This window comes from Kribbella solani, from assembly GCF_014205295.1.
Lineage (GTDB): Bacteria > Actinomycetota > Actinomycetes > Propionibacteriales > Kribbellaceae > Kribbella > Kribbella solani.
On record NZ_JACHNF010000001.1, the window covers coordinates 1,377,047 to 1,433,047 of the forward strand.

56 protein-coding genes (2 of these 56 only partly in view) are annotated in these 56,001 nt (G+C 68.4%); 30 read left to right on the forward strand and 26 right to left on the reverse strand.

The window, feature by feature from the left end:
* From crcB (HDA44_RS05965) to HDA44_RS05980, 4 genes are all read right to left on the reverse strand, one after another.
* A protein-coding gene (gene crcB / locus HDA44_RS05965) for a fluoride efflux transporter CrcB (RefSeq protein ID WP_184832014.1) crosses the window boundary here: on the reverse strand, positions 1-351 show its 5' portion. Its footprint begins 15 nt before the window's first position; 351 of the gene's 366 nt are visible here — the first part of the coding sequence; its start codon is at positions 349-351; the stop codon falls past the left edge of the window.
* Positions 348-848 carry a fluoride efflux transporter CrcB gene (gene crcB / locus HDA44_RS05970; RefSeq protein WP_319040651.1) on the reverse strand — a complete coding sequence of 167 codons (501 nt, stop codon included), beginning with the start codon at positions 846-848 and terminating at the stop codon, positions 348-350. Before crcB (HDA44_RS05970) ends, crcB (HDA44_RS05965) begins: the two co-directional genes overlap by 4 nt.
* Before the next feature lie 128 nt (positions 849-976).
* Positions 977-1,915: a hypothetical protein gene (locus HDA44_RS05975; RefSeq protein ID WP_238352373.1), complete on the reverse strand. Its 939-nt coding sequence runs from the start codon at positions 1,913-1,915 to the stop codon at positions 977-979.
* A gap of 130 nt (positions 1,916-2,045) precedes the next feature.
* Positions 2,046-2,852: a PIG-L deacetylase family protein gene (locus tag HDA44_RS05980; protein ID WP_184832016.1), complete on the reverse strand. Its 807-nt coding sequence runs from the start codon at positions 2,850-2,852 to the stop codon at positions 2,046-2,048.
* 91 nt (positions 2,853-2,943) lie between these two features.
* Here HDA44_RS05980 and HDA44_RS05985 point away from each other — a divergent pair, with 91 nt between their 5' ends.
* The 8 genes from HDA44_RS05985 to HDA44_RS06020 are packed head-to-tail and all read left to right on the forward strand — an operon-like array spanning position 2,944 to position 10,102.
* Positions 2,944-3,963, forward strand: a complete 1,020-nt coding sequence (locus HDA44_RS05985) for a lysylphosphatidylglycerol synthase transmembrane domain-containing protein (RefSeq protein WP_184832018.1) — start codon at positions 2,944-2,946, stop codon at positions 3,961-3,963.
* Positions 3,963-5,042: a glycosyltransferase family 4 protein gene (locus HDA44_RS05990; RefSeq protein WP_184832020.1), complete on the forward strand. Its 1,080-nt coding sequence runs from the start codon at positions 3,963-3,965 to the stop codon at positions 5,040-5,042. The genes HDA44_RS05985 and HDA44_RS05990 overlap by 1 nt, the downstream gene beginning before the upstream one ends.
* A complete protein-coding gene (locus HDA44_RS05995; protein ID WP_184832021.1) occupies positions 5,039-5,788 on the forward strand; it encodes an FAD:protein FMN transferase in 750 nt (249 codons plus the stop codon). The genes HDA44_RS05990 and HDA44_RS05995 overlap by 4 nt, the downstream gene beginning before the upstream one ends.
* Positions 5,785-6,444: a response regulator transcription factor gene (locus HDA44_RS06000; protein ID WP_184832022.1), complete on the forward strand. Its 660-nt coding sequence runs from the start codon at positions 5,785-5,787 to the stop codon at positions 6,442-6,444. The genes HDA44_RS05995 and HDA44_RS06000 overlap by 4 nt, the downstream gene beginning before the upstream one ends.
* On the forward strand, positions 6,441-7,673 hold the full coding sequence (locus tag HDA44_RS06005) for a sensor histidine kinase (RefSeq protein ID WP_184832023.1): 1,233 nt from the start codon (positions 6,441-6,443) through the stop codon (positions 7,671-7,673). Before HDA44_RS06000 ends, HDA44_RS06005 begins: the two co-directional genes overlap by 4 nt.
* 23 nt (positions 7,674-7,696) lie before the next feature.
* Entirely contained in the window at positions 7,697-9,118 is a 1,422-nt protein-coding gene (locus HDA44_RS06010; RefSeq protein ID WP_202887204.1) for a ferredoxin reductase family protein, read from the forward strand.
* Between the two features lie 37 nt (positions 9,119-9,155).
* A complete protein-coding gene (locus HDA44_RS06015; RefSeq protein ID WP_184842965.1) occupies positions 9,156-9,665 on the forward strand; it encodes an FMN-binding protein in 510 nt (169 codons plus the stop codon).
* Positions 9,662-10,102 carry an FMN-binding protein gene (locus tag HDA44_RS06020; RefSeq protein ID WP_184832024.1) on the forward strand — a complete coding sequence of 147 codons (441 nt, stop codon included), beginning with the start codon at positions 9,662-9,664 and terminating at the stop codon, positions 10,100-10,102. The genes HDA44_RS06015 and HDA44_RS06020 overlap by 4 nt, the downstream gene beginning before the upstream one ends.
* Positions 10,103-10,164: 62 nt before the next feature.
* Here the strand turns inward: HDA44_RS06020 and HDA44_RS06025 are convergent, their stop codons facing one another.
* From HDA44_RS06025 to HDA44_RS06050, 6 genes are all read right to left on the reverse strand, one after another.
* On the reverse strand, positions 10,165-10,389 hold the full coding sequence (locus tag HDA44_RS06025; RefSeq protein WP_184832025.1) for an antitoxin: 225 nt from the start codon (positions 10,387-10,389) through the stop codon (positions 10,165-10,167).
* 14 nt (positions 10,390-10,403) lie between these two features.
* Complete coding sequence (locus HDA44_RS06030; RefSeq protein ID WP_184832039.1) at positions 10,404-10,739, reverse strand: hypothetical protein; 336 nt, start codon at positions 10,737-10,739, stop codon at positions 10,404-10,406.
* Between the two features lie 176 nt (positions 10,740-10,915).
* A complete protein-coding gene (locus tag HDA44_RS06035) occupies positions 10,916-11,524 on the reverse strand; it encodes a sigma-70 family RNA polymerase sigma factor (RefSeq protein ID WP_319042116.1) in 609 nt (202 codons plus the stop codon).
* Positions 11,525-11,787: 263 nt separating this feature from the next.
* Complete coding sequence (locus HDA44_RS06040) at positions 11,788-12,201, reverse strand: hypothetical protein (protein WP_184832041.1); 414 nt, start codon at positions 12,199-12,201, stop codon at positions 11,788-11,790.
* A 52-nt stretch (positions 12,202-12,253) separates the two neighbouring features.
* Entirely contained in the window at positions 12,254-12,664 is a 411-nt protein-coding gene (locus HDA44_RS06045) for a hypothetical protein (RefSeq protein ID WP_184832043.1), read from the reverse strand.
* A 72-nt stretch (positions 12,665-12,736) separates the two neighbouring features.
* Entirely contained in the window at positions 12,737-13,150 is a 414-nt protein-coding gene (locus HDA44_RS06050) for a hypothetical protein (protein ID WP_184832045.1), read from the reverse strand.
* A 199-nt stretch (positions 13,151-13,349) separates the two neighbouring features.
* Here HDA44_RS06050 and HDA44_RS06055 point away from each other — a divergent pair, with 199 nt between their 5' ends.
* On the forward strand, positions 13,350-13,850 hold the full coding sequence (locus HDA44_RS06055) for a DUF2505 domain-containing protein (protein WP_184832047.1): 501 nt from the start codon (positions 13,350-13,352) through the stop codon (positions 13,848-13,850).
* A gap of 43 nt (positions 13,851-13,893) precedes the next feature.
* On the opposite strand, the gene HDA44_RS06060 is transcribed toward HDA44_RS06055, so the two are convergent.
* A complete protein-coding gene (locus HDA44_RS06060; protein WP_184832049.1) occupies positions 13,894-14,775 on the reverse strand; it encodes a LysR family transcriptional regulator in 882 nt (293 codons plus the stop codon).
* Positions 14,776-14,895: 120 nt separating this feature from the next.
* Here HDA44_RS06060 and HDA44_RS06065 point away from each other — a divergent pair, with 120 nt between their 5' ends.
* Positions 14,896-15,279, forward strand: coding sequence for a hypothetical protein (locus HDA44_RS06065; protein ID WP_184832051.1), 384 nt, complete (start codon positions 14,896-14,898; stop codon positions 15,277-15,279).
* Positions 15,272-16,855: a multicopper oxidase domain-containing protein gene (locus HDA44_RS06070; protein WP_184832058.1), complete on the forward strand. Its 1,584-nt coding sequence runs from the start codon at positions 15,272-15,274 to the stop codon at positions 16,853-16,855. The genes HDA44_RS06065 and HDA44_RS06070 overlap by 8 nt, the downstream gene beginning before the upstream one ends.
* A 13-nt stretch (positions 16,856-16,868) precedes the next feature.
* Here the strand turns inward: HDA44_RS06070 and HDA44_RS06075 are convergent, their stop codons facing one another.
* The 4 genes from HDA44_RS06075 to HDA44_RS06090 form a co-directional block, all read right to left on the reverse strand.
* Entirely contained in the window at positions 16,869-17,198 is a 330-nt protein-coding gene (locus tag HDA44_RS06075) for an ArsR/SmtB family transcription factor (protein ID WP_184832060.1), read from the reverse strand.
* On the reverse strand, positions 17,188-17,619 hold the full coding sequence (locus HDA44_RS06080) for an SRPBCC domain-containing protein (RefSeq protein WP_184832062.1): 432 nt from the start codon (positions 17,617-17,619) through the stop codon (positions 17,188-17,190). Before HDA44_RS06080 ends, HDA44_RS06075 begins: the two co-directional genes overlap by 11 nt.
* A 75-nt stretch (positions 17,620-17,694) precedes the next feature.
* Positions 17,695-19,263: a DUF4139 domain-containing protein gene (locus tag HDA44_RS06085; RefSeq protein WP_184832064.1), complete on the reverse strand. Its 1,569-nt coding sequence runs from the start codon at positions 19,261-19,263 to the stop codon at positions 17,695-17,697.
* Positions 19,264-19,283: 20 nt separating this feature from the next.
* The gene (locus HDA44_RS06090) at positions 19,284-21,575 is read right to left on the reverse strand and encodes a N,N-dimethylformamidase beta subunit family domain-containing protein (protein WP_184832066.1); all 2,292 of its coding nucleotides are present in this window, start codon (positions 21,573-21,575) and stop codon (positions 19,284-19,286) included.
* Positions 21,576-21,842: 267 nt separating this feature from the next.
* Between HDA44_RS06090 and HDA44_RS06095 the strand changes: the two genes are divergently transcribed.
* From HDA44_RS06095 to HDA44_RS38430, 4 genes are all read left to right on the forward strand, one after another.
* Positions 21,843-22,430, forward strand: a complete 588-nt coding sequence (locus HDA44_RS06095; protein ID WP_184832068.1) for a DUF5134 domain-containing protein — start codon at positions 21,843-21,845, stop codon at positions 22,428-22,430.
* Between the two features lie 113 nt (positions 22,431-22,543).
* Positions 22,544-24,625, forward strand: a complete 2,082-nt coding sequence (locus HDA44_RS06100) for a cytochrome c oxidase assembly protein (protein ID WP_184832070.1) — start codon at positions 22,544-22,546, stop codon at positions 24,623-24,625.
* On the forward strand, positions 24,622-26,793 hold the full coding sequence (locus HDA44_RS06105) for a heavy metal translocating P-type ATPase (protein WP_337905664.1): 2,172 nt from the start codon (positions 24,622-24,624) through the stop codon (positions 26,791-26,793). Before HDA44_RS06100 ends, HDA44_RS06105 begins: the two co-directional genes overlap by 4 nt.
* A gap of 66 nt (positions 26,794-26,859) precedes the next feature.
* Positions 26,860-27,990 (forward strand): cation transporter, encoded by a 1,131-nt coding sequence (locus tag HDA44_RS38430; RefSeq protein WP_184832072.1) that lies wholly within the window; start codon positions 26,860-26,862, stop codon positions 27,988-27,990.
* Here HDA44_RS38430 and HDA44_RS06115 read toward each other — a convergent pair.
* Positions 27,960-28,361, reverse strand: a complete 402-nt coding sequence (locus tag HDA44_RS06115) for a GtrA family protein (RefSeq protein ID WP_202887206.1) — start codon at positions 28,359-28,361, stop codon at positions 27,960-27,962. The two genes, HDA44_RS38430 and HDA44_RS06115, sit on opposite strands and share 31 nt — an antisense overlap.
* Before the next feature lie 56 nt (positions 28,362-28,417).
* Between HDA44_RS06115 and HDA44_RS06120 the strand changes: the two genes are divergently transcribed.
* From HDA44_RS06120 to HDA44_RS06140, 5 genes are all read left to right on the forward strand, one after another.
* Positions 28,418-28,801, forward strand: a complete 384-nt coding sequence (locus HDA44_RS06120) for a hypothetical protein (protein ID WP_184832074.1) — start codon at positions 28,418-28,420, stop codon at positions 28,799-28,801.
* Between the two features lie 96 nt (positions 28,802-28,897).
* On the forward strand, positions 28,898-29,548 hold the full coding sequence (locus tag HDA44_RS06125) for a DsbA family protein (protein ID WP_184832076.1): 651 nt from the start codon (positions 28,898-28,900) through the stop codon (positions 29,546-29,548).
* A complete protein-coding gene (locus HDA44_RS06130) occupies positions 29,532-30,113 on the forward strand; it encodes a vitamin K epoxide reductase family protein (protein ID WP_184832077.1) in 582 nt (193 codons plus the stop codon). The genes HDA44_RS06125 and HDA44_RS06130 overlap by 17 nt, the downstream gene beginning before the upstream one ends.
* 93 nt (positions 30,114-30,206) lie before the next feature.
* Positions 30,207-31,571 carry a nucleobase:cation symporter-2 family protein gene (locus HDA44_RS06135; protein WP_184832078.1) on the forward strand — a complete coding sequence of 455 codons (1,365 nt, stop codon included), beginning with the start codon at positions 30,207-30,209 and terminating at the stop codon, positions 31,569-31,571.
* Positions 31,572-31,693: 122 nt separating this feature from the next.
* Positions 31,694-33,838 carry a transglycosylase domain-containing protein gene (locus HDA44_RS06140; protein WP_184832079.1) on the forward strand — a complete coding sequence of 715 codons (2,145 nt, stop codon included), beginning with the start codon at positions 31,694-31,696 and terminating at the stop codon, positions 33,836-33,838.
* 96 nt (positions 33,839-33,934) lie between these two features.
* Here HDA44_RS06140 and HDA44_RS06145 read toward each other — a convergent pair whose 3' ends face one another.
* On the reverse strand, positions 33,935-35,494 hold the full coding sequence (locus tag HDA44_RS06145) for a N,N-dimethylformamidase beta subunit family domain-containing protein (RefSeq protein WP_184832080.1): 1,560 nt from the start codon (positions 35,492-35,494) through the stop codon (positions 33,935-33,937).
* Positions 35,495-35,569: 75 nt separating this feature from the next.
* Here HDA44_RS06145 and HDA44_RS06150 point away from each other — a divergent pair, with 75 nt between their 5' ends.
* On the forward strand, positions 35,570-35,896 hold the full coding sequence (locus HDA44_RS06150) for a hypothetical protein (protein WP_184832081.1): 327 nt from the start codon (positions 35,570-35,572) through the stop codon (positions 35,894-35,896).
* Positions 35,886-36,470: a carboxymuconolactone decarboxylase family protein gene (locus HDA44_RS06155; RefSeq protein ID WP_184832082.1), complete on the forward strand. Its 585-nt coding sequence runs from the start codon at positions 35,886-35,888 to the stop codon at positions 36,468-36,470. The genes HDA44_RS06150 and HDA44_RS06155 overlap by 11 nt, the downstream gene beginning before the upstream one ends.
* A gap of 1 nt (position 36,471) precedes the next feature.
* On the opposite strand, the gene HDA44_RS06160 is transcribed toward HDA44_RS06155, so the two are convergent.
* A complete protein-coding gene (locus HDA44_RS06160) occupies positions 36,472-37,488 on the reverse strand; it encodes a flippase-like domain-containing protein (protein ID WP_184832083.1) in 1,017 nt (338 codons plus the stop codon).
* Between the two features lie 145 nt (positions 37,489-37,633).
* On the opposite strand from HDA44_RS06160, the gene HDA44_RS06165 reads away from it, so the two are divergent.
* Entirely contained in the window at positions 37,634-39,067 is a 1,434-nt protein-coding gene (locus tag HDA44_RS06165; protein WP_184832084.1) for an MFS transporter, read from the forward strand.
* An 86-nt stretch (positions 39,068-39,153) separates the two neighbouring features.
* On the opposite strand, the gene HDA44_RS06170 is transcribed toward HDA44_RS06165, so the two are convergent.
* Together HDA44_RS06170 and HDA44_RS06175 are read right to left on the reverse strand one after the other, a co-directional pair.
* Complete coding sequence (locus tag HDA44_RS06170; protein WP_184832085.1) at positions 39,154-39,693, reverse strand: sigma-70 family RNA polymerase sigma factor; 540 nt, start codon at positions 39,691-39,693, stop codon at positions 39,154-39,156.
* A 145-nt stretch (positions 39,694-39,838) separates the two neighbouring features.
* On the reverse strand, positions 39,839-40,474 hold the full coding sequence (locus HDA44_RS06175) for a hypothetical protein (RefSeq protein WP_184832086.1): 636 nt from the start codon (positions 40,472-40,474) through the stop codon (positions 39,839-39,841).
* Between the two features lie 148 nt (positions 40,475-40,622).
* Here HDA44_RS06175 and HDA44_RS06180 point away from each other — a divergent pair, with 148 nt between their 5' ends.
* Genes HDA44_RS06180 through HDA44_RS06195 form a run of 4 tightly spaced genes read left to right on the forward strand, consistent with a single transcriptional unit; the run spans position 40,623 to position 44,832 of the window.
* A complete protein-coding gene (locus HDA44_RS06180) occupies positions 40,623-41,999 on the forward strand; it encodes a PepSY-associated TM helix domain-containing protein (RefSeq protein WP_337905666.1) in 1,377 nt (458 codons plus the stop codon).
* Positions 42,000-42,011: 12 nt separating this feature from the next.
* Positions 42,012-43,076, forward strand: a complete 1,065-nt coding sequence (locus tag HDA44_RS06185) for an ABC transporter substrate-binding protein (RefSeq protein WP_184832087.1) — start codon at positions 42,012-42,014, stop codon at positions 43,074-43,076.
* The gene (locus HDA44_RS06190; protein ID WP_184832088.1) at positions 43,073-44,065 is read left to right on the forward strand and encodes a FecCD family ABC transporter permease; all 993 of its coding nucleotides are present in this window, start codon (positions 43,073-43,075) and stop codon (positions 44,063-44,065) included. Before HDA44_RS06185 ends, HDA44_RS06190 begins: the two co-directional genes overlap by 4 nt.
* Complete coding sequence (locus tag HDA44_RS06195; protein WP_184832089.1) at positions 44,062-44,832, forward strand: ABC transporter ATP-binding protein; 771 nt, start codon at positions 44,062-44,064, stop codon at positions 44,830-44,832. Before HDA44_RS06190 ends, HDA44_RS06195 begins: the two co-directional genes overlap by 4 nt.
* Here HDA44_RS06195 and HDA44_RS06200 read toward each other — a convergent pair.
* The 5 genes from HDA44_RS06200 to HDA44_RS06220 are packed head-to-tail and all read right to left on the reverse strand — an operon-like array spanning position 44,829 to position 49,723.
* Entirely contained in the window at positions 44,829-45,416 is a 588-nt protein-coding gene (locus HDA44_RS06200) for an ATP-binding cassette domain-containing protein (RefSeq protein ID WP_184832090.1), read from the reverse strand. The two genes, HDA44_RS06195 and HDA44_RS06200, sit on opposite strands and share 4 nt — an antisense overlap.
* Positions 45,410-46,204, reverse strand: coding sequence for an ATP-binding cassette domain-containing protein (locus HDA44_RS06205; RefSeq protein WP_184832091.1), 795 nt, complete (start codon positions 46,202-46,204; stop codon positions 45,410-45,412). Before HDA44_RS06205 ends, HDA44_RS06200 begins: the two co-directional genes overlap by 7 nt.
* Positions 46,201-47,046, reverse strand: a complete 846-nt coding sequence (locus HDA44_RS06210) for an ABC transporter permease (RefSeq protein ID WP_184832093.1) — start codon at positions 47,044-47,046, stop codon at positions 46,201-46,203. The genes HDA44_RS06205 and HDA44_RS06210 overlap by 4 nt, the downstream gene beginning before the upstream one ends.
* Positions 47,043-48,113, reverse strand: coding sequence for an ABC transporter permease (locus tag HDA44_RS06215; RefSeq protein WP_184832095.1), 1,071 nt, complete (start codon positions 48,111-48,113; stop codon positions 47,043-47,045). The genes HDA44_RS06210 and HDA44_RS06215 overlap by 4 nt, the downstream gene beginning before the upstream one ends.
* Positions 48,095-49,723 (reverse strand): ABC transporter substrate-binding protein, encoded by a 1,629-nt coding sequence (locus HDA44_RS06220; RefSeq protein ID WP_337905668.1) that lies wholly within the window; start codon positions 49,721-49,723, stop codon positions 48,095-48,097. The genes HDA44_RS06215 and HDA44_RS06220 overlap by 19 nt, the downstream gene beginning before the upstream one ends.
* Positions 49,724-49,935: 212 nt before the next feature.
* On the opposite strand from HDA44_RS06220, the gene HDA44_RS06225 reads away from it, so the two are divergent.
* Positions 49,936-51,597, forward strand: coding sequence for a DUF4091 domain-containing protein (locus tag HDA44_RS06225; RefSeq protein WP_184832097.1), 1,662 nt, complete (start codon positions 49,936-49,938; stop codon positions 51,595-51,597).
* Here HDA44_RS06225 and HDA44_RS06230 read toward each other — a convergent pair.
* Positions 51,584-52,132 (reverse strand): TetR/AcrR family transcriptional regulator, encoded by a 549-nt coding sequence (locus tag HDA44_RS06230; RefSeq protein ID WP_184832099.1) that lies wholly within the window; start codon positions 52,130-52,132, stop codon positions 51,584-51,586. The two genes, HDA44_RS06225 and HDA44_RS06230, sit on opposite strands and share 14 nt — an antisense overlap.
* A 57-nt stretch (positions 52,133-52,189) precedes the next feature.
* Between HDA44_RS06230 and HDA44_RS06235 the strand changes: the two genes are divergently transcribed.
* Entirely contained in the window at positions 52,190-53,218 is a 1,029-nt protein-coding gene (locus HDA44_RS06235) for an SDR family oxidoreductase (RefSeq protein WP_202887207.1), read from the forward strand.
* A gap of 18 nt (positions 53,219-53,236) precedes the next feature.
* Positions 53,237-56,001 carry the 5' portion of an AfsR/SARP family transcriptional regulator gene (locus HDA44_RS06240; protein ID WP_184832101.1) on the forward strand. It continues 154 nt past the right edge of the window, so 2,765 of the gene's 2,919 nt are visible here — the first part of the coding sequence; it begins with the start codon at positions 53,237-53,239; its stop codon lies off the right edge, out of view.

Below are 56,001 nucleotides of genomic sequence, written 5' to 3' on the forward strand. Positions count from 1 at the left end.
GACCGCGGTGCCGAGGAAGACGCTGCCCAGGCCGGCGACGATGCTGGCGGTGACGTTGGCGACGGCGAGGAAGCGGGCGCGGTCCTCGAAGAGGCGGATGGTTTCGTAGGAGAACGTCGAGTACGTGGTGAGAGCGCCGCAGAAGCCGGTGCCGGCGAAGAACTGGATGCTGTCGGGGAAGAGCGACGACGCGCCGGTGAGGAAGCCGAGGATGAACGAGCCGATCACGTTCACGCTGAACGTACCCCAGGGGAACAGCGAGTCGTGGCGGGCCTGGACGGCGCGGTCGGCGACGTAGCGGAGTGGCGCGCCGATCAGGCCACCAGCGATCACCAGCAACAGCCGGCTCATCGCGACCTCCAGGTGACGAGCGCGCGCGTGGCCGTCACGGTCGTCCACACCGCAAGCAGCGCGCCCACGATGGTCGCGGCCAGATAGAGCAGCGCGGTACCGGCGTACCCGCCGCTGATCAGCTTCTGGATGTCGACCGCGTACGTCGAGAACGTGGTGAACCCGCCGAGCACGCCCGTACCGAGAAACGGGCGGAGGAAGCGCTGCTGGGTGAGGACGTCGGTCACCACCACCATCAGAATCCCGATCAGCCCGCACCCGGCGATGTTGATCAGCAGCGTGTTGACCGGGAAACCGCCCGAAGGCGTCGGCCAGGCGAGTCCGATCAGGTACCGCGCTGACGCGCCGAGCGCGCCGCCGACGGCGATCGCGGTCAGGATCGCCGGATCGTGGGCCCGCCGGTCGCGGCCGTCGATCCGCAGGTCGACGTCGGGGTCGACCGGGCCTCTGGGCAGCGGCTCGGCATGCTGATGCTGCTCGCCGGGATGGTGCTCCACACAGTCCTCCTACCTGGAAACGACCTCGCGGCACGACGCCGCGAGGTTCCTCAGGTAGGGACTGTTGGCCGCCGGAGCGACGGTTCGGTCCGGCGAGCCCCACCACCGGTCAAACTCCACCCAGAATATCAGGCGCCGTTCAGCGGGTCCGCCTTCGGCGCGATCCGGAAGTACTGCGGGTCGGAGAACGTCAGCGGTACCTTGCCGAGGCTCTTGATCACGGTGTTCGTACCGTTGGCGTGACTCACGGCGTACAGGTAACCGGACTTGGTGTCCCGGTCGATGCCGAGCAGGAGCGTACCGTTCGTACCGCACTTGGTGGCGATCAGCTGTTCGAAGCCCTGCCAGGTCGAGCCACGGACCACCCGGCTGCTCGGGACGGCGTTGTACTTGGTGGGCCAGGTCACCGTGACCAGAGCGCCCGTGCGGGTGTTGGCGAGGAACGTCTCCGCCGTCGCCGTCCGGCTGATCAGCGCGATCCCCTTGACCGTCGTCAGGCCGCCGACTCCGCCGGTGGCTCGCCAGCTGGTGCCTTCGGCGATCCAGCGCAGCGTCGTCCCGTCGGTCCGCTGCCCGTACAGCAGCGTACGAGCCGGGTCGCCGGCGTTGGCCGGGCGGAGGATCGACTGCTCGATCCACCGGTAGTTGCCCCAGCCGCCGCCGACCCGCAGGTTGTTGTGCGGGTAGTGCGGATCGAGCTGGCTCTGCCCGTCGACGACGTACGAGCTCGCGTACAACGCGCCGCCGATCACGGTCAGACCGGACCGTGCTTCCCCCGAACCGAGCGGCGTACCGACGACCGTGCTGCTGTGCTGGACCTGCTTCGGCCCGAACACCCCGGCGGTGCCGCGGACCCCGCCGACGGTGATCGGCGAGGTCGCGTTGATGGTCCGGCTGGTGGCCGCGCCGTTCGCGGTCACCGACCCGAGCCGCAGCGAGCACGCGGCCGCCGTGCCGGCCGCACCGGATTGGGTGGATGTGCTTGCCTGCGCGGACTGGCCGGCCGCCGCCCCCAGTGCCAGCGCGAGTACCCCTGCCGAAGCCAGACTTGCCGTCTTCCGAAACATCTGGATCGTCCTCCCCTGATCCGGAGGCGTCGTCGCCTCCGTAGTACCGCCTTGGATTCCGGGCCGCACCGGAAAGTTCAGCGGTCGCCAGGTGGAAGTCGATAACTATTCAGCATCGTGCCGACGGCGCTCAGCGCAGGCTGGCGAACACGTCGTCGAGGGGCCGGCCGGGAGTGCGGCCGTGCTCCACGTACCACTCGCGGCCGAGCATCCGGCGGAACAGCCACGGCGGCAGTTTGAGCAGCAGCCCGAGCGTACGGGCGTCGTCGTCGGAGCTGGCCTGACTGGCATGCGCGGCGAACGACTGGCGTTTCTGGTCCGTGTACGCGCGCACGTCGACCCGGTGCGTGATCGCCGCCGCGGGGGCGTACGCGTCGTCGTACGCGGATGCCTTGACCGCCGGCAGGATGCCCGGGATGGCTTCGACGATCCGGATCAGGCGGCGGATCAGCCGCCGGTCGATTGTTGCCTCCAGCACCAACCGGGTCCCGGCCTGTTCGGCGGCGTACTTGCCGGCCGTGTACACCTGCCGGTGGTCCGGATGCCCGTACCCGCCGGCCGGGTCGTAGATCGTCAGCGCGTCGGCCTGCTCCGCGCGCAGCAGCTCGATCAGCGGCGCGGCGGCCGCCTCGACCGGGAGCGTACTGAACCCGCCCTCGGCGGCCGGCCCCGCCGAACCGGAGTCCTTGAAACCGAAACGAACCACCCGCGCGCAGCCGAGCGCCGCGGCCGACCGGTCAAGTTCCGTCCGTCGATGCGCCGCCAGCTGTCCGGAATCCCGGTACGAAGCGGCCGCCGCGCCGGCCTCGCCGTCGGTGGCGACGGCGAGCACGACCCGGTGCCCTTCGGCGGCCAGCCGGGCCAGCGTGCCGCCCATCAGCAGCGCTTCGTCATCCGGGTGCGCGTGAAACGCAATCAAGGTGAATGGGCCCGTCATGGCCCGAGCATGCCATGCTCGAAGCAGCTGAACGAACCGCCCGAAGTTCCTCTCAGGACCCTCTCAGCATCCGGGCTACAGGCTGGTACCGATGAACGAGATCGAGCAGCGACGGGGTTGGCGACGGCGGCTGGTGACCCCCGTCCTCAGTGGGCTGGTCACGGTCGCCCTCGTGGTGTTCCTGCCACGCGCGGTCGGTTCCACCTGGCGGGAGGTCGGATCGGTCCTCGGACAGGTGTCCATCCCCGCTCTGGCGATGCTTTCGGTCGTCTGGATCGCGGGGCTCTGGGCGCACTCGTTCGTGCTCGCGGCGTCGCTCCCAGGGCTGTCGAAGCGGCGCGGGCTGACCCTGAGCCTGACCGGCAGCGCGGTGGCAAACGTTCTCCCGCTCGGTGGCGCGGCCGGTACCGCGCTGAACTTCCGGATGGTCCGCCGCTGGGGTTTCAGCAAGGGCGCGTTCGGCGGGTTCCTCGCCGTCACGACGCTGCTGAACGTCGTCTCCAAGCTCGGCGTGATCGCGCTCGCGCTGCTGCTGGTGCCGATCCTGCACAGCGCGTCGGCCTTCGGCAAGGGCAGCCTGCTCTTCCTGCCGGTGCCGATCGCGGTACTGGCCGGGATCTGGATTCTGGTGGACGAACGGGCGGCCGTACTGATCGGCGCCGGGCTCGACAAGGTGCTTCGCCGATCTCGTCTGAAGGAGCGGTTGCCGCGGTTCCGGCGCCGTACGCTGACGCTGATGCGGACCGGCTGGCGGCCGATGACCGTCGGCATGGTCGCGTACCTCGCGCTCCAGCTGGCGCTGTTGTGGCTCTGCTTCCATGTCCTGCACGTCCCGCTCGGGCTCCCGGTCCTGTTCACCGCGCTGGCCGTCGAGCGGCTGCTGACCCTCGTTCCGATCACGCCCGGCAGTGCCGGCGTCGTCGAGGTGGGTACGACCGCCGCGCTCGTCGCGCTCGGCGGTGACCCGGCCGGGGTCGCGGCGGGGCTGCTGCTGTTCCGTGGGTTCACGTTCCTGATGGAGATCCCGGTCGGCGGCATCATGCTGGCGATCTGGACCTGGTTGCAGCACCGCACCGGCGGCGGTGCGCGCTCGCTCGGGGCGGTGGCGTGATGCGGGTGGCGCTGGTCAGTGACTGTTACCTCCCGCGCCTCGGCGGCATCGAGCTGCAGGTGCACGACCTCGCCGTCCAGCTGATCCGGGCCGGGCATCAGGTCACGGTGTTCACCCTGACCGACGGTCCGCCGAGCGCGGGTGACGTACCGGTCGTGCGGCTGCCGTCGCTGACCGGCATGCCGTTGCCGGTGGCGGTGGAGCGGCTCCGGTACGAGCTGGCCGGGTTCGATGTCGTGCACTCGCATTCGTCGTTGGTGTCGCCGCTGGCCTGGCGGGCGGCGCGGATGGCGCGGACGGCGCTGATCACCATGCATTCGTTGCCTGGGTCGACGATGCCCTGGCCGGTGGCGCAGATCGATCGGTACGCCGGGAACGCGCAATGGACCGCGGTCAGCGAAACCGTGGCGAACCGGTTGCGGCGGTCGCTGCCCAAGGGATCGGTCAAGGTGCTGCACAACGGCGTCGACCCGGCCGCGTGGCGGGCGACGGCGCGTACGGAGCATCGGCCGACGATCGTGAGCACGATGCGGCTGGCCCGGCGCAAGCGCCCGGACGCGTTGCTGCGGACGCTGGAGAAGATTCGCGAGCTGACCCCGTCGGCCGTCGACCTGCGGGCGGTCATCGTCGGCGCGGGTCCGCGCGAGCGCGCGCTGGCCACCGAGGTACGCCGCAGCGGCATGGCCTCCTGGGTGGACCTCCCGGGGCGCCTGACCCGGTACGAGATTCAGGCGCTGTACGCCTCGGCGGATGTGTACTTGGCGCCGGCCGAGCTCGAATCGTTCGGTGTCGCGGCCCTGGAAGCACGGTGTGCCGGGCTGCCGGTGGTGGCGATGGCATCCGGTGGCGTCCGCGAGTTCATCCGTCCGGGGATCGAAGGATTCCTCGTACACGACGACACCGAGATGGCGCGTACGGTGGCGGCGCTGCTGTCGAACTCGACGGTTCTGGAGCGGATGCAGGCACACAACCAGAACACCGATCCGGTGATGACCTGGGAGCGCGTGATCACGCAGCACGTTGCCGCGTACACGGCTCAGCTCGCTCTCAGCGAGCGGTCCCTAGCGTCAACTGCATGAGGCGAAGCTGGGCCGAGCAGGTGATGGGGATGCCCATCAGTGTGCTGGCCCGGGGCGAGCAGGCGCGGTCCGCGGTGGTCGAGGACGCGGTCCGGGACATGTACGCCGAGCTGGTCGAGGTGGATCGGATCTTCTCGCCGTACAAGCCGGACAGCTCAGTCAGCCGGCTGGCTCGCGGTGAGGTCGGCTGGGACGGCGTGGAGCCTCTGGTACGGGACGTAGCCGAGCGGTGTACGGCGGCGCGCGCACTGACCGGTGGACTGTTCGACGCGGACGTACCCGGCGGGTGCTGGGATCCGTCCGGGCTGGTGAAGGGCTGGGCGGTGGAGCGGGCGGGGGAGCGGCTACGAGCGGTGGCCGGCGTCGACTGGTGCCTGAACGCCGGTGGTGACGTCCTTGTGCTCTGTGCCGGCGACGAGGACTTCACGATCGGGATCCAGGACCCGCAGGACCCCACTCGGGTGGTTGCGAGTCTGGCGCGGAACGGAGGCGCGGTGGCGACGAGCGGCACGTCGGCCCGCGGCGCGCACGTGTACGACCCGCGCACCGGCACCGAGGTGGCCACCCGCTGGCTCTCGGTGTCGGTGAGCGGTCCGTCGGTCGAGTACGCCGACGTGCTGGCCACCGCGGCGTTCGTGGCCGGGGACGGCTGGCCGGAGGTACTGACGGTGCTGCCCGGGTACGAAGGCCTGGGGGTGCTTGCGGACGGCAACTTGTTCTCCACCGTCGGCTGGGGCGTGGTATGACCGCGCGCATCCTCCTGGTCGAGGACGACGCCGACCTGGCCCGGTTGCTGGACCGGGCGCTCAGTGGCGAGGGGTACGCCGTGACGCGCGCCGGTGACGGTCACACCGGGCTGCACCTCGCGCTGACTCACCCGGTGGACGCGATGATTGTCGACCGTGGTCTGCCCGCCGTCGAAGGACTGGACCTGATCGCCCGGTTGCGCAGTCGCGGTGTCGGTACGCCGATCCTGGTTCTGTCGGCACGGAACAGTACGGCGGATCGGGTCGAAGGACTGGATGCGGGCGCTGAGGACTATCTGACCAAGCCGTTCGAGCTGACGGAGTTGATGGCTCGCGTACGTGCGCTGCTGCGGCGGCATCTCGATCATGCGGTGCAGCTCGCGGTACCAGGTGGCGTACTCGATCTGGATCACCGGACCGTACGACGTGACGACGGTGCGTCGGTGGAGCTGTCCGAACGAGAGGCGGCATTGCTGGGCTTACTGGCGGCACGGCCTGGCGCTGTCTTCAGCCGGTCGGACCTGCTGGACCGGGTGTTCGACGAGGCGGAGTCGGAGACAGTTGTCGATACGTACGTGCACTACTGCCGGCGCAAGCTGGGGCGGGGCGTGATCAGCACCGTACGCGGGCTCGGGTACCGGTTGGGTGCGCCATGAGCGCACGGCTGATCGGGGACGAGGTACTGGTCCGCCGCGCGGCGCGGGGCGTCGCCGTACAGGCTGCAGCCCTGGTGGCGCTTGCGATGCTGCTGCTGATCGCACTGGTCACTGTGGTGGTCGTACGCGAGCAGACGAACGCTGCGGACGATCTGCTCCGCTCGGCGATCAGTACCGCTGACGACGTGGGTGATCCGCCTGCTGGGGCCTGGCTGGTGATGACGAACTCAGCTGGTACTACAACCTCGCCTGGTCTGCCTGCGAGCCTGCTGCCGGACCTGGCGACGCTGCGTACGGAGGCATCGGAGCAGGTTCATCTGAGTACCGTCGAGGACGACGACGGCGGCTATCGGATCGCTACTGGGTTGTCGAACGGCCGGCCAGTACAGGCGGTACTGGATCTGGCGACGACCCAGCAGGAGCGTGCACGGCTGTTCCAGGCGATGGGGATTGCTTCCGGCGCGGCACTACTACTGGCAGTTCTGTTGGGCGTTCTGATCGGACGCCGGGCAGTGCGGCCGTTGGCACAGGCATTGACGTTGCAGCGCGCGTTCGTTGCCGATGCGGGGCATGAGCTGCGTACGCCGTTGACGCTGCTGAGTACGCGGGCCCAACTGCTCGAACGGTCGTTGCGGCGTGCGGATGCGGATGAGGACGTACTGGATGACGCTGACGGCGTACTGCGTGACACGCGGCGCTTGGCGGAGGTAGTGGACGACCTGCTGGCCGCAGCTGATCCACGCGGCATGGAGGACGGCCAACCGGTTGATCTGATCGGGATCGCTGCGGACGTCGCGGACAGTGCGGCGGCGCACGCGGGGGAGGCGGGCGTACGGCTGCGCTGGGAGAGCGAGCTGCAGTCAGCGCCGGCGTTGGGGACGGCGAGTGCGATTCGGCGCGCGACACTCGCTCTGGTCGACAATGCGATCGACCACACACCACGCGACGGGACGGTGCGGATCGCCGTACGGCGGCATCGTGGGGACCTGATCCTGTCGGTGAGCGACACCGGCCCTGGGATCGGACCGGAGGCCGCACAGCGCGTACTGCGGCGCTTCGACACGGGCGGTCACCGGTCGGGGCGGGCGCACTACGGGCTCGGTCTGGCGCTCGCGCACGACGTGGCGAACCGCCTGGGCGGACAGCTTCGCCTGGCGCCCGCTGACGTCGGCGCGACGTTCGAGCTGGTACTGCCTGCGCTAGCGGAGGCAGGTCCAAGGAAGGACTAAGAATCAGCGGGCATCGTCGGAGCATGACGTACCGCGGGCCAGCAGAGGTGATGAACCGGCCCCGGATCACCCACGCCCGACGCAGGCCGCGCCGTACGCCCAGCTGGTGGCGTGATGCCATCGGAGTGCTGTGCTGGGTGACAGTACTGGTGGTGGTCGCGCTCTGGGTGTCGGGACGTGGCTTCCAGAACCTCCTGAGCGGCCCGGCCGACCTGCTCACGTCACTCGGGCGGCTGTCTGGGCTGGTGGCGGCTGATCTGCTGCTCGTACAGGTGTTCCTGATGGCACGGGTGCCGATGATCGAGCGCAGCTACGGACAGGACGAGCTGGCACGAAGGCATCGGCTGGTCGGGTTCTGGTCGTTCAACCTCTTGCTGCTGCACATCGGCCTGATCCTGGTCGGGTACACACTGCGCGACCACAACGACCTGGTACATGAGACGTGGTCGGTGGTCACTACGTACGGCGGCATGCTGCTGGCGACCGCTGCGACTCTTGCACTCACCCTGGTCGTGGTGACGTCGGTGCGTGCGGCACGACGCGCATTGCGGTACGAGTCGTGGCACCTGCTGCACTTGTACGCGTACCTGGGCGTGGGTTTGTCGATACCGCATGAGATCTGGACCGGCGCCGACTTCACCACGTCGGCGTTGGCGCGTACCTACTGGTGGTCCGTGTACGGTGTCGCGCTCGGTGCGATCTTGTTGTACCGGGTGGCGCTGCCGTTGTGGCGTACGCTCCGGCACGGACTCACCGTGCGCGAGGTGATCCCCGAGGCGCCTGGTGTGGTGACGGTTCTGCTGGGTGGACGCGGGTTGCATCGGATGCCGGTGCAGGCGGGGCAGTACTTCGTGTTCCGGTTCCTGGATGGACCGGGGTGGTCGCGCGGCAACCCGTACTCGCTGTCGGCTTCGCCTGCACCGGATCGGCTGCGGGTGACTGCGAAGACGGCGGGGGATGGGGGTAGCCGGTTGGCGCGGGTACGGCCGGGGACACGGGTCGCGGTGGAGGGACCGTACGGGCGGCTGACCGCGGAGCGGCGGGTGACGGAACGCGTGGCGATGTTCGCGTGCGGCATTGGGATCACGCCGTTGCGGGCGTTGCTGGAGGAGCTCTCGTACGCGCCGGGTGACGCGGTGCTGGTGTACCGGGCGCATGACGCGGGTGATCTGGTGTTCCGGGAGGAGCTGGAGCATCTGGCGCGGGTACGGGGGATCACCGTGCACTATCTGCTCGGGCCGCGGATTCAGCGGCGTAAGTCGTGGCTGCCCGTCGGGGCGGAGGCGTGGTCGGACGAGGACGCCGTGCGGCGGGCGGTCCCGGAGCTGGAGCTGTACGACGTGTACGTGTGCGGGCCGGATCGCTGGATGGATGCACTGTGCGCGGCCGTACTGACGGCCGGACTGCCGGCGGGACAGCTGCACCAGGAGCGGTTCTCGTGGTGAGAGGAGAAGACGTGTGAGGCGCGGGACGAGAGTGCTGATGTCGGTCACCAGCGTGGCGGTCGTAGCGGTTGCACTGAGAACCAGCGTGCATCCACAGACGGCTGCTGTTGGTGCAGCGGTCGTTGCTACTGCACCACGTAGCGCGGCGCCACGCACCACGGCGCCACGCACCACGGCGCCACGCACCACGGCGCCACGCACCACGCCACGCGTCACCCGCCATCGCAGCAGTCCGCCACCCGCTCCGACAACAACCGCACCGAAGTCGGTTACTGCTACCGGTGGGGTTGTCGACACGCAGTACGGACCCGTGCAGGTAGGAGTCACCGTGCTGGGCAACCACCTCACCCAGGTACGTACGCTCCAGCACCCAAGCGGCGACGGCCAGACCAACCGCATCAACAGCTACGCGATCCCGCAGCTGGAACAAGAAGCCATGAAGGCCGGAAACGCCCACCTGGACACGGTTTCCGGTGCGACCTTCACCTCGCAGGGCTACCGGCAATCACTCCAGTCAGCTCTCGACGCGGCGCACGGTGCGCGATGACCAGCCACTCGGAACGCCTACGCCGCAACCTGGCCGTCGGCGGCGGCACCGGCGTACTACTGCTGTTGCTGTTCCTCTACCCAACCAGCACGAACCGCACCGAAGGACAGTCCACTCCGGCCGCATCAGCGGGCGTCGTCAGCAACTCAACCGGCGAACTGGTGATCAACGGTTCATCCGCTGGCACCCGGTACGGCCCGGTTCAGGTACGCATCACCGTCCGCGCCAACCGCTTGATCGCCGTCACCCCACTGGTGTATCCGAACGGTGGCCGCCGCGATCAGGAGATCAGCACGTACGCGCTGCCTCAACTCACACACGAAGCACTGGCAGCCCAAACCGCCCACATCGACACGGTCTCCGGCGCCACCTTCACCTCGGACGGCTACCGCCGCTCGCTCCAGTCCGCGCTGGACAGCGCGCACCTCACCAGCTGACCCGCGAAATGGCCGAGGCGGCCGTGGGTGATCCCACGACCGCCTCTGGACAGTGCTGGTGGTCAGGCCTGGCCGTCGTTCTGGGAGTCCAGTTTGCCGATCTGGTCCTTGGCGGCGTCGACACCCTGGTCGATCTTGTCGCCGTACTGGCCGCCGGTCTTCTCGTCGGCGAACTCGCCGGCCTTGTCCAGGCCCTCGCCGATCTTGTCGCTGTGACCGTCGACCAGGTCGGCCGCCTTGTCCTTCAGCTCTTCAGCAGCATTCTTGATGTTGTCGAAAACGCCCATGTCCTGATCTCCGCTCAGTTTCCGTAGCTGTTGTCGTTATCGTCGTTGTTACCGTAGCTACCGCGGTTTTCGTCGCCGCCGTCAGACTGCTGGTACCCACCGCGCTCGCCGTCATCGTTCGACTGCTGGTATCCACCGCGCTCGCCGTCATCGTTCGACTGCTGGTTGCCGCCGCGCCCGGTCTCGTCGTTCGACTGTCCGTACCCGCCGTCGTTCTGCGATTCCTCGCGCCGGCCGTAACCAGAGTCGTTGCCGGATTCCCCTCCGCTGGAATCCCGGCCGTACTCGTTGCCCTGGTCACCTGACCCGTAGTTGCCGTCGTTCTGGTTCTCTTCGTACGGATTGCTCATGCGATATCTCCCCGTGAGATATAAGGTGAACCGGCCGCACCGGTTTCGTCCATGCGCGGCCGCGAGCCGGATGGCACGCGCTCTTTCCTACCGGAAGGTAGGAGGCCGCGCAAGCACTCGGGTCTCGTGTTTCGCGCCCTTTCACGAAGAAGACATCAACGTTACTCAGCGGCTTCTCAGCCGGCCGTGACGATCCGCCGCAACCTGTTCATCGCGCGGAACTGCAGTTGTTTGATCGCGCCGTCCGTACGCGCCATCGCGGCCGCGGTTTCGTTGATCGAGAGGCCGGCGAAGAACCGCAGCGCGAGGCATTCGCGCTGGTCGTCCGGAAGCCGGGCGACCGCGGCCCGCAACGCGGCGGTACCGACCGAGGCAAGCGCTGCCTGCTCCGGTCCGATCGCTTCGTCGGCGCGTGGATCGACCTCGTCGGTGACGACCGCCAGCCGGTTCCAGCCGGAGCGATGGTGGTCGATGACCACGTTCCGCGCGATGGTGACCAGCCAGGCCGCGAAGTTCAGTTTCGCCCGCGGCCGGGCAATCGCCCGGAACGCGCGCAGGAACGTTTCGCTGGTCAGATCCTCGGCCAGGCTGCGGGACGTGGTCTTGCTGTAGGTGTAGCGGTAGATGGAATGGACGTACCGGTCGTAGAGCCGGCCGAAGGCCGCGGCGTCGCCGGTCTGCGCGCGCCGGATCAGGTCGTCCTCGTCGTCGAGCGGATCAGCCGGACTGCCGGCCGGTCCCTGGGCCACTGCGGCGGTGTTGGTGGACATGTCTGTGTCACGCACCGCCCGGTGCGAAAGACTCGATGTGCATGCGCTTCCCAAGCCCCGTTCTCAGTCAGCTACGCAGTTGTGAACATCACGAAAAGGTTAACGGAAGTAGCCCACCGTGTCACGCCCCTGTCGTTCCGTGGTCAGGCCGGCCACTGTCCCCGAGCCGGCGCCACCGGCAACCGCGCGACCAGTTGGCCCTCGTACGGAAGTGCCGGACTGGCCCAGCGCGCACCGGGCCAGTCCAGCCCGTCGATCAATCGGCTACTTCAAGCCGCCTAGCGGGATGTCGGCGTGTACCCGGCGGTCCAGTTGGTGCAGTTGGTGACGCCATTGCGGTGCAGAAAGCAAGCGCGTACCCAAGCGCTCTGCCCGCTGGTCTTGCTGAAGGTCTTGTCGATCTCGAGGAGGTGGCTTTCGGTGCGCCCGTCGACCACTCCGAGGGTCTTCGCGGCGCCCACGAGGCTGCAGCCGCTGACGCTCGCCGAGATGCAGCCATAGGCAGTCGCTTTGGTGAGGCTCGGGTGGACGTTTCCTGTGAACCTGACTGCTGTGCTGTCGATGATCATCCTGCCCCGCCAGTCGCCACCTTGGCCCGACGGGTTGTAGATGTCGAAATCCTTGAGCACCCGCGCCGCTGAGGCCGGGGTCGCCGAAACGGCGGCAACCGTGAGGACCGCGAGGGCGGTCACGATGATTCTACGCAACAAAAGAATTACCTCCGATACTTTGAAGTTCTGCTTGCTACTTCCAGCCGCTACAGCTTCCGTGGCCCTGCGTCCAGGTGAAGCAGGCGCGTACGTAAACGCTCTGCCCGCTGGTCTTGCTGAGCGTCTTGGTGAAGTCTTTGGCGTAGAGACCTTGGCGCCGCGTGTCGTATTCCGCGAGCTTCTTCTGATTTGCCACGAGGCTGCAGCCGCTGATACTTGCGCTGACACAGCCCCAGGCCGTCACGCGGGTGGAATCGGCAACGAGAGTCCCGCTGACAGTGGCGCTCGTCCGGCTGGAAGAGATTGACCCATGGAGGTTACTCCAACTGTTGGAGTCTTTGATTTCAAACTTTCGGCCGGCCGCTGAAGCCGGTGCGGCCGAGACGGCGACGGCCGAGCTGGTCACGAGGGCAATCGCGATAAATCGACGGAACAAGAGAATCACCTCCGATGCATTGAATTCGGTATTCGGGAGTGATGAAGACAAGGCGGGGTGTGTGTTCTGCTACGATCTCTCCTATCTCCCAGCGGTCCAGCTGGTACAGGTGCTGACGCCGTTCGCCGCGAGAAGGCAAGCACGCACATAGGCGGTCTGTCCGCTGGTCCTGCGGAAAGTCTTGTCGACTGCGAAATATTTGTCCGTGGTGCGCCCATCGGCTTCTCCGAGCTTATGCTGATTTGCGGCCAGGCCGCAGCCGCTGACATTTGCGGAGACGCAGCCATAGACCGTCACTCGGTAGCGCTGGCCTCTGATCTCCCCTGTGATCCTGGCTTTGGTGCTGTCGGTGGCGGTCTCGCCGATGAAGGCGCCGCGGCCAGCTGGGTCGTAGATGGAGATCTCTTTGTAGGTCGTTGCCGCTGCGGCAGGTGCGGTGGATGCGATCGCGACCGTGAGGGCGGCGAGGATGGTGACGATGATTCGGCGGATCAAGGGAACTACCTCCGATGCATTTGGTGTTGCCATTTCGGAAAGTGTTACTGCGGTGTCAGTTACCGCATCAGGTTGGGTTTTCGACCTGGTAAAGCGCGGTGAGAATACCGCATTCTTTTGGCATTTGTGTTTCGGGTGGGGGCGGCCGGTTGCCGCAGTGGTGGTGACCGGTGGGTAGGGGTCAGGGCAGGATGGGCGTATGGATCTGTCTCTCGCCACGTCGTACGACGCCTCGCCCGAGGAGGTGTTCGCGATGATCACCGACATCACGTTCCAGGAGCAGGTGTTCGAACGGTTACGTGCGGAGTCGTACGACATCGAGGTGGGGGACGCCGGGGACGACCTGGCGGTGCGTTTTCACTGGCAGACCAGGCCGGCGGAGGTGCCGGTGGTGGCTCGGCGGTTCGTCGGGCCGACGATCGAGCTGGCGCAGAACAAGGTGTGGCATCGCGCGGAGGTCAACGGGGCGCGGCAGGCGGATGTGGACGCCGAGGTGACCGGTGTGCCGGTGAAGGTGACCGGGACGACCCGGATCGTGCCGGAAGGGCGCGGTACCACGCAGGCGTTCGAGTTGCAGGTGACGGCGGCTTCGGTGCCGGTGGTGGGGCGCGGGCTGGAGCAGGTGGTGGCGGACGCGGTCCGGATCCGGCTGGAGAACAAGTTCGAGGTCGCCTGGCGCTGGCTCTCCGGCTCACTCTGATCAGCACTCGCCGAGCCCCGGCCGGCTGGCGGTCAGTTCTGGGTCAGCTCGCGGGGGACCAAGGCCAGGTGGTGATGGTTGTGTGGACTTGCTGGGCGGCCGGGGTGAGGGGCTGGTTGGCGTGCCACAGAAGGGTGAGCGTACGTCGGCACGCCGGGTGCTCGACTTGCAGCCAAGCGACCGGGTAGTCAGGCATCGAGCGACGAGCTAGGTCCGGGTTGAAGCCGATCCCCAGACCGGCCCGGATGAGCTCCTGGATCGCCGCCGCCTCGTCGCTCTCGCAGACGACTCGCGGCGTCAGTCCCAGCTCAGCGAACAGCCGATCCAGCAGGTTCCGCTGCCAATGACTCCTGGTCCCGGTGACGAACAGCTCGTCGGCAAGTTCCTCGACGCGTACGGACGTACGCCCCGCGAGGCTGTGATCCAACGGCGTCACCACCCAGACCGGCTCATCAAGTAGCACGAAGGACTCCAGCCCAGCTGTAGCGACCGGCTGGGACGCGACGCAGAAGTCCACCTCCTGGGCGCGCAGCCGCCGCGGCATGTCCTCCGCCGGCAGCTGGCGTAGCTCCAGCTCGATCGTCGGATGATCCCGTTTGAACGTGGCGAGCGGTTCGGTCAGCGCGAGGAAGTTCTCCGCGCCGAGCCGTACGGTCCCGGTGCCCTGCTCGGTCGCCGCCGCGACGGCGCGCCGGCCGGCGTCGAGCTCACCCAGCGCACGCTCGACGTAGTCCCGGAACAGCGCCCCGACCGGGTTGAGCCGCAGCCGTCCGGAGCGGTCGAACAGCGGCGTACCCAGCTCGTGCTCCAGCCGCGCCACGGTCCGGCTAAGGGACGGCTGGGCGACGTGCAGTTCGTCGGCCGCGCGACTGAGGTGCTCGAGCCGCGCGATCACCACGAACTGCCGCAACATGGTCAGATCCATCGAACCCCCTCAGGTCATAACCCGATGATCATAACGAGATAGCGATCTTGGTCTTGGACGTTCATAACACTCGGATCATAGCCTCGCAGCTGTTCCTGAACCGAGTGAGGAGGGTGCCCGATGATCAGCGGACGGGTGCTGCAGGGCGTGGTCAGCGCGCACCTGCTGGCGATCGCAGGCCAGCCGGTGTTCGCCGGCGTGTACCTGAGCGGCGACTTCGACGCGTTGCGCCTGCACGCGGCCGGCGCGAACATCGTCACGTCGATCGGCTACCTGCAGGTGATCGTCGCGGTCGTCGTCTGGGTCCGGCTGCGGCGGTACTGGCCGTTCGTGGTGTCGCTCGGCGTGGTGATCGCCGAGACGGTCCAGTACTTCGCGGGCCAGGACGGCGCGCTCTGGCTGCACATCCCGCTGGGCGTGATCACGGTCGTCGCGGTCGTGGTCCAGTTCATCGCGATCTGGCAGCGGCCGCCGCGGCGTACTGAGGAGACTGCTCGTGCGTGAGCAACTGAGCCGGCGCCGGCTGCTCGGCATCGGGGGAGCGCTCGGGCTGGTGACGGCCGGTGGCCTGTCCACCGCGGCGGCGCTCGCCCGTCGGCCGGCGATCACCGGCGGCGAGCTGAGCAGTGAAATACCGTTGCCCCCGGCATTCAAAGTCCCGCTGCCGATCCCGTCCGTACTCGAGCCCACCAAGCCCGGCCGGTACGAGATCCACCAGCGTGAGGTGACCGCCGAGATCCTGCCCGGCGTGCCGACCCGGCTGTGGACGTACGGCGGAACGTTTCCCGGGCCAACGATCGAGTCCCGCCGCGGCCACCCGATTACTGTTGCCCATCGCAACGAACTGCCGGTACCGACGGTGGTGCACCTGCACGGCGGCCGGACGCCCGCGAGCTCGGACGGCTACCCGACCGACCTCGTCTTCCCCGAGGGTTGGGACGACATGGCCGGCATGCACGAGATGGAGGGCATGGGCGGTACGAGCATGAGCGACCCCCGCGCCGTGACGTCCGAGCTGACCCGCGAGTACACGTTCCCGCACGACCAGCGCCCGACCATGCTCTGGTACCACGATCACCGGATGGACTTCACCGCGCCGGCGATCTGGCGTGGACTGGCCGGAATGCATTTCATCCGCGACGCCGAGGAGGACGCGCTCGGTCTGCCGTCGGGTCCGCGCGAACTCCCGTTGATGATCGCGGACCGCGCCTTCGCCGCCGACGGTTCACTCGCGTACCCCGCGCTCGATCCGACGCTGAAAGAGCGCCCGGGTGTCACCGAGAAGTACGTCGCCGGCGTCCTGGGCGACGTGATTCTGGTCAACGGTGCACCTTGGCCGATCCACGAGGTGGACGCCGCCCGGTACCGCCTTCGGTTGCTGAACGCATCGAACGCCCGCCACTACGACCTGGAAGCGGTACGGGACGACGGCCACCGACTCGACCTGGTCCAGATCGGCGCCGACCAGGGTCTACTGCAGGCGCCGGTCAAGCACCGGAACCTGCCGCTGGCCCCGGCCGAACGGTACGACGTGATCATCGACTTCGCGGACGTCCCGATCGGCAGCCGCGTACGCGTCCGCAACCGTCTCGGCAGCGGCCAGACGAAGGAGGTGCTGGCGTTCCACGTCGTCCGTACGGCGACCGACACCAGCCGAATCCCGGAGGTCCTGTCGCACGACCTACCGGAATGGCATCGGTCGGACGCCGTACGCGTCCGCGACTTCTCGTTCCGCGCCGGGCAGATGGGTGACGGGCATGGGTGGCTGATCGGCGGCAAGCCGTTCGCGCCGAGCCGGACGGACGTCTCCACCCGGCTCGGCGATGTCGAGATCTGGCGACTGGTCGCGGACGTGCACCATCCCGTACACCTGCATCTGGTCGGCTTCCGCATTCTGTCCCGCGGCGGCCATGACCCGCTCCCGCACGACGCGGGCCTGAAGGACACGGTGTCGCTGCGTCCCGGTGAGTCGGCCGAGATCATCACCCGCTTCGACGGGTACCGCGGCCGCTACCTGTTCCACTGTCACAACGCCGAGCACGAGGACATGGGCATGATGGCCAACCTCGAAGTGACCTGATCAGGCCACCCGGCTAGGGCCCGAGAAGGTCCTTCAACGCGGTCAGGCGATCGTCCCAGTCGCGTGCCAGCGCGGCCAGGAACTGTTGTGCGACCTGCATCGGCGCGGGCTGCAGGTGGTAGCGGACCCGGCGGCGTTCGCCGGGCTTGGCGAGCACGAGCCCGGCCTCGGCCAGCAGGGCAAGGTGTTTCGCGATCGCCTGCCGAGTGATCGGCAGCCGATCGGCCAGGTCGGTCGCGGTCGCCGGGCCGTGCTCGGCGAGCGCGCCCAGGATCGCGCGCCGGCTCGGGTCCGCGAGCGCGACGAACACCTGTTCGGCGATCGCCTCGGCGTCAGCGGGCATCGACGTACTCGGCCAGCTTGCCGAGCTCACGCACCCAGCCGCGCGAGTTCTCGGCGAAGGCCGGCTGGTGCAGCTCGTCCGGCAGTTGCGCGAATCCGCTCTCGACCACGGTCAGCCGGGTGCCGCCCGCGTTCGGCTCCAGGGTGAACTCGACGTACGTACGCCGCGGATCGTCCTTCGCGAGTCCCTCGATCGGCCAGCTGAACCCGAACACCGACGGCTCGTCGACGCGTTCGATCCGCAGGTCGGCGGCGGGCGCGTCGGCCCACTGCAGCGTCGCCGACCCGCCCGGCCGCAGGTCGATCGTTGCCTTGGTGCTGAACCACGCCTCGAGTCCTTCGGCGGTGGTCACCGCCGCCCACACCTTGGCCGGCGGCTGCGTCAGGTCGAGTACGCGCTCGATCCGGTCCGGAAATCCCATCGGTCAACTCCTCAAATATGGCAACCAGGTGATTGCAATAGCTAAACTATTGCAATCACTTGGTTGCGTCAAGGGTCATTCCCGCCAGCCGGTGAGGTCGACCGACTTGGCGGTGTCGACACGGAAGCCGAGCTTGATCGTGGTCTCGGCGCCGGCGGCCAGCTCGAGCTTCCAGGTGAGTACGCCGAGCTCGGTGGTCTCGGCCGGATCCGGTGTGGTGCTGACCGGCTTGACGGTGATCTCGTGGTCGCGGGACACCGGGAGCTGGTCGAGGACGGTGATCCGCGCGGTTCGCGGCGTGTGGTTCTCGATCGTGGTCTCGTACTCGACCTCGCGGCGGCGCGTCGACCCGAGCGTGGCCTTGGTCGCCGTCCGCCGGGCCAGCTTGCGCTCGACGCGAATGCGGTCGTCCAGGCCGAGCGCGAGCTCGACATCCTCGCCTGGCGCCCAGAGGGGAAGCGCGGCGGAGCCGACGAAGTCCGCCTCGTGGAAGACGGCGGCCTTGCCGGCCGGGAGCGTGTGCGCGGATGAGTTCACCACGGTCGCGCGCAGGTGCACGTCGGTCGAGCGGACCGGCGCGGTCACGTAGTCCAGCTCGGCGTCGAGGTCGATCGCGGCGATCGTGGCGCGATGCGACGCACCATCAGCCGGTACGGCCACCGGCCGCGGCGGCGTGTAACCGGCCGCCGTCACGCCCTGCTCGACCACGGCCTCGACCTGGTCGAAAGCGGGTGCGGCCGCCAACGAGTCCAGGCGCGGCATCCCCGCGGCCCGAGGCTGCTGCCCGCCGTACGCGACGGCGCCCGGAGCGGCGGGCATCGGCGGGATCGGCCGGAGCCGGTCCAGGAACCACGGGTCAAGCTCGGGCACCTTCGCGGTCACCGTCGGCCGCGCCGTCGACAGGGTGAGGTCGCACTCCGGCCAGTCCTCGCCCGTACGCTGCTGGATCAGCCCGTACCAGTTCAGCGTCAGCCGATCACCGGCGAGCCGGACGTCGTACGAGCTGGTCCAGCCCGCCGACGGAACGACGTACGTGAGCTCGACCTCTACCTCAGCGTCGGATTCGAGCGTCAGCGCGATCGCGGCCGCCCGCCGGTCGGGGGTGCGTTGCTTGGTGAGCGCTTCCAGCCGCCGGTCCACCGCCGCCAGCCGTTTCTCGGCCTCACGCTGCTCCGCCGCGAGCTCCCGCCGCTTGGCGCGTACGACCGTCAGCCGCGCGGCCAGCGACTCGGTGAACTCACCCAACTCGGCGCCGCCGTCACCAGCAGCCAGTGTCCGCGCGAAACTGCCACCCGCCCGCCGCGCCAGCTGCGCCAGGAACGTGTCCAGCTGTTGCTGCACTTCAGCTGCATCGACCAGCACGTTCACCTGTTCCGCGGCGTCGATCCGCTCTTGCTCCAGCGATGCCACCGCCTCGTCCGGCGCTTCCGGATGATGCCGCGTTACCAGGTCCACGCCCAGCACGGTCGCCGGTCCACGTCCGGACACCCGTACCGAGTCCTCCGCCAAGGACAGTGGCAGCGGTTCCACGTACACGGACTGATCTCCGCTCGGCACACTGATCCGCCCGCGCCGGGTCACCCGGGCCCGGTCCGGGTACACCACGACGGCAACGATCGGCGCATCCACCACGAGTCGGCTCATGCGTCGACAGTAGTTCGCGATCAGGGCTGGGTGTTGGTTTGCAGCGGGTGCTTCGGTACGGCAACCCGTACCTTGGCCGCGCTCGTACCGGATGGCACGGTGATGTCGCCGCGGGACACCCATTCGGTGATGTTCGCGACGATCGTCGCGACCGCCTGCTGTGAGGCCACGCTCGGCGCGGGCACTGTCCAGTTCGACGGGCAGCGCTGGACCAGGAAACAGCCGTACGCGAACGTCGAACCGTTCATGACGCGCGCGCCCGATGGAGCCGTGTACGCGGTCGCCTGCATCGGCGCGGGCCGCCCGTTCGTGTGGCAGATGCCGGTACCGCTGGCGATCGTGGTCAGTCCTGGCTGCTTGTAGAGGCCGGGCCAGACGTAGTCGATCTCGCCGGCGACGAAGCCGGGGATCTTGGTGCCGGACGCCAGGCCGGAGAACATCCAGCCGCTGCCAGTGGTCAGGTCGTTCCCCAGCACCGCACACGTGTAGTCCGCACCGAGCAGCGGCTGCGACGCGTACGCATCACCCAGGTACCGCCAGGTCGTCGAGTTGTACCCGTCGGTGTACCGGTCGATGTCCCACGTACGCCGGGTGCTGTCGGTGAAGGTGATCCGCCGGTACGAGGTGTTCGCGCCGAGGTTCGCAACGTTGACGCCCTTGCTGATCGCCTGACTCAACGCGGCTCGCATCGGCAACGAGAAGTACTCGTCGTGACCCGGCAGGAAGATCGTCCCGGCCCGCTGTGGCAGCTGCCCACCGAACTGGTCGAGGTCGTTGTCGGTCCAGTACGTGACGTCGAGGCCCTTCGACTCCGCCCAGAACACCAGCCCCTGCTCCAGCGAGAGGTACTGCCCGGATCCCTGGCCGTCACCGTATGGGCGGTCGAACGACAGGCGACCCGATCCTCCGCTCAGGCTGCTGTAGAAGCTCACACCGCCGTAGCTGTTGTACGCCTCCCAGGTCGTGGTCGCCTGCTGGATCAGCAGCGCGTGCTTGGTCCCGGTGTCGTCGCGGACGGTCAGTGGCGCGTACGTAGCGGAGGTCCCGTCGCTGACCTTGAGCAGGTACGTGCCTGGCACCCAGTTCTTGTCGATCGGGATGCTCAACGTGTTCGTCCAGTTCACTGCCGTTGTCATCCGCAACGGATTGCCGCTGGACGACGTACCGCCGGTGGTCGGCGGCGGCTGGATGGTGGTCGGCACGTTGAGCTTCTGCCAGATCTCACGTGCGCCGAGACCGGCGTAGTACCCCATCCGGTACGCGGTGACGGTGACCGGGCTGCCCGGGGCGCCGACGCTGCCCGTACCGCCTGGGCTCACCCTGAGGTCGACGGTTTCACCACAGGTGGCCGACACCGCGGTCAGGTACGCGGCCAGTTGCCCGTTCATGGCAGTGGGAATGACCCAGTCGGCTGTTCCGGTGTCGGCGTTCTCGGCGGCTGTCGTCGGCCAATGGTCGGGGCAGCCGTTCGGGACGCCGGCGAACCCGCCCGCCGCCACGGCCGGCATTGCGGCAGGCGGCGCGATGAAGGCCGCGGTGCCGGAGCCGGAGCTCAGGACGACACCGGTCGAGGTGGTCGCGGACACGGACAGCGTCATGACGCCGCCGTACCTGGACAGCAGCACGTTGTTCACCGGGATGGCGAGCCGTGCGCCGAGATGGGCGTTGATCGGTGCCTTCGGCCGCCAGGTGGCGTACCCGCCGGCGACCGTGAGCGTGCCGTTGATGGTGGTCATCGCGCCGGTCGCGCCGGTCGGCAACTGCATCCGCACCGCGGTGAGCGCGCCGGCCCTGGTGATGGTGCCCTGGTACGTCAGGTTCGTCCGCTGCGCGGGGATCGGGTTCGTCGCCTGGATCGCGACGGACGCGGTGTACGTACGTAGCGGCTGCAGTACGCCGGCGCCGGAGGTCAGTGTCGCGCCGGTCGTACCGATGGTCCTGAAAGCGAGCGTCCACGGTCCGCCGGCCGGCAGCCGCAGCCCGTACAGCGGGATCGCGAGCCGGGCGCCGACGGCAACCTTCGTGGTCCGGGCCGGCCGCCAGCGCAGCACGGTCCGGCTCGCCGAGCTGACCGTGCCGTTGACCGACGTCACCCGCCCGGTGCTGCCCGGCGGGATCGCCATCGTGATCTCGCGGATCGTGCCCGCTTTGAGCACGGTGGCGCGGTAGATGAGCGTTGTCGTCCCGTTCGACGCCCGCGTCGCGGTGATGCTGACGGCAGCGCTCGCCGCGTCGGCGGGCCGATTGACGAACACGACGGTCGCGGCGGCGACGGCAAGCGTCAGCGCGGCGACCAGCAGTTTGCGGACCATGGTTCCCCCCCCAGGCCGGTACTGAAGTCTTTCCCCTGCTTCGCAGCGTAGGAAGAGAATTCGGGTACTGGGGAGTTCGTTGCGAAGCGGTAATCAAACTGGCCCAGACCGCAACTGTCGGTGCCCGCGCGTGTCCGGATCGTGGCCGAAATCGCCGGAACTTCCACGGCAGATCGTGAGTTTGGAAGAATGGCCCGTCATCCGCGCAGAAAGGTGTTTCACCGTGTCGCCTGCTTGCTCGGCCGGTCGTGGATTGCTCGCCGGCGGATGCTGACGACGGGTTGGGCCGTTGCCCTGACGGCCATTTTCGGGGGTACGGGCGCGTACTGCGTGGCGCGGCTGGCGACCCGGCGATGGGCCGGGATCGGGACGATCGTCGACCTGAACCACGTGGCGATGAGCGTGGCGATGCTGGTGATGGTCTGGTGGCCGTCGTTCGGCGGGGGCACCTGGCCGCAGGTGGCGGTGTTCGCGGGCGTGGGCGTCGTGTTCGTACACCACCTGGCCGGATCCGAGACGATCGCGGCCAGGGCGGGCGCGCTCGCGCACGTGGTGATGAACGGCGGCATGGTGTGGATGCTGGTCGCGATGCCGGCGCTGATGGCCGCCGGTGGGATGGCCGGCCTGGACGCGATGGCCGGGATGCATCACGGCGGCGGCTCGGACGTTTCGTCCGGGGTGCAGGCCTGGGTGACGATGCTGACCTGGGATGTCGTCGTGGTGCTGGCGCTGGGCGCGGTGTGGTGGATCGTCCAGGCGGTGCGTACGCGTGGCCATCGGGTGCTGTGCGGATGTCACGGGTTGGCCTGCGCGGGGATGGCCGGAATGCTTGCATTGATGACGCCCGCACTGTGAGTCGGGACACGAGCGCGACGGGAACTTGGGAGCTGGTTCGGTCGTACTTCCGGGTGGGCCTGTTGCCCGTGCCCGCTGCTGGACGTTTCGATAGGACACCTGGCTGATATGTCATGACGATCCCCACCCGTTCGGTCACACCGGTGGAGCGGTCCTCGCGGCAGCCGCGCACTTGGCTGAAGTTGCTGCTGGTCCTGTTTGCCGTGCTCGCGATAGTGGTCGCGGTGGTGACGACGATTGTCATCGGGCCGGACAGCTACCTGCGGATCGCGCGGGATGATCCGGGGCGACTGACCAGTGTCCTCACGGTTGTGGTCCGGGCTGTCTGCGAGCTGGCCGCGCTGGTGACGGTAGGCGGACTGGCGTCCGCCGTGCTGGTCGGTCGGCAGCGGCCGGTCCGTGGCGGCGGTTCGAAGCGGCAGCTGGAGGTGGCGGAGTGGTTCGAGCCGTTCGTCATCCGCCGGGCTGCCGCGACCTGGGCGATCAGTGCGGGCCTGCTGGTGCTGCTGGATGCGCTTGACTCCAACGGGCAGCCGTTGTCGCGGCTGGCGGATCTGTCGGCGGTCGGGTTCTCGATGTTCGGCGGCGACGCGGCGCGGGCGTGGATGGTTGCCTGTGCTGCCGCGATCGCCGCTTGGGTGACCGGGGCGCTGGCGGTGCGGTGGGTGACGTACGGCGTGGTGCTGGTGGTCGCGCTGCTGGGTTCGCTCGCGCCGGTAGTTGTCGGGCAGGTGCTGGTCGGGCCGAACCACGACTTCGGGAGTGACGCGGCGATCTACCAGACGGTAGCTGGGCAGGTGCTGTTCGGTCTGGTGGTGGTGCAGGCGCTGCGGATGGCTACTGGTCGGCGGGTGCGAGTGGGGGAGCGGCCCCGGTGGAAGCTGGTGGCGATCGCGCTGCCGGCGGTGACGGTGGTCGCCGAAGTGGTGCTGTTGTGGTTCAAGCTCGCCGGCTCGTCGCCAACCGCATCAGCCACCGGCTGGTTCGAACTGGTCCGCCTCGCAAGCCTGGTGATCATCTCGATCGGTCTCTTCAGCTATTCACATGAATGGACGAAGGCCGGCGTATTGCTGGCTGTCGCGGGGATCGGGGTGTTTGTTGCGGCGGGGATCGCGATGACGCGGATTCCGCCGCCGCAGTTCTTCGTGCCTACCTCGGTCAGCCAGATCTTCTTCGGCTTCGACCTGCCGGGCCGCCCGTCCTTCGGCACCCTGTTCGGCCAGTGGCGGCCCAACCTGTTGTTCGCCGTGGCCGCGGTCGTCGCGATCACCGGCTACCTGCTGGCCGCCCGCCGGGTCAGGCGTCGCGGCGAGCACTGGCCGGTGCTCCGGACCATCGCCTGGGTGATCGGCTGGGTGCTGATTGTCGTCGTCACCAGCTCCGGCCTCGGCAAGTACTCCGGCGCCGACTTCGCGATCCACATGGTCGTACACATGACTCTGTCGATGCTCGCACCGATTCCGCTCGTACTCGCGGGTCCGCTCACGCTCCTGCTCAGAGCGTTGCCGACGGCAAGAGACGGCCGGCCCGGCCCGTACGAGTGGATCACCGCCGGCCTGCACTCCCGCTTCCTGCGGGCCCTGTACCACCCGCTGCTCGTCTTCGTCCTGTACATCGGGTCGTACTACGCGCTCTACCTCACCGGCGCCTTCGGTACGTTGATGAAGTTCCATTGGGCGCACCAACTGATGAACGTGCACTTCCTGCTGGTCGGGTGCCTGTACTTCGGGCTGGTGATCGGGGTCGACCAGACGCCCCGCAAACTGCCGTCGCTGGCGAAACTCGGGTACATCATGGCCGCGATGCCGTTCCACGCGTTCTTCGGCGTGATCCTGATGTCCGGCGGGATCATCGGCGAGGAGTTCTACCAGCATCTCGATCTGCCCTGGGCGCGGGATCTCGCGGGGACGCAGCAGGCCGGTGGCGGGGTCGCGTGGGCCGGTGGTGAGATCCCGTTGCTGATCGTGGTGATCGTGCTCGCACTGCAATGGGCGATCCAGGACAAGAAGGAAGCGCGCCGCCTGGACCGGCACCTCGACTCCGGGCTGGACGATTCCCACGACGCGTACAACGCGATGCTCGCCCGCCTCGCCGAACGCGGCGGCGCCGAACGGACTGGGGCCGAGCGTGCCGGTGCCGAACGTGCCGGTGCCGAGCGTGCCGGTGCCGAGCGGAGCGGTAAGGATCTGACGTGAGTCTGGTTGAGGAAAGTCCCGTCGGCACGCTCGAGCTCGCGGTCGACGGGATGACGTGCGCCGCCTGCGCGAACCGGGTCGAGCGCGCGCTGAACAAGCTCGACGACGTGACCGCGAGCGTCAACTACGCGACCGAGCGCGCCGTCGTCCACGGCAGCGGTCCCGAGCTCGCCGAGCGGGCCGTCGCCGCGGTGGTGAAGGCCGGCTATCAGGCCTCGGTGCGGGACACCGAGGACGAGGGGGAGTGGACCCGGCGGTCGTTCGGCGACCGCGTTTCGGCCCTCCGGCGGCGGCTCGTGGTCGCGATGCTGCTGGCGATCCCCTTGATGGACGCGACGATCATGCTGGCGATGGTGCCGCGACTGCGGTTCCCCGGCTGGGAGTGGGTCTGCGTACTGCTCGCCGTCCCGATCGTCACCTGGGCCGCGTACCCGTTCCATCGAGTGACGGTACGGAACCTCCGGCACGGCAGCGTCAGTATGGACACGCTGGTGTCGCTGGGGATCGCGGTGTCGTTCGGTTGGGCGGTGGTGTCGATCCCGTTCGGCGGTGGGAGTCTGTACCTGGATGTCGCCGCCGGGATGACCGTGTTCCAGCTGGCCGGACGGTACTTCGAGACCCGGTCGCGGCGGCAGGCGGCCGACGTGTTCGATGCCTTGAGCAACCTTGCCGCGCCGACCGCGCGGGTGCTCGTTGACGGTCAGGAACGCGAGGTGCCGACGGCGCAGGTACGCAAGGGCGATGTGGTCGTCGTGCGGGCCGGGGAGACCGTGCCGGTCGATGGGGTCGTGCTCGAAGGGACGGCGTCCGTCGACACGAGCGCGGTCACGGGGGAGCCGGTGCCGCGGACAGCTGAACCCGGGCACGACGTGATCAGTGGCAGCATTACGCTCGACAACCGGTTGTTGCTGACCGCAACCGCAGTCGGGGCGAATACGCAGCTCGCGCAGATGGCTGTGCTCGCTGAGCGGGCGCAGGAACGCAAGGCGCGGATTCAGCACACGGTGGACCGGATCATCACGTGGTTCGTCCCCGCGGTCATTGCGCTCGCGGCTCTGGTCGCGGTCGCGTGGCTGGTGGCCGGCGCGAGCCCGCAGCGTGCGATCGGGGTTGGTGTCGCGGTTCTGGTGATCGCTTGTCCGTGCGCGCTGGGGCTGGCGACGCCGACGGCGCTGATGGTCGGGATCGGTCGAGGTGCGTCGCTGGGGATCCTGATCAAGGGTCAGGACGCGCTGGAGGCGAGCGGCGTCATCGACACCGTGGTCCTGGACAAGACCGGCACGCTGACAACCGGCGAGATGACGGTGACTGGGGTCGACGGGGACGACGACCTGCTGAGGTACGCGGCGTCGGTCGAGCAAGGCTCGGAGCACCCGATCGCCCGCGCGATCGAACGTGGTGCCGCCGGTCTGGACCTGCTCCCGGTCGAAAACTTCGAGACCCTCCCCGGCCTGGGCGCATCCGGTGTCGTGAACGGTCACCACGTCCTCGTCGGCAACGCCGCCCTGCTCGCAAGCCACGACATCACTCCAACCCAGCAGCCCGGGTTGGCTGGGCAGGGTGGGCGCGGTGTTGTGTATGTGGCGGTTGATGGGGTGTTTGCTGGGTCGATCGTGTTGTCCGACGACATTCGGCCGAGTGCCCGTGAAGCGGTTGATGCGTTGCATGGTCAGGGGCTGCGGACGGTTCTGCTCACCGGTGACGACGCACCGGCTGCCCGGGCGGTCGCGGCAGGGCTTGGGATCGAGGATGTTCGGGCGAACGTGCTGCCCGCGGACAAGGCCGGTGTGATCGCCGAGCTGCAGGCCGATGGTCGTCGGGTCGCGATGGTCGGTGACGGCATCAACGACGCGGCCGCGCTTGCCACCGCGGACCTCGGCCTGGCCGTCGTCACCGGTACGGACATCGCGCTCAAGTCCGCGGACATCGTCCTGGTCCGCGACCACCTGGGCGTGATCCCGGACGCGATCGGCCTGGCCCGCAAGACCCGGCAGACCATCCACCGGAACCTGATCTGGGCGTTCGCGTACAACGTGGCCGCGCTCCCGGTCGCCGCGGCCGGGCTGCTGAATCCGCTGATCGCGGCCGGCGCGATGGCGCTCTCCTCGCTGTTCGTCACCCACAACAGCCTCCGGCTCCGCGACTACGGCCGCCGACACGCTGAGTAGGCGCGCGGCTCCCGGCCCGGCTACCTAGCATCGGAAGTGCTGTGCCGTCGAGCCGAGGAGCCCGTCGTGACCGCTGAACCAGTACCTGCCGGGACGACGAGCCGTACGTCGGCCGCGCGCGTACTCGTCGAGCTTGCCCACGAGCTGTTCGACACTCCGGCCACGGGTGCGCCCGTAGCCATCGACTACCGGGAAGAGCCGATCGGCGCGCTCGAAGGCGAGCGGGCCGAGTTCCTCCGGACACGGCTCGCGGACTGCCCGCCCTGGCTGGTGACAGCGGCGACGAACCGGATCACGTGGACCGACAGCGACGGCGTCTCCAACGTCGCTTACAGCGGGTCGCTGGGCCCGGTCGTGCCGATCGTCGCCCGTGAGGCGACGCTGGCGTGGTGGCACAAACTGGACGCCGACCTGGCCGGCCGTACGGTCAACGACGCCAATCGTGACCTGCTCGCAGAGGTCACGACCGACAAGGTCCCACGCGAGATTCTGCGCAGTGGTGTCGAAGCCGCCGCCCGGGTGCTGGTGCAGCACGCGTACCTGGCCGACCGCACGCCGTACGCCGATCCCGCGTCGTTCGCTGCCGTGCTACGCGACAGCGGGATCTTCACAACAGTCGCCGGTACGTGGCACTGGGGTTTGCAGGCGTCCACGTACCGACGCGGTCTGATCCCCGTGCAGCTGATCTGCTTCGGCGGACGCGTCACGTACTCGGCCGACTCGGTCGCGGCGCTTCGGGTCATGAAGGACGCCCGGATCGCGGCCGCCCACACGACTGACAACCCTGACCCCAGCGCGGAGCAGTACGCGGCCCTGGAAGCCGGTGAGCACCCGCGCTGCCTGGCCCACCCGCCGCAGTTCTTCAACGGTCACCGCGTCAGCCTGCTGACCGCACTCGCCGCCGCGTACGTGGACACGTTCACGCGCTTGCTCGACGTCGTCACCCTGACCACCAGCACGCCAACCGAAACGGAGCTCAGCATGTCCGAAACATCCTTCGAGGTCCCGGACATGACCTGCCATCACTGCGTCAACACGATCACCAAGGCGGTCGCGGAGTTCGGCGTCGAAGCACCGACGTTCGACCTCGAGACCAAGCGGGTCGTGGCCACCTTCCCGACACCGGAGATCCGCGACCAGAGCTACTCGGCCATCCGCGCGCACGGCTACACGGTCGTACCCTCGGCGGCCGGCTGACGGTCGCGGAACACCAGCCAGCGCATCGCGCAGTACATGAACACGCCTTCGCAGAGCCCGGCCAGGATGCGCGACAGGTGGTACTCGAGGCCGAGGTACGACAACCCGGCGCCGAGGCCGAGGATCAGCACCAGATAGTTGACAATGACAACGATCACGTACGTACCGAGCTGCGGGCCGACCGGTGCATGTGAACGGAAGTTGAACGCCCGGTTGAGTACGTAGCTCAGCCCGAACGCGCAGCAGTACGCGACCGTGATCGCGAGCCAGAGCGGTACGTGCAAGCCGGACCGAAGTGTGGTGAGCAAGCCGAGATCCACGCCGAACGTGAACCCGTTGATCAACGCGAACCCGAGCAGATTGGGCGGCACACCAGGAGAGTGTGCCAGGCCACCGGTTGCGTCAGTTGGCTAGGGTTGGCGTCGAGATGAACGGACTCCGGTGGCTGATGACGCGTGCGGCGGTGCTGCTCGCTGCTCTGGTCGCGGTGTGCGCGTTTCACGGCGCGGCCTCGGAGCCGGCCGGTGCCGGGGCGGTCGCGGGGCAGAGTGCCGCGGTCCAGCTCGTCGGGCCGTTGCACGTGGACCTGAGCGAGGTGCCGTCCACGGCGTCGGAGGTCGAGCAGCACGCTCATCTGCTGTTCGTCGTACTGGTGGGCGCCTCGATGGCGCTCGGATTGGTGCTGGCGGCCAAAGCGTTGCGCCTGGTCGCGTACGTGCTGGCGCGGCAACGTCCGTCGCCGCGCATCACTGCCGGACCGGCCTGGTCCGCAGGTCCTTCGCTGGCTGAACTCTGCGTGGTGCGCAGGTAGGCCGACGCATGTCTCGAGTGGCTGAGCTCAACGAGCTTTCGGCCACCACTGATTCATGTCTCGTCGGTTTCCCCTTTCAGCAAAGGACAGCAGGATATGAGTACCAACGCCCGGATCTCGATCGGTATCGCGGTCGCGTTCGCCGCAGTCGTCGGAGTACTGCTCGTACTGAACGGCCGTGGTGACGGCGGTGTGCAGGATGCCGCCGCGGCGACGGACGAACGGCTGGTACGCGCGGACAGTCATCGCCTGAACGAGGCGAAGGACGGCAAGGTCACCTTCGTGGAGTTCCTCGACTTCGAGTGCGAGGCCTGCCGCGCGGCGTTCCCGGCCGTGGAGCAGTTGCGCGCGAAGTACGACGGCAAGGTCACGTTCGTCGTGCGTTACTTCCCGATTCAGAGTCATTTCAACGCGGAGCGCGCCGCCCGCGCGGTCGAGGCGGCGGCCGCGCAGGGCAAGTTCGAGGCGATGTACCGGAAGATGTACGACACCCAGACCGAATGGGGCGAGCAGCAGGTCCCCGCGGACGCCCGCTTCCGCGCGTACGCGGAGGAGCTCGGCCTGGACGTCGCCGCCTGGGAGCAGAAGTACAACGACCCGGCGACCCTGGAGCGGATCAAGAAGGATGTCGCCGACGGGGACGCGCTCGGCGTCACCGGGACGCCGACGTTCTTCCTGAACGGCAAGAAGCTCGAGCCGAAGTCGATCGACGACCTGGTCACGAGCATCGATGCCGAACTCAAGTAGCCGCGCTCCGGGTGAACGCGGTCTGGCGTGGTTGTTGCTGCTCGGCGGTGCGGCCGGGCTGATCGCCGCGGGCGTGCTGACGGTCGAGAAGATCGCGCTCCTGCGCGATCCGTCCTACGTCCCGTCGTGCAGCATCAACCCGGTGCTGTCGTGCGGTTCGGTGATGTCGACCGACCAGGCCGAGGCGTTCGGCGTACCCAACCCGTTGCTGGGTATCGCCGGTTTCGCGATCGTCACCACCGTCGGCGCCGCGCTGCTGGCCGGCGCGCGGTTCCGGCGGTGGTTCTGGCTGGGTCTCCAGGCGGGCGTGACGTTCGGCGTGGTGTTCGTGCACTGGCTGATCTTCCAGAGCCTGTATCGGATCGGCGCGCTCTGCCCGTACTGCATGGGTGTCTGGGCGGTGACGATCCCGATCTTCTGGTACGTCAGCCTGCACAACTTGCGAACCACCCGGATCGGCCTGGGCGCCGCGCGGATGCACGGCGTCGTACTCACCTGCTGGGCAGCCGTTGTGGCCGGCCTGATCACTGCGCGATTCTGGTCGTACTGGACCACGCTGGTCTGACTTCAACAAACCGTTGACGCGCCGCGGAGCGTGTGCCACTCTGTCGCTACTCGGAATCTTCCTTCCGTAAGGCGGAATTGTCTGGAGGCAGGCATGGCGTCCACCCCGCTCCGGCCGGAAGACGAACGGCTGCCGTTCGGGCAGCTGCTCGTCTACGGCACCCAGCACATCCTGACGATGTACGGCGGCCTGATCGCACCGCCGCTGATCGTCGGCGCCGCGGCCGGTCTGTCCGCGCCCGACATCGGCCTGCTGATCACCGCCGGCATCTTCATCAGCGGCCTCGCGACCCTGCTGCAGTCGCTGGGCCTCGGGCCGTTCGGGGCCAGGTTGCCGATCGTGCAGGGCATCTCGTTCGCGAGTGTGTCCACGATGGTTTCGATCGCCTCCCGCGACGGCGTCCGGCCGGTGTTCGGCGCGATCCTCGTCGCCGGGGTGATCGGCGTGATCCTGTCGTCGTTCTTCGCGCACCTGGTCCGGCTGTTCCCGCCGGTGGTGACCGGGACGATCATCACGGTGATCGGGATCTCGCTGCTGCCGGTCAGCTTCGACTGGGCGCTCGGCGGCGTCGGCGCCAAGGGGTACGGCGATCCGGGCAACATCGCGCTGGCCGGACTGACACTGCTGGTGATCCTGGTGATCAGCCGCCTCTTCCAGGGCTTCGTGTCCCGGCTGTCGATCCTGATCGGCATGATCGCCGGCACATTGGTCGCGATCCCGTGGGGCAAGGCCGACTTCGGCGCGGTCGGCCACGGCCCGGTGGTGTCGCTGCCGCCGGTGTTCGGCCTGGGTACGCCGGTGTTCGACGCCGGCGCGATCGTGGCGATGACGATCGTGGTACTGGTGATCATGACCGAGACGATGGCCGACCTGATCGCGATCGGGCAGATCGTGGATACGCCGGTCGACCACAAGCGGGTCGCGGACGGGCTGCGCGCCGACATGCTGTCCACTACGGTCGCGCCTGTCTTCGGAGCGTTCCCCGCGAGCGCATTCGCGCAGAACGTCGGACTGGTCGCGATCACCGGCATCAAGTCCCGGTTCGCGGTCGCGGCCGGTGGGGGAGTGCTGGTACTGCTCGGCTTGGTGCCGTTGTTCGGCCGGGTCGTCGCCGCGATTCCGGCGCCGGTGCTCGGCGGGGCCGGGATCGTGCTGTTCGGATCGGTCGCGGCCAGCGGCATCCGGACGCTCTCGCGGGTCGAGTACGCCGACAATCTGAACCTGGTGGTGGTCGCGGTGTCGCTCGGGATGGGCATGGTGCCGATCGCCCGGCCGCACTTCTGGGACAAGTTCCCGTCCGGTGTCGCCGTCGTACTGGATTCGGGGATCAGCGCGGCGGCGGTGACCGCTGTACTGCTCAACTTGTTCTTCAACCGCTGGCGGGCGCTGCTGAAGGACAAGCCGTCGGTGTTCGCGGCCGCTCCGGACGAGCGCGGAACGCCCTTGCCGGAGGCATAGGCCAGCGTGGTTGCCTTGAGCAACCGACCTGGGCAACCAATCTGGGCAACCAATCTGGGCAATGGATTAGAGGACGCTGAGAGACGCACGCGTTCCTTGAGTTCTGGGGTTAGCCTGGATGGGTGCCGACAACCGGCGAGGGTGGACGCGGGGGAATTCGGGCGCTGACCAGGTTCCTGGGGATCAGCGCACTCGCCGGTGCGCTCGCCGCCGGCCTGGTGGTGCCGATCGTCGGTCTGGCCGGGGTTGGGACCGAGCGGGTGGTCGACTCGCTGACCAGTCTGCCGGAGCGGCTGATCGCGGGCGCGCCGGACGTACGCACCCGGGTCCTGGCCGCCGACGGGAGCCTGATCGCCAACCTGTACGAGGAAAACCGGGCACCGGTCGGGCTGAAGCAGATCGCCCCGAGTATGCGGCACGCGATCGTCGCGATCGAGGACTCGCGGTTCTACCAGCACGGCGCGCTGGACCTGCAGGGCACGCTGCGGGCGATGATCCGCAACCGCGCCGACGGTACGACCGTGCAGGGCGGTTCCAGCATCACCCAGCAGTACGTGAAGATGACGCTGCTGGAGAACGCGCGGACCCCGGCGGACCAGCGCGCCGCGACCGCGCTGACGTACCAGCGCAAGCTGACCGAGCTCCGGTACGCGATCGAGGTCGAACAGCGATACTCCAAGGACCAGATCCTGGACATGTACCTGAATCTGGCGAACTTCGGCGACGGCACGTACGGCGTCCAGGCGGCTGCCCAGCACTACTTCGGCGTGAACGCGTCGCAGCTGACCCTGCCGGAGTCCGCGATGCTGGCCGGGATCGTGAAGAACCCGAGCGGGTACGACCCGGTGTCGAACCCCGGACCGGCGACGGGCCGGCGTAACACCGTGATCGGGCGGATGCTGCAACTCGGCGTGATCTCGGTCGGCGATGCGAACCGCGCGCTGCGTACGCCCGTGATCGACCTGTCCCAGGTGCACCCGATCCTGAACGGCTGCGCCAACTCGGCGTACCCGTTCTACTGCGAGTACGTGGTGTCCAAACTGCTGCAGAACCCGGCGCTCGGTGACACGCCGCAGCAGCGCGATCATTACCTCAAGACCGGCGGGCTGACGATCCGGACGTCGCTCGATCCACGTATCCAGGCGGCCGCGCAGAAGTCGATCGACGAGCACAGCAAACCGAGCGACAACACGATCGCCGCGGTGACGGTGGTCGAGCCGGGGACCGGGCTGGTCAAGGCGATGGTGCAGAGCAAGCCGTACGGGTACGGGATGCACGAGACGGCGTACAACTACAACGTCGAGAAGTCGTACCCGGGTGGGTACGGCGGGTTCCAGAACGGGTCGACGATGAAGGCGTTCACCATCGCCGCCGCGATCCAGCAAGGGATCCCGATCGACTACCAGATCAACTCACCGGACCAGATCGACCTCAGCAACGTGCCGTTCCGTACCTGCAAGGGCTGGACCCGGGACGGGAACTACACGCCGAAGAACTCGACCAAGAGCGGCGATTTCACCATGGTCGACGGTGCCCGGTACTCGGTGAACACGTATTTCCTGCAACTGTCCGAAAAGACCGGATTGTGCGCACCCGCGACCATCGCGGCCAAACTCGGCATGTACAACGCGCAGACGCTGAAACCGCTCGACCAGGTCGTGTCGTTCACCCTCGGGGTCGGGTACGTGACGCCGCTGATGCTGTCGAACGCGTACGCCACGTTCGCCGCGCGCGGGGTGCACTGCGAACCACTGCTGGTCACCGGGATCACCGACCAGAACGGCAAGTCGATCTCGACGCCGGCGCAGGCGTGCAAGCAGGTGCTCGAGCCGTGGGTCGCGGACGGCGTGAACCGGGTGCTGAGCGCGGTGATGGAGCCGGGCGGTACGGGCGGGAACCTGAAGTTCGGCAACTGGGCGCTGGCCGGGAAGACCGGCACGATCAACAAGAACCTCGCGGTCTGGTTCTCCGGCTACGCGCCGAACCTGGCGGCCGCCGCCGTGGTGGCCGACGCGACGCCGCCGTACACGAACCTGATCGGTCAGCGGCTGGACGGCCAGGACATCAGCGACCCGACCGGTTCGGGTACCGCCGGCCCGATCTGGGAGACGGCGATGCGCGGTGCCCTCCAGGGGATGCCCCGCGACCACTTCACCACCCCACCCGACCGCGTCCTGGGCAGCTACGCGAACAACAACTCGAGCTCGAACCAGAACTCGAACTCCAACCAAAACCCGAACCAGAACCAGCCGACCCCCGGCCATTAAGACCTTGCCCCCTGAAGCGTAGGGCTGCCCCCTCGGAATTCGAGGGGGCAACCCTGCAGTTGAGGGGACACCCGCTCAACTGGAGGGTTGCGCGGGTCAGGGGTGGACCGGGCCCTTGGAGGGTCCGACGCGGCCGCCGGTGCCGGTGGAGGTGGAGGCCTGGTTGTGGAGGCTCGGGAGGTTGCCGACGGCGGGGTGTTTGCGGCCCAGCGGGCCTTCGGCCAGTGCCTTGAACAGGTTCTGGGTCACCTGCCGGGCGAAGTCCACGGACGGCTGGCCGACGTTGTTTTCCGGGTCCGGTCCCTGCAGTGCGCGGACCCACTCGATCGTCCCGGTGGTGAACACGCCGGCCCCGGACGGCACCGTGTAGTAGCTCGCGTCCGAGATCGTGTGCTTCGGCCCGCAGGTGATCGGCGAGTGGGCGACGACCTGTAGGTTCGCGGGCGTTCCGGCGATCGGGTACGCGCGGTCCGCCTCGTCGCCGATCAGCCCGGCGTACGCCGATCCGGCCCCGGCGCCGGTCCCGGTGAAGAGGAAGAAGTTCGGGTCGAGGACCGTGAACGCGCCCTTCGCCGGGAAGCACTCGTAGAGCATCCCGGTCAGCGAGTTCTCCGGGTCCGGGTACGGCGCCGCGCGCCAGTGCACGGTCGTGTCGGGCGCATTGTGCGACGGGTCGAGCTTCGCGTCCTTGTACCCGATCATGATCCGGTTCGCACCGTGCGCGTCCGGCCCGTACCGCACCCGCCAGAAGACCGAGTTCGCGCCCATGAACGCCAGGTTCGTCCCGGCGTCCCGGGCCCTGGTGATGGCCGCGCGGGCCGGCAGCGTCCAGTACTCGTCATGTCCGCCGAACACGATCGCCTTGGCGCCCTTGAGCAAGCCCGGGTCGGCCTGCAGATCGACACTCGTCGCGTACGCGAGCCGTACGCCGCTGCGCTCCGCCTGCTGGACCAGCGGCACGTTGTCGGTCAGCATGCCGCGTGCGCCGTTCAGGTCGTACGGGCGGTCGAACGTGACCATCAACGACCTCTTGGCCGCCGACTTGCGGGGGCCGTGGTAGAGCGAGTAGCTGCCCCAGGCGTTGTACGCCTCGTCGGTGTTCACGCCGCTGACGATCAGTACGGCGTCGCGGGCCCTGTCCGAACGGACCACCAGCGGGACGTACTTCTCCTTGCCGTTCGTGGCCCGTAGCAACAGGAGGTAGCTACCGGCCGGCCAGCCTTTGGTCTGCACGGTGAGCGTGGGCGACCAGTTGGCCGCGGTGATCATCCTGTCCTTGGTGAGGATCGGTTGCGGCTGCGCCTTGCCGGGGACGCTCGGTGAGGTCCAGATCAGCTTCGCGCCGGCGCCGGCGTACCAGCCGATCCGGAAGGCACGAACCGTGTACGCGCCCGCGGAGGACGTGACGAACAAGCGGAACGGTTCGCCACTGCGTACGCTGACGTGGTCCGCGTACCCGGCGAGCTCCATCGGGCCGGCCACCTGGCTGTCGTGCATCTGCCAGTCGCTGCTGCCCAGTTGGGGTTGGTTGCTGCCGATCTCGTCGTGCCCGTCGCTGGTGTCCGGCGCGGTGCTGCTTGCTCCAGGTGAGCTTTGGCAACCGGTCACCAAAGCCAGTACGAGTACTCCCGCCGCCAGTACTTTTGTAGCCCGCACGAGGCCTCCCCAGGTAGTCAAAGCATGGTAAGCACGCGCAGGCTTACAGCAGGCTGAGAAATGATAGGAGGAGTCGTGCCGGACGAGAAACGAGCGCTGCACCGAGCCCTGGAGGAGCGCGTGGTCCGCGGCGAGGGCAAGTCCACGGTGGAGTCGCGTACCCAGGCCTTCGCGAACGAGGGCGTACCCGCGGCGCTGGGCGTACTGATCGACAAGGTCGCCGACCGCCCGGCCCAGGTCACCGACAGCGACCTGCAGGCGGCCAAAGCGTCCGGTCTGAGCGAGGACGAGCTCTTCGAGCTGGTGGTCTGTGCCGCGGTCGGCAAGTCGACCCGTTTGTACGACGCCGGGCTGGCCGCGCTTGCCGAGGCGACGGGGGAGGGAACCTCCGATGCGTCTTGACATCCTCAATCACGGCTACAGCGCGGGCAACAAGGCGCTGTTCACGGTCATCCGCCTGTTCTCCGGTCATGCGCTGCCCGACGCCGCGAAGATCACGTTCTATCGCTCCGACTTCTACGGCAATCCGGCGAAGGCGTTCACGCAGCAGGCGATGCGCGGTCCGTCCGGCTGGTCCGTCGCGGACCGCGAGCTGATGGCCGCGTACGTGTCGAAGGTGAACGAGTGTGCGTTCTGTATCGGCGCCCACACCGCCACCGCGACCCAGGCGTACGACGACGCGCCACGCGTGACCGCGACGCTCGAGGACCTCGAGTCGGCGCCGCTGGAGGAACCACTCCGCGCGACGCTCCGCGTGCTCGGCGTCCTGGTGCGTACCGGCAACATCACCGCCGCGGACCTGCGGACTGCCTTGTCGGCGGGCGCGACGGCCGCCCAACTCTCGGATGCCCTCGCGGTCGCCGTCGCGTTCAACACGACGAACACGCTGGCCGACGTCTTCGGCTTCACGCTGCTGACGCCGAAGGGATACACCGCGGGCGCCCGGTTCCTGCTCAAACGCGGCTACGGCGGCTGACTCAGCTCTTCGGCTTGGGCCTGCCGGTTTGGGCGCGCAGGCTCAGGTAGGTCAGGCCCGCGATCGGGACCGGCGCCCAGAACTGGATCAGGCGCCAGGACAGTACCGCGAGGAGTGCGGTCTGCGCCGGCACGTCGTACCCGATGAGGGTGGAGACGGCGATGCCTTCGACCACGCCGATTCCGCCGGGGGTCAGTGGGATGACGGCGGCCAGGTTCGCGGCGCAGTACGTGAGCAGGAGCGGTACGGGATGCATCACGTACCCGTACGCGGCCAAGAAGGTCCACAGAACTGCCGCGTCGAGCAGCCAGTTCAGCGTGGCCCAGATCAGGAACGCCTTGCGGACCTCCCGGTCGGCGAGGAGATCGCGCATGCGGTGGGTCACCGATGAGATCCACGGCCGGACCCGGTCCGGGAGCCGGTCGAGCGTCGCCTGCAGCACGCGGGCGGACAGCCGCTCGATCCTGGATCGCTGCCGTACGGCGAGCAGGCCGGCGACAAGTGCAACCAGTCCGATCAGGAACATGGTCAGGTACGCCGGTGTGACCTGCCGTAGTAGTACCGCCGGGATGGAGGTCAGCCAGGCGAGTAGTACGAGCGCGAGTGGCGAGCCGATCGCCTCTGCCGTGACGGTCGCGGTCACATCGGTGGGCCGGGCCCCGCCGGACACCAGCAGGCGAAAGCGCAGTGCGGTCGCGGTGGCGGCGCCTCCGGGCACCACGTGGCTCACGCCGTACCCGGTGAGGTCCGAGCGCAGGATCCAGAAGAACTTCACGTGCTTGTGCGCGACCAGCGCGCGGGTGAAGAGCGAGTAGCTGACCAGGCTGGCTGCTTCGAGCAGGACCGCGGTCAGTACCCAGCTCAGGTTGAGCTGCTCCACGCGGTGCAGCGACTCGCGGGCGAGCGCGAGCTTGGGCAGCACGATGTACTCGACGACCGCGATCAGGATGAGCAGGGACACGGCCGTCCACACCCGCCGGTACCACGGCGTCCGCGTCCGCGTCGCTGTCTCGGTCACGAGCACCCTCCCTCCACTTCCCAGTCTCGCTCAGAAGGGACTTGTGTTTTCCCGGATACCCCCCTAGGGTATCCATCGTTTCCACGGATCAACTCCCAGGGATCGCGCGCCTCGCGCCGATACCCTGTACGGGTAAGGGGTAAATATGAGTACGAATTCCGCACCGCCGGTGAGTCGGCGGTGGTGGGCGCTCGCGGTCATCGCCGCGGCGCAGTTCATGGTCATCATGGACACCTCGATCATCGGGGTGGCACTCCCGAAAATGCAGGCCGACCTGGGCTTTTCGCCCGGCAACCTGTCCTGGGTGTTCAACGCGTACGTGGTCGCGTTCGGCGGGCTGCTGCTGCTCGGCGGCAAGCTGTCCGACCTGCTCGGCGCGCGCCGGATCTTCGCGGCCGGGTGGGCGGTCCTGCTGGCCGGCTCGGTCGTCGCCGGCCTCGCCGGTGGGGTCGGCGCCGAGCTGACCGGGCGCGCGATCCAGGGCGTCGGCGCCGCGCTGATCGCGCCGGCCGCGCTCACCCTGCTGATGATGCTGTTCGGCGCGAACCCGAAGGAACTGACCAAGGCGATCGCCCTGTACGGCGCGGCGGCACCGGCGGGTGGCACCGCGGGCGTGTTCCTCGGCGGAGTGATCACCGAGTACCTGTCCTGGCCGTGGGTGTTCTTCCTGAACGTCCCGATCGCGCTACTCGCGCTGGCCGCGACTCCGTACCTGATGCCGCGGGCAACCGCCACGAAGGGCTCGGTCGACGTACTCGGCGCGCTGCTGGTGACCGCCGGACTCGGTGTGGGTGTCTACGCGATCGTTCGGGCGCCTGAGGCCGGCTGGTCGTCCGCGCAGACGTTGCTGGTCGGACTGGCGGCGGTGGTGCTGCTGGCCGCATTCGTCGCATCGCAGGCACGTCGGAGTACGCCCCTGATGCGGCTCGGCATCTTCACCAACCCGAACCTGGCCGCGGCGAACGTGGCCCAGTTGCTGCTCGGTGCGGCTTGGGTGCCGATGTGGTTCTTCCTGAACCTGTACCTGCAGCAGGTGCTCGGGCTGAGCGCGTTCCCGAGTGGTTCGGCACTGTTGCCGATGACGACGTTCATCATGCTCGGCATGATCGTGGTCGCCCCGCGGTTGATGAACGCGATCGGTCCGAAGCGAACCCTGGTCACCGGCATGACGGTGCTGACTGCCGGCCTGATCCTGCTGTCGTTGCTGCGGTCGAACGGCTCGTTCTGGGTCGACGTCCTGCCGGCGTCGCTGGTCGCGGCGGCGGGTATGTCGCTCGCCTTCATCCCCAGCCTCGGTCTGGCGCTGTCCTCGGCCCGTCCGGAAGAGGGCGGCCTGGCATCCGGCATCGTCAACACCAGCTACCAGATCGGCTCGGCCCTCGGGCTGGCCGCGATCACGGCAGTTGCTTCCAGCAACGGTGCCAACCAGCTCGGCAACCTGCCGGCCCTGACCAACGGCTACTCCGCCGCCCTGATCGGCGCCGCGGTGATTGCCGCCGCCGGCGCGATCGCCACGGTCGTCTGGCTCCGCACCCCGAAGCCGGCCCCAGCCACGACGGAGGCGCCGGTGAGCCAGTGAGTGACCCAATAAGTGAGCCAGTGAACCGGCGATGTCCCCGGAAGCGGCCGCCCCCGGAACCTACGGGAGGCGGCCGCTTCCTGCTCTCAGGCCGCGAGCAGGTCGGCCAGGTCGGTTCGGGCCCGGGAGACCCGGGAACGAACGGTGCCGACCGGGTAGCCGAGGTGGGTTGCGGCTTGGGCGTACGGGACGCCGGCCAACTGGGTAAGTACGAACACCTCACGCCGGCCGGCGGGGAGCTGGTCAAGTAGTTCGGCCAGCGCGATGCGCTCCTCGAAGCCGGGGAGCTGGGTCGGCTGGGACTGTTCGGCGGCGCGCTGCCAGTCGCGGTCGGCGATCCGCGGACGGGAGGCCTTGCGGCGCAGGTCGTCGGCGACAGTGCGGCGGGCGATCGACAACAGCCAGGTACGCGCCGACGAACGGCCCTCGAACCTGTGCAGGCTCTTCAGGGCACGGAGGAAGGTCTCCTGGGTGAGGTCGTCGGCCGAGTTCGGGTCGGCGCTGAGCGCGGTGACGTAGCGCCGGACGTCACGCTGCAACGTACGAACGAAGCTGTCGAGCGCGGTGCGATCGCCGCTACGGGCGGCGAGCGCGAGCTCGGTCGGGTCCAGCAAGGCAGAAGCCATGACTTGATCCTTCGGAAGTCCAGGGTCCGGCGGCTGACTGCATGAGTGGCCGCCGGTGAGCGGAGAGGCGATGCCGGACGGCATGCCTGTACCCGGGCGGTGGATGCCGTTTGGTGGTCACGCTTCGCCCGGGTGGTGCTTGCTGTCAGCTGACAGCGAGTGCTCTTGGTGGACCTCTGGAGGTGATGGCGTGGACGAGCAGGATGTCCCGGAGCGGCCGCGGGGAACTGGCCGGCCGGATGCTCGGCCGGTGCTCGGTCAGCTGTTGGCCCGCGAGCAGTCGCAGTGGTGACAGCAGCCGGGTGGCCAACGACCGGAGGATGCTGAACGCGGCCCGCTCGCCGTACGCGAGCCAAACCCCGCACACGAGCGCGGCCAGCACGTGAGCCGTAAACATCCCGGCCGACGCGGCACCGGACATGTGGTGCGCGTGCGCCATGCCGCCGTGCTCGCCGGACATGCCAGACATCTCGGACATGCCGGTGCCGCGACCCATGCCCGACCTGGTGTGTGAGCTCGGCTGGGTGATGGACTGGGCCAGGCTGAACACCGTGTGCAAGGCGGCCTGGGAGACCAGCGTGCTGGTGATCACGAACGGGATGCCGCGTTCGCGGTCGGCGACGATCCAGGCGGCGGTGGCGATCCAGGCGAAGGACATCACCGTCGCCCACCACGGCACCGCGGTACCGGACATCAGTACGTGACCGAGCATCGCGAGCAGCACCGACGTACCCGCGAACGTGACCGCCCGCGCGACCCGGAATCCCCAGCTGTGCCTCATGACCGCACCATGATCGCAGGTGCCCCGAAAGCACCCCGCGCGTACGCCTGCTGAACGGGACTGTGGCGCACGCCACATCGAGCTGCTGGAACTGATCGCGGCCCCCGACCGACTCCTTGTCCGGACAGCGTGGAGAAGGAGTGGGGTTGTGAGCGAAGTGCGGCAGCCGGCGCCCGGGGCCGGGTTGTTCCGTGCCTTCTGGCGGTGGCACTTCTACGCGAGTTTCCTGGTGATCCCGGTCGTGCTGATCCTGGCGGTCACCGGTCTGATCTACCTGTTCCGGTTCCAGCTGGAACCGGTGCTGCATGCGGACGTGATGAAGGTCGAGCAGCCCGCGGGCCTGGTCGCGCAGCCGTACGAGGCGCAGCTCGGCGCGGTCCGCCAGGCGCTTCCGGACGCGACCGTGGTGTCGATGACCGAGCCGTCCGGCCCGGATCGCTCGACGGTGTTCTCCGTCTCCACGCCCGCGGGCTCCCGCGACGTGTTCGTCGATCCGTACGAAGGCAAGGTGCTCGGATCGCTCGACCCGGACACGACGCTGTCGGGCGCGGCGATCCTGCTGCACGGCGAGTTGCTGGCCGGGCGGTGGGGCGACTACGTGATCGAGATCGCGGCCTGCTGGGCGATCGTGATGGCATTGACCGGTTACTACCTGTTCTTCCGTGGCCGGGTGGCGCGAGCGCGGCGGCGTGCCGCGGGGGCGGCCGGGGCGGTGCTGCGATCGCGGCACGGCCGGACCGGCGCGGTGCTCGGCGCCGGCCTGCTGTTCCTGATCGTGTCGGGCCTGCCGTGGACCGGGTTCTGGGGCGCGAAGACGCAGGAGCTCGCGACCCAACAGGGCACCTCGTTCTGGAGCCAGGATCCCGGCGCGCTCTCGAACCCGACCTCGACGCTCGACGAGTCCCTCCCACACAGCCACACCGTGCCGTGGGGTCTGGGCAAGACCGAGGTTCCGCGCTCCAACCCGGCGGACCGGACCAAGTCGATCGCGACGGTCGACACCGCGGTCGAGGTCGGCGTACGGAACGCACTGCGGCGCCCGATGACGATCGCATTGCCCGCCGACGACGAGGGTGTGTTCTCGGCGATCGGCTACGCCTTCGACGACCCCGGCAAGGAACGTACGCTGCACGTCGACCAGTACGGCGGCCGCGTGGTCTCGACGTACGGCTACAGCGACTACCCGGCGCTGGCGAAGGTCGTCGCGCAGGGCATCGCACTGCACGAAGGCAGGCGGCTGGGTACGGTCAACTTCTGGCTCACCACGGTCTTCTGTCTCGGCGTCGTCTTCATGTCTGTCAGCGGACCGTTGATGTGGTGGCGCCGCCGTCCGAAGGGCAAGTCGCTCGGTGCGCCGCGCGGCCGGCTACCGCTCCGCGCCACGCCGGCGCTGGCCGTACTGGTCGTCGCGCTGGCGCTCTTCTTGCCGCTGTTCGGGATCACTCTGGTCGCGGCCCTGGTCCTCGATCAGCTCCTCCTCAGCCGGGTCCCGAAGCTGCGGACCTGGTTCAACGTCGCTCGATAAGGAATCCTCGCCGTGAAACGCAGTGTGGCTTTGCTTCTCGTCCTGGCCGCCGCCGGATGTTCCGGTCCCGCCGCCACCCCGGCCACCGAAGTGGCGGCCACGACGAAACCGGCGAAGACGACCTACCCGTTGACGATCGGCAATTGCGGGTTGAATCAGACGTTCACCGAACCGCCGTCCCGCGTACTGATCCTCAACGGCACCTCGGTCGGCGAAGCGGAGAGCTTCGTCCTGCTCGGTCTGCAGAAGAACGTGCTCGCCAACGGGCAGTCGTACGGCGTCTCGGACGATCCGGCGATGGTCGCCAAGGTGGCAGCGCTGCCGAAGAGCGGTCTGTCGATGAACAAGAACTTCGACGTCCCCGCCGAGCAGGTACTCGCGCTGAAGCCGGACCTGGTCGTGTCGACCTGGTCCGGCGGTTTCCAGGCGTCCAGCGGGTTCGCCACCCGGGAGCAGCTCGCGGCGGCGGGCGCGGCCACGATCGTGAACCCGGTCAACTGCGCCTTCGGCAACCCGCAGGCGACGGCCGCCGAGAAGGCCGCGTACGACGCGCAAGGCGTCGAGTCGTCGTTCGCCTTCCTGACGCTCCTCGGCCAGATCTTCGACGTGCAGCAGAAGGCCGCCGACACCGTGGCCGGGCTGCGGACCCGGATCGACGCGGTGCGGACGAAGGTGCAGGGCAGCGCGCCGAAGAAGGTCGTCATCATGTACCCGGGGATGTCGATGATGAACGAGAACAGCCTGCCGGCGGTGATGACCGGCGGGATCTACGACGACGTGATCAAGGCCGCCGGCGGGGTGAACGCGTTCGCCGGGCAGTCGTCGGACGCGACCCGGACCATCAACGCCGAGCAACTCGCGGCGGCCGACGTCGACGTACTGGTGGTCGGCGCCTTCACGCCACAGGAGAAACCGGCGGACGAAGCCGCGAAGCTGCTGAAACAGTTCCCGCAGTGGAACGCGGCGAAGACCGGCACGTTCACGACAGTTGCCGACGGCGCGTACCTCGGTCCGCTGAACGCGTACGCGGTCGAGAAGATCGCGAAGGCAGCGCATCCTGACAAGTTCAGCAGATGACCGTCGTACGCCCGGTCGGGCTGCTCGTACTCCTGGTCGTGGTCGTCACCGCCTCGATCTCGATCGGCACGGTGGCGTTGCCGGTCGATCAGGTCTGGTCGGTGATCTGGTACCACGTGAGCGGTCGTGGTACGCCGCCGGAACCACTCACGGAACAGATCATCTGGTCGATCCGCGTACCTCGGGTGCTGCTCGCGGCGATCGTCGGAGCCGCGCTGAGCGTTGCCGGTGTCGCGCTGCAGGCGCTGATCCGGAATCCGTTGGCCGATCCGTACGTGCTCGGCATTTCGTCGGGCGCGTCGTTGGGTGCGGTCCTGGTGATGGGTGCGGGGCTGGCGGGTCTGACCACGTCGGCCGGTGCGTTCATCGGTGCGAGTGTTTCGCTGCTTGCGGTGTTTCTGCTCGCGCAACGGTCGGGACGGCTGGCTGACACGCGGCTGATTCTCGCTGGTGTCGCGGTGAGTTACCTGGCGATGGCGGGTACGAGTCTGGTGCAGTTGCGGGCGGAGCCGACACAGGTACGCGGGATCTTGTTCTGGTTGATGGGTAGTGTCGCGGGCGCCGACTGGTCCGACCTCGGTCTGCCGGTGCTGGTGATGGTGGCTGCGGCGGCGTACCTGATGTTGCAAGGTCGCGGGCTGAACGCGTTGGCTGTCGGCGACGATGACGCGTCCGCGCTCGGGGTCGACATTCATCGACTGCGGATCGTACTCTTGCTGGTCTCCTCGTTGCTGACCGCAACGGCTGTCGCGGTCGCCGGGGGAGTGGGGTTTGTCGGGCTGATGGTTCCGCACGCGGCGCGGCTGGTGGTCGGCGCGGATCATCGCAAATTGTTGCCGGTTGCAACGTTGGGTGGCGCGGTGTTCCTGGTCCTGGTCGATCTGGCGACGCGGACTGTTGACCGCCCCAATGAATACCCGATCACGGTGTTCACCGCGGCGCTCGGCGCGCCGTTCTTCCTGTGGCTGCTGCGGCGAGGTACGGCATGAGGCTGGTCGTACGCGACGTCGGCGTGGTCGTGGACGGGCTGCCGATCCTGGCCGGCGTCGAGCTGACCGTGCAGCCGGGGGAGTTCGTCGCGATCATCGGTCCGAACGGTGCCGGGAAGTCCACGCTGTTGCGGGCGATCTACCGCGCGTTGCGGCCGACCACCGGGACGGTGCTGCTCGGCGACGACGATGTCTGGCGTACGCCCGCGAAGACGATCGCGCGACGCCGGGCCGTTGTCACGCAGCATCAGACGATGGCTGCCGACTTCACCGTCGACGAGATGGTGGGGATGGGCCGGACGCCACACAAGAGCCTGCTCGACCGCGAAACCCGCGCCGATCGTGACATCGTCGAGCGGTCGCTGGCGAAGGTGGACCTGGCCGGGGCGGGGAAGCGGTTGTTCTCGACGTTGTCCGGTGGCGAACGTCAGCGCGTCCTGGTCGCGCGGGCGCTGGCCCAGCAGGCGCCGCTGATCGTGCTCGACGAGCCCACCAACCACCTCGACGTACGCGCCCAACTCGATCTCCTGCATTTGGTGCGTGGCCTCGGCACAACCACGGTCGCCGCACTCCACGACCTGGACCAGGCAGCTGCCCACGCCGACCGCGTCGCCGTCCTGCAGTCCGGCCGCCTGGTCGCCGAGGGTCCGCCGCTGGAGGTCCTCACGGTCGACCTGATCGAGTCCGTCTTCGAAGTCCGGGCGCACATCAGCACCCATCCCCTCCACGGTCGCCCGCACATTGCCGTGGCCCCGCTGAACCGTTAGCCCAACTCGATGGTGCGGGTGGCGATCGCGGTCAGGAGGTCGCGATCGTGGGAGATGGCGAGTACGCCGATGTGGTTCGAGCCGGCCTGGTCGAGGAGAAGGCGCCAGATCTGGGCCTGGGTGAGGGCGTCGACGCTGGCGGTGATTTCGTCTGCGATCAGGTAGGCGGGGTCGGTGAGCAGAGCGCGGGCCAGGTTGACCCGCTGGAGTTCACCGCCACTGATTTCGTGCGGGAATCGGTCGAGCCAGCCGGGGTTGACGAGATTGGGGTCCACCGCCGCGATGGCGGCCTCGCCAGCGCCCGACTCGGCGAGTACGTCGCGGATCTTCCAATGCGGGTTCATTGCGCGCTCAGGGTGCTGCAAGACCAGCTGAACCGGGTACGGTCCGGGATCGTGGGGTGGAACGGTGATTTCGCCAGTGGTTGGGGTGAGGAGGCCGGCCAGCAGGCGGGCGATCGTGCTCTTGCCGCAGCCGCTCGGGCCGAGCAGGCCGACCACGTCGCCGGGTTCGAGCGACAGCGACGTTCCTTGGACGATCCAGTCGTCGTGGTAGCGGAACCACAGGTCCTTCGCGATCAGCACGGCTGAGCCTCCGGGACGATCAGGCCGTTGGCGGGGAGCGCATGCCAGAGCGCACGGGCGTACGGATGGGTCAGGCGATCCTCGGCGAATGCGCGCGGGTCGGCGGTCTCGACCGTGCGGCCGTCGTGGCAGATCACGACCGTGTCGGCGACGGCCAGCGCGCCGCGGAGCTCGTGGGTGATGAGCACGACGGCCCGGCCGGCATCGGCGAAGGCGCGGAAGTCCTGCAGTACGGCGGCCACGTCCGCGGCTGGGAGGCCCGGCGTCGGCTCGTCCGCGAGGATGAGTTCGGGATCGCCCATCGTCGCCATCGTGAGGAGGACCCGGCGGATCATGCCGCCGGAAAGTTCGTGCGGATAGCGCCCGAGTACGTCCCGGCCGAGGCCCCGAGACTCCAGTGCCTCGGCCGCGTCACTCGACGGCTGACCGGCGAGGCGAGCTGAGCGGCGTACCTGGCGGCCGATCGTCGCAAGCGGGTCGAGGTAGTCGATGGACTGCGGAAGCAGCGCGATCTCCGTACCGGCCAGCTGCCGGCGCGCGGGGGTGTCGAGCACGGTCCCGTCGTACTCGATGGTGCCGGTCTCGGTCGCATTCGGCGGGAGCATGCCGAGTACGGCGTGGGCGAGCAGCGTCTTGCCGGCACCTGACGCGCCGACCAGCGCCACGACCTGGCCGCGGTCGGCGGTCAGATCCATCCCGGCCAGCGCGGTGATCTCCCGGCGGCGCAACCCCCGCGTGTACTGCGTGAACGTCACGCGCAACCCGGTGATGCTGAGCAGCGGGCTCACAGGTGGTGGCTCCTCGGGTCTCGTAGGGCTCGGGTGTTCTCGGCGATGCTGTCGACCAGTTTCACGGTGATCAACAGGCAGAGGCCGGGGAGGACGGCCAGCCACCAGGCGCCGGCGGAGAGGAAGCGCATCGATTCGGCCAGCAGTACGCCGATGGACGGCTCGGCGGGATCGACGCCCAGACCGAGGAACGACAACGCGGCCTCGTGCAGGATGGCATGCGGGAAGAGCAGCACCGTACCGACCAGGAAATGGCCCAGGAGTTGCGGTACGACGTGCCGCTGGGCGATCCACCAGCGGCCGCGACCGAGACGGCGTGAGATCGCGACGTAGTCGGACGACATCACCTGACGGGCATGGCCGCGCAGTACGCGGGTCAGTGACGGCCAGTGCGTGACCGCGACCGCGATGATCACCGCCCGCGTACCACCGCCGAGCGCGAACGCGAGCAGGATCAGCAGGACGAGGTGGGGGAGCGCGAGGAAGAGATCGACCAGCCAACCGACCACCCGATCGACGAGACGCCCGCCGACCGCGGCCGCGCAAGCCATCAGGACGGCGAACGTACCGGAGATCACCGCCGCGCTGACGCCCACCACCAGACTGAGCCGCAGCCCCGACAGCGCCCGCGCGAGCATGTCGCGGCCGAGCCGGTCGGTGCCGAACGGATGCTGCCACGACGGACTCAGATTCCGGTCGGCCAGGTGCGTCGTGCTCGCCGCGTCGACCGACAACGTTCCGGCGATCAGTACGGTGACCACGAGTGCCAGTGAGATCGCGGTGAACACGACCGTACGCCGCCGCCGGTCACCGAGGCGACGGACCGACGTGACCGCGCTCATGGTGCCGCCTCGAGCCGTCGCGTCCGTGGATCAATCCAGCCGTGTAGAAGATCACCGAGCTGATTACCCGTGTATACGAAGACCGTGGTGAAGAGCGCGATCGCCAACAGCAGCGGGACGTCCTGCCCGAGTGCGGCAGTCGTTGTCGCCGCGCCCAGGCCTGGGTACGAGAAGACCTGTTCCGCCAGCACCGATCCGCCGAACAACTCACCGAGCGAACTGAACTGCAGTAGCAGCGCCGGCCCGGCAGCGTTCCGCAGCACCCGATGCACGACCAGACCCAATGTCCGCTCGCCTTGCGCACGAGCGAACGCGATGTAGTCACTCGCCATCGCGACCGCGACCGCCTGCCGCGTGTGCAGGACAACCGGCGCGATCCCGACCAAGCTCAAAGTGAGTGCCGGCAGCAACAAATGATGCAGCCGGTCCAGCAAGCCGACCTCGCCCGCGACGGAGCCGACCGGCACCGCGCAGCAGATCGGCGTCCACTGGAGCGACACCGAGAACGCATACAGCAGCAGGAGACCGACCCAGAACGTCGGTGCCGAGGACAGCGTGTACGCCCACCAGGTGATGACGCGATCGGCCCACCGCCCGCGGCGTACGCCCGCGACCAGGCCGAGGGTGAAGCCAATGATTCCGGAGAAGCACCAGGCCACCGCCATCAGGGCCAGGCTGGTCAGGAACTTGTTCGCGATCACGTCGGCGACCGGCTGATTGAAGGCATGCGACTGGCCAAGGTCGCCGCGGACGATATGCGACAGCCAGGTACCGAACCGTTGCAGCGGCGGATCGTCGAGTCCCCAGCGCTCGGCGATCTGGGCGCGCTGCTCCGGCCCGATCGCGGCGAGATCCGCGCCGACGTACGCGCTGACCGGATCGACCGGGGACGCGGCCATCAGCGCGAAGGACGCGGCCGCGACGGCGGTGAGGAGGAGCAGCAGCCGGAGCAGCCGGGCGGCGATCGCGCGTGCCCAGTGGGAAGCTCGGGACTCGGCCGCACGGTCCGCGACGGGAGGCGGTCCGGCGGACCGCGGCGCAGCTGTGCTCAACAGGTCCAGCGCCATCCGGTGATGCCGGCCGTGATCGGCCAGCCGTGACCGTGCGGCTCGATCTGCGGCTTACCGATATCGAGGCAGTCGCTCACGTAGTACGTGTGCTGCAGGTTGACCAGCCAGGCCCACGCGGCGTCGCCGGACGGCCCGAAACCGTTGCCGTCGGCATCACGTTGCGCCGCCTTCCAGTACTTGGTCGCCTCGTCCTGGTCGGTCGCGCTCATCGCGGCGTCGAGGTTCTTCTGGACGACCGGGTTCGCGTAGTAGCCGGGATTCCAGTACCCGACACCGGCCGAGCCGGACGAGTACAGGTTGTACAGCTCGGTCGGGTCCTGACTGCCCCAGCCGAACAGGACCGCGTCGGCGTGCAGGCGCTTGTCGATCACGTCCCAGCTCACGCCCTTGGTGGTGATCTGGATCCCGATCGGCTTGACCATGTCCGCGACCGCCAGCGCGAGACCCTGCCGGGTGGTGTCCCCGGCCGGGTACAGCAGGGTGAACGCCGCCTTGACCCCGGCGCGTTCCCGGACACCGTTGGCGTCCTTCCAGCCCGCCGATTCCAGCAGTTCCTTCGCCTTGCCCGCGTCGTTGCCCTGGATCGCCGACGACGGCTCGAACCACGGCATCCCGTCAACCGGACCGGTGGCCGGCGACCCGTACCCCTCGAGCACGCCGTCGACCAGCGCCTGCCGATCGACGACCTGGTTGATCGCCTGCCGGATCGCCTTGTCCGCGGTGACGTTGTTGCCGATCGGCAGCCCGGCGGCGGTCTTCTTGCCCGTGTCCGGCTGGTACGGGAACATCAGCCCGCGGTTGTCCACCGACTTCACCGGTACCAGCCGCATCTTCGGCACCGAGGTCTTCGCCAGACTCGACGGTACGGCCGCCATCGACACCTGCCCGGCTTTCGCCGCCGCGAGCGAAGCGTCCTCGCCGGTGAAGGTGAACACGATCCGCTCGAACGCGGGCCTCGTACCGTAGTAGGAATCGTTGCGCTGGACAATCAACTGCTGGCCTTCGTCCCACTGCACCAGCTTGAACGGACCCGACCCGATCGGCTTCCGCGCGTACTCCTTGCCGTGGGCATGCTTCGGCACGATCCCCAGCGAGATCAGCCGGTTCACGAACGTGCTCTGCGGCCGCTTCAGCCGGAGCTCGACGGTGTCGTTGTCGACGGCAACCGCCTGCGAGAGCCCGGTCACGTCCGTCAGGCCACCGCTCTTGCTCGCGGTGCTGAAGGTGTACGCGACGTCGGCCGCCGTCACCGGCGTGCCGTCGGAGAACTTGGCGTCGGTGCGAATGTCCACGGTCCAGACCAGACCGTCGGGACTGACGGTGTGCTTGGTGGCGAGATCGTTGACGATCTTCAGGTCGGCGTCGCGTTTCAGCAGCGTCGACTGGAAGAGCGGGGAACCGTACCGGCCCCAGCCGAGCGTCGGGTCGTACCCGTCCTCGGACTCACCTCCGATCGCGAGCCGCAGCTCCTTCGGGGCGGACGACGACCCCACCACGCCGCCCGCCGCGCCTTGTCCGCCCGCGCCGCCGTCGACCCCAGCGGTGCAGGCAGATGCGACCAGGCCGAAAGCCACGCCGAGTGTCACCGCCAGGACCGTCGTACCCACCCTGCGTGCCCCACGCGTCACTGCGTTCCTCCACCGGTTCGGATTGGTCGCAGATGCGACCCGATCGCAACAATCGACGGAAACCTATCCAGCCGGTCTGTGTTTCCGCAACTGACCTGGCCCCGGTGTTGAGACCGCCGTTGCGCAGTGCTGCGCGGATCGGCATGATTGACTCCACAATCACGCAAGTGAGCGGAAGGAGTGGTCAGTCGATGACCGCGAACTGGACATTTGTCCTCTGCGACGCGCTCGCCAAGGTGCACCCGGCGCGGGAACCACGGGCAGTGTCGGCCGATACCCGATTCCAGGCGTTCCTCGGCGAGAACGCGTCCTTCCAGCTCGCGTACCGGCCACCGATGGACCACGAGTACCGCGAACCGAGTCCGGCGCGGGTACGGGTCGAGGGCGACGCCGCCGACCTGGTCACGGTCTCGTGCGTCGACCTGGTGCCGTGTACGTTCCTCGCCCGCCCAGGGCACGACGACGGCTACGAATTCGACCAGCCAGGCCTGTACCCGGACGTGCTTCGGCCCGCAGCGGACGGCGAACTGCCCGTGCTGTTCGGCAGCTGGAGCTCGGTCTGGTTCGATGTCAGTACGGCCGACGCGGCGCGCGCCGGCGTACACGAACTGACTGTCGTCGTGACCGGGCCGGACGGGTCCGAGTTGTATCGACAGGCGGTCACGGTCGAGCTCACCGGCGTCGAGCTGCCGCCGCTCGGCATCGTGTCGAGCCACTGGATGCACCTCGACGCGCTCGCGGACCACTATGGCGTGGAGGTCTTCAGCGAAGAGCACTGGGGGCTTGTCGACCGGTTCATGGCGTCGGCGGCCGAGATGGGTGCGACCTCATTGCTCGCGCCGGTGTGGACGCCGCCGCTCGACACCGCCGTCGACACGTACCGCACGGTCGTCCAGCTGATCGACATCGCCGAGACGAGCGACGGGTACGAGTTCGGCTTCGATCGGCTGCGGCGCTGGCTCGAACTGTGCCGGCGGAACGGGATCGTCGGTGTCGAGGTCGCGCATCTGTTCACCCAGTGGGGTGCGGAGAAGACGCCGGGCATCGTGGTACGACGGAACGGTTCGGAGCCGGAGCGCGTTTTCGGGTGGGATGTCGACGCGACGGACGCTCGGTACCGGACCTTGCTGGAGGCGCTGCTCCCGGCGCTGCAGGCAGTGCTGGACGAGGAGTGGGACCGCGAGCACGTGGTCTTCCACGTGTCGGACGAGCCGTCGGGGGAGAAGGGGCTCGCGACCTACCTCGCCGCCAAGGCCGTGGTCGACGATCTGCTCAAGGGCTGGACGGTCGTCGACGCCCTCAGCGAGTACTCGTTCTACACGTCCGGCGCAGTGCCGGTGCCGATCGTGGCGACCGATCACGTCGAGCCGTTCCTCGCGCAGCGGCCGGAGCGTCTGTTCGTGTACTACTGCGTGTCCCAGGACCGCGATGTCGCGAACCGCTTCATCGGCATGCCGTCGGCACGCAACCGGGCGATCGGGCACCAGTTGTTCGCTTCCGGGGTGGACGGCTTCCTGCATTGGGGGTTCAACTTCTGGTACACCTGGCACGCGACCCGGCGCATCGATCCGTTCCGGGACACCGCGGCCGGTGGCGCGTTCCCGTCGGGTGACCCGTTCGCCGTTTACCCCGGCCCGGACGGTACGCCGTGGCCGTCGATCCGGCATCGCGTCTTCGCGCAGGCGATGTGGGACTACCGGGCGCTGCAGGCCGTACGCGCCAGGCACGGGGCCGAGGCGGCGCTGGACATCGTGGACCCGGAGCGGAACGTGCGCTTCGACCGGCCGGTGCTCGAGCCGGATCACTACTACGCCGCCCGGCGGCGAATGGTCGAGGCGCTCAGTCGCGGATGAGCGCGGCCAGGGCAGCGGTCGCTTCGGCGGCCGTCGTCCGGTCGTGGGTGAGCTCGATCGCGATCGCCTCGGCCGCGCCCAGTACGCCGCGGCAGCGTAGGCGCAGCACGTTCTTGGGCAATGGGGAATGCGGCGCGAGCGCGTCGGCCATCAGGGTGACGTAGCCGGCCAGGAGCTCGTGCTGCATGGCTTCGAGCTCCGGATCGCCTTTGAGCGCGGCCGACAAGGACGTGAACTCGGGCATGTCGATCGCGCAGGCGAAGTACGCCGTGCTCATGACGTCGGCGATCGTGCCGGGTTCGGCCGTACGCAAGGCATCGGTCAACGCGGCGCGGTGGCGCTCGTCGAGTTCGCGATAGAGCGCGAGCAGCAGGCCGGAGCGGGTGCCGAAGTGGTCGTACACGATCGGGCGGCTGACGCCCGCGACCTCGGCCAGCGTGACCAGGGTGAGCGCGTCGGCGCCTTTGCCGCGGACCAGCTCGGCGGCGACGTCGAGCAACTGCTCCCGCCGTGCTTGCTTGCTCAGTCGTGCCATCTGCCGTCCGTTCGTTGTGGTTACAAAATGTAGGTTACATCATGTAGCTTCATGGGGGTGAACACAGCACAGACATCTTCGGTCCTCATCCTTGGCGGTTCCGGGCAGGCCGGGTCCGACACCGCCGCGCTGCTGCGCCGGTGGTACCCGGACCTGCCACTGACCATCGCCGGCCGTACACCCGAGCGGCTGCGGAAGGTCGCGGGCGAGCTCGGTACGGCGACGACCGCGACGATCGACCTGAGTCGCCCGGATCTCGGGCTACCGGCCGGCGGCGCGTACTCCGCGGTGATCGCGACGCTCTGGGACAACCAGCTGAACGGGCTGCGATTCGCTCAGGATCGCGGCGTGCCGTACCTGAGCATCTCCAGCGGTTTGGCCGACATCGGTCCCGAGGTGATCGCGGCGGCCCAGCGCCCGACCACCTCCCCGATCGCCATCGGCAGCCACTGGTGCGCCGGCACCGCGACCATCGCTACCCTGCTGGCCGCCCGTGACTTCACCCGAGCCGGTGGCGGCCGGGTGGATGCCGTGCACGTCGGCGCGATCCTGGATGCGAACGACGTCGGCGGACCTGCCGGGGTGGCGGATCTCGAACGATTTGCCACCGCGACCACGGCCGGCTTGGTTCGCCGGGGCGGCGTCTTCACTTGGGTGAACGGCGCTGACGCCGAGGTTGCTGTGGAGCGCGCCGACGGCACCACCGTCACCGGTCAGGCGATCGCGATTCCCGACGTACCAAGTGTTGCCCTCGCGACCGGTGCCAAGGACGTGACCTTCGCCTTCGCCGTGCACGAAGACAGCATCCCGCCCGTCGAAGTCCGCATCGAGCTGGAAGGCACCGACTCCTCCGGCGCACCCCTCCGCCAGTCGTACCTGCTGACCCACCCGAGCGGCCAGCGTCCCCTCACCGCCCTGGGTCTGGCGCTCACCGCTGAGCGTCTGATCGGCCGCCAAGGCCCACCGGTCGCGCCCGGCGTCCACACGCCCGAATCCCTGATCGACCTCACCCACGCCGCCACCCACCTGACGGCGACCGGCGCAACCTTCACCCGCCTGACCTCCACCGCTGCCGTTGGTAGGTGAGCTCAGTATTCTGCGGCAATGGAGTTTCGCCTGTTGGGGCCGCTGGAAGTGTGGACCGATGGTGCCGAGGTCCGAATCGGGCGGAGGCAGGAGCGGCTGGTGCTCGCGGCGCTGCTGCTCAAGGCGAACGAGGTAATCGCGCCAACAGAGCTTGTCGACCTGCTCTGGCCGCACGATCCGCCGACCGACGCGGCTGGGGCCGTGCAGGTGTACGTGTCGCGCTTGCGCAAGACCGGCGTACCAATCGAAGGCACGCGTGACGGGTACCGGGCGGTAGTCGAGCCGGAGGCGGTCGATCTGTACCGCTTCCGGCGCATGGTCGCGGAGGCGCGGCGGACGATCGACCCGGTCGAACGGTCGGACAAGTTGCGTACGGCGCTCGTACTGTGGCGAGGCGAGCCGCTCGCCGACTTGTTCGTGGGTACGCATGCTCTTGCCGGGGTGGAGGAAGAGCGGCGCGCGGCCGAGCAGGACCGGATCGACGCCGACCTCGCCGCCGGTCGTCACCACGCGCTGGCGGACGAACTCGCCGCACGCGTCGAGGCCGATCCGTTGCGCGAGCAGCTGGTGATCGCCTGGATGACGGCCTTGTACCGGGCCGGCCGCAAGGCGGATGCACTCGCGGCGTACTCCGGGTTGGCGGATCGGCTGGCAGGTGAGTTCGGGCTCGATCCGGCACCCGCGGTACGACGTTTGTATCTCGCGGTCCGGCGCGATGATCCGGCGTTGAGGTTGCCCGGTACCGGCGGCGATGCCGTACCCAGGGAGTTGCCTGCTGACATCTCCGTGCTGGCCGGACGCGATGATCTGCTGGAAGAAGCGCAAGGAGTACTCAAAGGAACTGCTCGCGTCTACTGCCTGTGGGGTGCGGCCGGCGTGGGCAAGTCGGCGGCTGCTACGAGGATCGGGCATCTGGTCAGTGCGGCGTTTCCTGACGGGCAGTTGTTCGCGCGGCTGCAGGATGTGCACGGTGCGCCGGTGCCGCCGCAGACGCTGCTCGGCCGGATGCTTCGCTCGTTAGGAGTGGCACCACGCGCAATCCCCAAGTCACTCGACGACCGCGCGGCGCTCTTCCGCGAGCAGACCGCCGACCGCCGCCTGCTCGTCGTACTGGACGATGCCCTCCACAGCCCCGACGCCGAACTCCTGCTGCCAACCGGCCCGGCCTCCGCCGCCATCATCACCTCCCGCCGCCCCCTCCCAGACCTGGCACCGCCGGCGACCATGCCCTGCACCTCGCCGGAATCGGCCACTCCGCCGCCGACGGACGGGCCGACGAGCGGTGTCGTCCATCGGCAGGTTTTGCCGTTGGACGCCGACGCGAGCCGAGGCCTGTTGACCCGTCTGGTCGGTCATCCACTGCGCGACCATGCGACCCGCACGCTGGTGACCGGTTGCGCCGGGCTCCCGCTGGCGCTGCGGATCGTGGGGGCCCGGCTCGCCCTCTCCGGCGAGGACGCGCTCCCAACTCTGCTCGCCGGCCACGACGATCCTCCGGTCAGCGCCCCGAGGCGCCGCGCTCAACACGGTTTGCAGCTGGATTCGCTGGTAGCAGGTGATCTTGCGGTGCGGAGCAGTTTGGATCGGACGCTTGCTTTGCTCGATCCAGAAGGGCAAGCGCTGTTCGAGCGATTGTCACTGGTAGGTGTCACCGAATTCCCGTCCTGGGTCGCCGCGCCGCTCCTCGATTGTGACGAATCCACCGGCCTGGCCGCGTTCGAGCGACTCGTCGAGCTCGGCCTGGTCGACCTCGTCAGTGGTCAGTACTACAAACTGCACGATCTCGTCCGCTCGTACTCAGCCGCCCGCCTCGCCGTCACCGGAAACCCAGCCGAACCACGCGACCGGTACCTCACCGCGGTGCACCGCCTGACAGCACTGGCCGACAGTCAGCTCAATCACGGCATGACCCTGGCAAGTCACCTTGAAGTACCAGCCCACCCGGTCCTCGGCGTCGCCGAGCAGCAGATCGCCGACGATCCAACGCTGTGGTTCGGCCGTACCTGGCAACTGATCGGTACGGCAGCGTTCACCGCACTCGAGTCCGGCAACGCGGAGCTGGCCGGGAAACTCGGCATCCGGCTCAACGGTTACCACGTCACTCAGGAACTCCTCGAACCAAGAATCGAACTCCTGGAAGCGGTTCGCGACGCCTTGAAAACCGCCGGTCCGTTCGAGCTGTACGTACGCACCGAGATCGCACTACTACCCGCGTACCACCGCAGTCCGCGTGAGCTCCTGACCGAAGGAACCCGTCTCCTCGAACTGGCGGTCCAGGCAGAATCGCCGTACCTGCAGGTGCGTGCGCTGGTCGAGATGAGCCACGGTGCCCGCTGGGCCGGCGAACCGGAGCTTGCCCTGACGCACAGTACGCGGGCGCTCGCGCTGATCGACCAACCCGGCGGACCGGAGTCGATGCGTTCCGTCGTGCTCCGGACGCTCGCCTCGGCGTACACCGACCTGCACGACTACGCGGCGGCGCAGGAATGGTTCGAGCAGATCCTGCAACTGAGCGTGCCCGGCAGCATGATGGAAGGCCTCGATCTGGCCATCCTCGGCGAGATCAAAATGGAGCTCGGCGAACTCGGTGACAGCGAACAACTGCTCCGCCGAGCGGCGGCCAACTTCCGCTCGGTGTCGAGCTACTACCACCTCGCCTGGCCCACGGCGTTGCTCGCACGGCTCGCCGTACGCCGGCAGCGCGCCGACGAAGCCGCGCAGCTCGTCGCCGAAGTGAACAGCTGGTTCGAGACGTTGCCGTGGAGCGTCGAGATCCATCTCCG

Coding starts and splice junctions, on each gene's coding strand:
- HDA44_RS05995 (WP_184832021.1), top strand. CDS start 5,039: ATGAGGCGAAGCTGGGCCGAGCAGGTGATGGGGATGCCCATCAGTGTG.
- HDA44_RS06085 (WP_184832064.1), bottom strand. CDS start 19,263: ATGAGCCGACTCGTGGTGGATGCGCCGATCGTTGCCGTCGTGGTGTAC.
- HDA44_RS06005 (WP_184832023.1), top strand. CDS start 6,441: ATGAGCGCACGGCTGATCGGGGACGAGGTACTGGTCCGCCGCGCGGCG.
- HDA44_RS05985 (WP_184832018.1), top strand. CDS start 2,944: ATGAACGAGATCGAGCAGCGACGGGGTTGGCGACGGCGGCTGGTGACC.
- HDA44_RS06215 (WP_184832095.1), bottom strand. CDS start 48,113: ATGGCGCTGGACCTGTTGAGCACAGCTGCGCCGCGGTCCGCCGGACCG.
- HDA44_RS06060 (WP_184832049.1), bottom strand. CDS start 14,775: ATGGATCTGACCATGTTGCGGCAGTTCGTGGTGATCGCGCGGCTCGAG.
- HDA44_RS06020 (WP_184832024.1), top strand. CDS start 9,662: ATGACCAGCCACTCGGAACGCCTACGCCGCAACCTGGCCGTCGGCGGC.
- HDA44_RS06000 (WP_184832022.1), top strand. CDS start 5,785: ATGACCGCGCGCATCCTCCTGGTCGAGGACGACGCCGACCTGGCCCGG.
- HDA44_RS06015 (WP_184842965.1), top strand. CDS start 9,156: ATGTCGGTCACCAGCGTGGCGGTCGTAGCGGTTGCACTGAGAACCAGC.
- HDA44_RS06210 (WP_184832093.1), bottom strand. CDS start 47,046: ATGAGCGCGGTCACGTCGGTCCGTCGCCTCGGTGACCGGCGGCGGCGT.
- HDA44_RS06125 (WP_184832076.1), top strand. CDS start 28,898: ATGAGTACCAACGCCCGGATCTCGATCGGTATCGCGGTCGCGTTCGCC.
- HDA44_RS05980 (WP_184832016.1), bottom strand. CDS start 2,852: ATGACGGGCCCATTCACCTTGATTGCGTTTCACGCGCACCCGGATGAC.
- HDA44_RS06055 (WP_184832047.1), top strand. CDS start 13,350: ATGGATCTGTCTCTCGCCACGTCGTACGACGCCTCGCCCGAGGAGGTG.
- HDA44_RS05975 (WP_238352373.1), bottom strand. CDS start 1,915: ATGTTTCGGAAGACGGCAAGTCTGGCTTCGGCAGGGGTACTCGCGCTG.
- HDA44_RS06080 (WP_184832062.1), bottom strand. CDS start 17,619: ATGGGATTTCCGGACCGGATCGAGCGCGTACTCGACCTGACGCAGCCG.
- HDA44_RS06195 (WP_184832089.1), top strand. CDS start 44,062: ATGAGGCTGGTCGTACGCGACGTCGGCGTGGTCGTGGACGGGCTGCCG.
- HDA44_RS06165 (WP_184832084.1), top strand. CDS start 37,634: ATGAGTACGAATTCCGCACCGCCGGTGAGTCGGCGGTGGTGGGCGCTC.
- HDA44_RS06025 (WP_184832025.1), bottom strand. CDS start 10,389: ATGGGCGTTTTCGACAACATCAAGAATGCTGCTGAAGAGCTGAAGGAC.
- HDA44_RS06130 (WP_184832077.1), top strand. CDS start 29,532: ATGCCGAACTCAAGTAGCCGCGCTCCGGGTGAACGCGGTCTGGCGTGG.
- HDA44_RS06010 (WP_202887204.1), top strand. CDS start 7,697: ATGACGTACCGCGGGCCAGCAGAGGTGATGAACCGGCCCCGGATCACC.
- HDA44_RS06175 (WP_184832086.1), bottom strand. CDS start 40,474: ATGAGGCACAGCTGGGGATTCCGGGTCGCGCGGGCGGTCACGTTCGCG.
- HDA44_RS06230 (WP_184832099.1), bottom strand. CDS start 52,132: ATGGCACGACTGAGCAAGCAAGCACGGCGGGAGCAGTTGCTCGACGTC.
- HDA44_RS06100 (WP_184832070.1), top strand. CDS start 22,544: ATGACGATCCCCACCCGTTCGGTCACACCGGTGGAGCGGTCCTCGCGG.
- HDA44_RS06075 (WP_184832060.1), bottom strand. CDS start 17,198: ATGCCCGCTGACGCCGAGGCGATCGCCGAACAGGTGTTCGTCGCGCTC.
- HDA44_RS06155 (WP_184832082.1), top strand. CDS start 35,886: ATGCGTCTTGACATCCTCAATCACGGCTACAGCGCGGGCAACAAGGCG.
- HDA44_RS06030 (WP_184832039.1), bottom strand. CDS start 10,739: ATGAGCAATCCGTACGAAGAGAACCAGAACGACGGCAACTACGGGTCA.
- HDA44_RS06170 (WP_184832085.1), bottom strand. CDS start 39,693: ATGGCTTCTGCCTTGCTGGACCCGACCGAGCTCGCGCTCGCCGCCCGT.
- HDA44_RS06090 (WP_184832066.1), bottom strand. CDS start 21,575: ATGGTCCGCAAACTGCTGGTCGCCGCGCTGACGCTTGCCGTCGCCGCC.
- HDA44_RS06120 (WP_184832074.1), top strand. CDS start 28,418: ATGAACGGACTCCGGTGGCTGATGACGCGTGCGGCGGTGCTGCTCGCT.
- HDA44_RS06095 (WP_184832068.1), top strand. CDS start 21,843: ATGCTGACGACGGGTTGGGCCGTTGCCCTGACGGCCATTTTCGGGGGT.
- HDA44_RS05990 (WP_184832020.1), top strand. CDS start 3,963: ATGCGGGTGGCGCTGGTCAGTGACTGTTACCTCCCGCGCCTCGGCGGC.
- HDA44_RS06225 (WP_184832097.1), top strand. CDS start 49,936: ATGACCGCGAACTGGACATTTGTCCTCTGCGACGCGCTCGCCAAGGTG.
- HDA44_RS06135 (WP_184832078.1), top strand. CDS start 30,207: ATGGCGTCCACCCCGCTCCGGCCGGAAGACGAACGGCTGCCGTTCGGG.
- HDA44_RS06190 (WP_184832088.1), top strand. CDS start 43,073: ATGACCGTCGTACGCCCGGTCGGGCTGCTCGTACTCCTGGTCGTGGTC.
- HDA44_RS06065 (WP_184832051.1), top strand. CDS start 14,896: ATGATCAGCGGACGGGTGCTGCAGGGCGTGGTCAGCGCGCACCTGCTG.